The sequence below is a fragment of the Curtobacterium sp. MCBD17_008 genome (assembly GCF_003234475.1).
In the GTDB taxonomy this organism is placed as follows: Bacteria; Actinomycetota; Actinomycetes; order Actinomycetales; family Microbacteriaceae; genus Curtobacterium.
The window spans coordinates 55,972-113,642 of the sequence record NZ_QKTK01000005.1; the positions used below are offsets into that span (position 1 = coordinate 55,972).

Here is a 57,671-nt window from a genome sequence, read left to right on the forward strand (position 1 = left end):
CTTCTCGATCGACTGCAGGGCGAGGTACCCGGTGCTCGAGGCCGTGGCCGGGTCCTGCACGTGCTCGATGTTCGCGACCACGGCCGCGGCGTCGAAGGGGGTGCCGTCGGTGAAGGTGACGTCGTCGCGGAGCGTGAACGTGAGGACCTTCCCGTCGTCGCTCGTCGTCCACTTCTCGGCGAGCTCGGGCGTCGGCCGCCCGTCGTCGTCGAGCCCGACCAGTTCCTCGATGTACTGCGTCGCCAGCAGCGCCTGCGGGTAGTTGCCGCCGACGTGCGGGTCCAGGCAGGTCGGCTCGGCGTCGCCGGAGGCGTAGGTGAGCGTGCCGCCGCTGACGGGCGTGCTGCTGTCCCCGGCGGCACCGGCGCCGGAGCACGCGGTGACGGCCAGGAGGATCGTGGCCGCGCCGGCGACGCCGGTCACGATGCGCCGCAGCGCCGGGCTTTTCTGTACTGGGTCCAAGATCATGGCTGGCCGAGTCTAGCGCTTTACTGGAGGCATGGACGAACCGATCCGCCGCGGTGGGCGACCGCGCCGCTCGAGCGCCGAGGTGCTCGCGGACGCCGCCGCCGAGCTCTTCCTGGAGCAGGGCTACGGACGGACCACGGTGGACCAGATCGCCGCCCGTGCCGGGGTGAGTCGGGCCACCTTCTTCAACTACTTCACCGCCAAGTCCGACGTCATGTGGCTCGACCTCGACGCAGCGGTCGCCGACCTGCCGCGGCACCTGGCGTCCTCGACCGAGTCGAGCGCCGTCCGTGCCGTCGAGGAGGCCCTGCTCGCCGCCGCCCGGGCGCACGACCCGGAGCGCGTGCCCTGGGCGATCGCGCAGGCCGAGGTGATGGACGTCGGCGACGGACTCGTCGCGAGCGTCGCCACCCGGGTGACCGCGCAGCACCAGGCGGTCGCGTCCTTCGTCGCCGGTCGGACCGGGGAGCACGCGGGGTCGCTCTGGCCGCAGACCGTGGCGGGCGCGATGCTCGGTGCCGCCGCCGCGGCGTTCGGGGTGTGGGTGCGGGACGGCGTCGCGCGACGGCCGCTCGTCGAGTACGTCGGCGCCGCGCTGACGCCCGTGGTCGCGGGGCTCGACGCGCGCTGACGGCGCCGGTCTGGCCGCACCGGTCCGCTGTCGCCGGTCCGGCCGTGCCGGAACGAGGTGCCGGTCCGGCACGGCCGGGTCGAGGCCGCAGACGGCAGACGGCAGACGGCAGGCGGTAGGCGGTAGGCCGACCCTGGCCGGGCCGGGCCGGGCCGGAGCACCGGTCTGCCCGCCCCGGTCCGCTGGTAGGTTCGGGATGCGCCGTCCGAGGGGGACGGCCACCGACATCAGGGGGACCCGTGTCCGACACAGCCGATCAGCAGCCGTCGTCGTCCGGACCGGGTCCGGATCCGGACCACACCGGAGGGCCGGACGGTCTGTCGGACCGTGGGCAGGGCCTCCCGGCCGACCAGGGCCAGGTGCCCCCGGCACCGCAGTGGACCGGCGGACGGGACGCGCGCACCGGGGCTCCGCAGGATCCGGCGCCCCCGGCGCCGCAGGTGCCCGGGCAGCAGCAGTACCCCGGCGGCCCGCAGCAGGTCCCCGGGCAGCAGTACCCGGCCGGCCCGCAGCAGGTCCCCGGGCAGCAGTACCCGGGCGGCCCGCAGCAGCCCTGGCAGGGTCCGGGCGCTCCGGTCGCGCAGCCCGGCGGCGCCGCCGCGTTCGGGACCCAGCCCCCGCAGCAGTCCCGGGGTCGCCGAGCGCTCGTCACCATCGCGGGCATCCTGGCGTTCGTCATCGCCGCCGCGCTGGTCCGCTGGGGCTTCGCCTCGTTCGGTGGTCCGTCCAAGCAGGAGCTCGTCGACGAGGGTGTCGCGAAGATCTCCGAGCAGACCGCGTTCCCGCGGCAGGTCGACGAGATCACGACCTGGACCGGGGTCGAGGCCGAGGACGAGGCCATCCACTACCGCTACCGGGTGGACGCCGACCCGGCCGCCGTCTCCGAGCGCACGATCCGTGACTCGGTGCTGTCGAACCTCTGCTCGACGGACGCGACCCGCGACATCCTCGAGGAGGACATCGCGATGCGGTACTCCTACGTCTTCACCGGCTCTGACCAGACCGTCGACCTGGAGTTCACGAACGACGACTGCTGACCGTCCCGGGGGTCAGGCGCGGAGCGTGCCGGCGCCGCCGGACGCCACGTCCTCGACCGTGCCGTCCCGGACCACGTCCGGGATGTCGTCGCTCGTCGGCCGCAGGACCGGGGCGCCCGGCACGGACAGCGTGAGCACCGCCTCCTCGACGTACTGGCTCTGCTCCAGCGAGTCCTCGATCCGGCGGAGCCGAGCGGCCACGTGCTCCTCGGTGTCGTTGCCGACGAGGTCGACCGCGGCGACGAGGTAGACGCGGGACGGTCCGACGAACTCGAGGTGCAGGTAGCTCACGCTCTCCACCTGCTCCCGGGCGAGCAGCTCGACGAGCACGGCGTTCTCGAGCTCCGGGGACGTGCTCTCCCCGAGCAGGAACCGGCGGTTGCGGTCGATGAGGACGATCGCGACCACCCCGAGCAGCAGCCCGACGGCGATGGACCCGATCGCGTCGAACACGGCGAGCCCGGTGACCTGGTGCAGGAAGACCCCGAGGAACGCGATGACCAGGCCGACCAGGGCGGCGGCGTCCTCGGCGAACACGGCCCGGAGCGTCGGGTTCGAGGACTGCAGCACGTGGCGGAGGACCGGGACCCGTCGCTTCGTCGCGGCGCCGCGGGCCTGCCGGAACGCCTGCAGGAAGCTCGTGCCCTCGAGACAGAACGACACCGCGAGCACGATGTAGTTGAGGGTGACGTCCTCGGCCGGGCCGGTGTCCCCGAGCTCGCCGATGCCGTGCGTGATGGAGACGATCGCGCCCGCGGTGAAGAGCCCGAACGCGGCGAACATCGACCAGATGTACGTCTCACGGCCGTACCCGAGCGGGTGTCTCGCGTCGCGCTTCCGGGCACCCCGCCGTTCCGCGACGAGCAGGAAGACCTCGTTGCCGGTGTCCGCCCACGAGTGCGCGGCTTCGGCGACCATCGACGCCGAGCCCGACACGAGGGCGGCGACCGACTTCGCGATCGCGACGAGCAGGTTCGCCCCGAAGGCGATGAGGACGGTGAGCAGCGACTCGGGCTTCTGCTGCGAGGACGAGGCGTCCGGAGCGGTCTCCGGGGCCTCGGGGGACGACGACGAGGGCATCGCTCCAGCATGCTCCCGTCCGGTAGAGTCGGTCCCACAGGCATCGATCCGGCCATCACCGGGGAGCCTCCCGGAAGAACACGGCACCGACGGGGTCGTCACTAGAACCGGGCGGGTTCGGGACCGACACCACCCCGACGCAGAGTGGTCACGAGCAGGCGTTGCGCGCCGGTCCGTGGCAAGCGAGGTGGTACCGCGGAGCGCAGGCTCCGTCCTCGTGGTCCAGTTCCACCGACCTCCAGGAGCCTCCCGTGCGGTACCCGCTGAACTCCGAACCCGACGGCGTGACCCCGTCCCCGTCCTTCCCCTCGGTCGAGGACGGCATCCTCGCCTTCTGGAAGGGCGACGACACCTTCCGTGCCTCCATCGCCCAGCGCGAGGGCTGCGACGAGTGGACCTTCTACGACGGCCCGCCGTTCGCCAACGGCCTGCCGCACTACGGCCACCTGCTGACCGGGTACGCGAAGGACGTCTTCCCGCGCTACCAGACCATGCGTGGCAAGCAGGTGCACCGCCGCTTCGGGTGGGACACCCACGGTCTGCCCGCCGAGCTCGAGGCGATGCGGCAGCTCGGCATCACCGAGAAGCACGAGATCGACGCCATGGGCATCGACGTCTTCAACGCAGCCGCCAAGCAGTCCGTCCTGCAGTACACCGACGAGTGGCAGCAGTACGTCACCCGCCAGGCGCGCTGGGTCGACTTCGAGGACGACTACAAGACGCTCGACGTCACGTACATGGAGAGCGTCCTCTGGGCATGGAAGACGCTGTGGGACAAGGGCCTGGCGTACGAGGGCTTCCGGGTCCTGCCGTACTGCTGGAACGACCAGACCCCGCTGTCGAACCACGAGCTCCGCATGGACGACGACGTCTACAAGATGCGTCAGGACCAGTCCGTCACGGTCGCGTTCCCGCTGACCGGTGCGCGTGCGGAGGAGCTCGGGCTGACCGGCGTCCGCGCCCTCGCCTGGACGACCACCCCCTGGACGCTGCCGACCAACGCTGCGCTCGCGGTCGGTCCGGCGATCGCGTACGCGGTCCTGCCGGCCGGGCCGGGAGGCGCGGCTGACGGTGGCGCCGCCGGTTCCGCGACGTACCTGCTCGCGTCCGACACGGTCGCCGCGCACGCGAAGGACCTCGGCTACGCCTCGGTTGAGGAGGCCGTCGACGCCGTCACCCGGACGATCGAGGGCCGGGAGCTCGACGGCGTGACCTACGAGCGCCTGTTCGACTTCCTGTCGGAGACCGAGGGCATGGAGAACGGCTGGAAGGTCCTCGTCGCCGAGTACGTCGAGACGGGCGAGGGCACCGGCATCGTGCACCAGGCCCCGGCCTACGGTGCCGACGACCAGGAGGTCTGCGCGGCCGCGGGCATCCCCGTGGTGCTCTCCCTCGACGAGGGCGGCCTGTTCACGTCGCAGTTCGGCGAGGTCGCCGGGATGCTCTGGTCCGACGCGAACAAGCCGCTGACGAAGGCCGTCCGTGACGCCGGCCGGCTCCTCCGCCAGGCGTCGTACGAGCACAGCTACCCGCACTGCTGGCGCTGCCGCAAGCCCCTCATCTACAAGGCCGTCTCGTCGTGGTTCGTCCGCGTCACCGAGTTCCGTGACCGCATGGGCGAGCTCAACCAGGACATCACCTGGGTGCCGGACAACGTGAAGGACGGCCAGTTCGGCAAGTGGGTCGGCAACGCCATCGACTGGTCGGTCTCCCGCAACCGCTACTTCGGTACGCCCATCCCGGTGTGGGTCTCCGACGACCCGGAGTACCCGCGTCAGGACGTCTACGGCTCGCTCGAGGAGATCGAGCGTGACTTCGGTCGCCTGCCCCGGAACGCCGAGGGCGAGGTCGACCTGCACCGGCCGTTCATCGACGAGCTGACCCGACCGAACCCGGACGACCCTACCGGGAAGTCGACCATGCGCCGGATCACCGACGTGTTCGACGTCTGGTTCGACTCCGGCTCGATGCCGTACGCGCAGGTGCACTACCCGTTCGAGAACCGGGAGTGGTTCGACACCCACAGCCCGGCGGACTTCATCGTGGAGTACATCGGGCAGACCCGCGGCTGGTTCTACGTCATGCACGCGCTGTCGACCGCGCTGTTCGACCGTCCGGCGTTCACGAACGTGATCAGTCACGGCATCGTGCTCGGCTCCGACGGGCAGAAGATGTCGAAGAGCCTGCGGAACTACCCGGACGTGTCCGAGGTGTTCCACCGCGACGGCGCCGACGCGATGCGCTGGTTCCTCATGTCGTCGTCGGTGATCCGCGGCGGCAACCTCGTCGTCACCGAGGAGGGCATCCGACAGGGCGTCCGCGAGTTCCTCCTGCCGCTGTGGTCGACGTACTACTTCTTCACCCTCTACGCCAACGCGTCGGGGGAATCGGGGTACCAGGCGAGCCGCAGCACCGCGAGCACCGACGTGCTCGACCGGTACCTGCTCGCGAAGACCCGTGTGCTCGTCGCCGACGTCACGACGCACCTCGACGCGCTCGACACCCCGCTGGCCGCGCAGGCGATCCGCGACTTCGCCGACGTGCTCACCAACTGGTACGTCCGGCGGTCGCGGGACAAGTTCTGGGCCGGCGCGGAGACCTCCGCGGAGGCCCGTGCCGCGTTCGACACGCTGTTCACGGTCCTCGAGACGCTCGCCCGGGTGGCGGCGCCGCTGGCACCGCTCGTGACCGAGGAGGTCTGGAAGGGCCTGACCGGTGACCGCAGCGTGCACCTGACCGACTGGCCGTCGCCCGACGAGTTCCCCGCCGACGACGCCCTGGTCACGGCCATGGACCGCGTGCGGGACGTCGCGTCGAAGGGCCTCGCGCTCCGCAAGGCGACCGGCAAGCGCGTCCGTCTGCCCCTCGCCACGCTGACGCTCGTCGTGCCGGACACCGCGGCCGTCGAGCCGTTCGCGGACATCCTCCGCGACGAGCTCAACGTCAAGCGCGTCGTGCTCGAGCAGCAGGCCGAGGAGTCCCTGGCGCAGTACGGCATCGAGCGGAAGCTCACCGTCAACGCCCGCGCTGCCGGCCCCCGCATCGGCAAGGCCGTGCAGCAGGTCATCCCGGCCGCCAAACGGGGCGACTGGACCGCGACCGAGACCGGCGTGACCGTCGGCGGCATCGACCTCGTCGAGGGCGAGTTCACGCTCGACCTCACCGTGGCCGACACGTCCAAGGCCGTGGCGTTCCTCGACGGCGGCGGGTTCGTTGTCCTCGACACCGTCACCACGCCGGAGCTCGAAGCCGAGGGCATCGCCCGCGACGTCGTCCGTGCCGTGCAGCAGGCCCGACGCGACGCCGGTCTCGACGTCGGTGACCGCATCGTCCTGACGCTCCGTGCGGACGAGACGGCAGCAGCCGCGATCGGCGTGCACGAGACGCTCATCGCGAACGAGACCCTCGCCGGCGGAGTACAGGTCGTGCCCACGACGTTCGGTCAGGACGAGGACACCGTCGCGGTCGGCGACGGAGCGAAGGTGACCGTGGAGGTCCAGCGCGCATGAGCGACAGCAACGAGTACGAGATCCCCGCGGAGGACGCAGACGGGATCGAGATCCCCGTCGGTCCGGCGGGCGACACCGCTCCCGGCGAGGAACTGCCGTACGGCGGGGACGACGACGAGGTCCGGCGGGTCGAAGCGGCGCTCATGGCCCGGATCGGGGAGCAGGCACCCGAACGGCGTCTGACCGCGACCCGTCGTGCCGTCGAGCTCCTGGGCGACCCGCACCTGGCGTACCCGGTCATCCACATCACCGGGACGAACGGCAAGACGTCGACCGCCCGGATGACCGAGAGCATCGTCCGCGCCCACGGGCTCCGCACCGGACTCATGACGAGCCCGCACCTGGTGTCGATCCGGGAGCGCATCGTCATCGACGGCGAGCCCATCGAGCCGAGCCGGTTCGTCGAGAACTGGGACGACATCACCCCGATCCTCGAGATGACCGACTCCGAGCTCACCGCGAAGGGTGAGCAGCCGCTGACGTTCTTCGAGGCGCTGACCGTGCTGGCGCTCGCGTGCTTCGCCGAGGCACCCGTCGACGTGGCCGTGATCGAGGTCGGCATGGGCGGCGAGTGGGACTCCACCAACGTCGTGCAGAGCCAGGTGCAGGTGTTCACCCCGATCGCCATCGACCACGCAAAGCAGCTCGGCAGCACCGTCGCCGAGATCGCCCGGACGAAGTCGGGCATCGTCAAGCCGTCCTCGTCCGTGGTCACGAGCGCGCAGACGCCCGAGGCCCTCGCGGAGCTCGAGCGCGCGGCCGAACTCACCGAGTCGGCCCTCGCGGTGGAGGGGTCGGCGTTCCGGGTCACGAGCGACACCCCGGCCGTCGGCGGGCAGCTCGTCAGCGTGCAGGGCATCGCGGGCGCGTACGACGACCTGTTCGTGCCGCTGTTCGGCGCGCACCAGGCGCACAACGCGGCCGTCGCGATCGCCGCGGTCGAGTCGTTCCTCGGCCGCGGCAGCCAGGCCCTCGACGAGGACGTCCTCAGCGAGGGCCTCGCGAACGCGACGAGCCCGGGCCGCCTGCAGCCGATCGCGACCGGGCCGACCGTCGTGGTCGACGCCGCGCACAACCCGCACGGTGCCAAAGCCCTCGCCGACGCGCTGCCGGTGGCGTTCCCGTCGGAGCACGTCGTCGGCGTCGTCGGGATCCTCCGCGACAAGGACGCCCGCGGGTTCGTCCGTGCGCTCAAGGACACCGTCGCGACCTTCGTCGTGACGCAGCCGCCGGGGGAGCGTGCACTGGACGCGGACGAGTTCGCCCGGGTCGTCGTCGACGAGGTCGGCAACGACCGGGTCGTCGTCGAGCCGTCGCTCGCCGGCGCCCTGCAGGAGGCCCGTGACCTGGCCGACGACGCGGACGCCGAGGACGCCATGGTCCTCGTCGCCGGGTCGATCGTCATGGTGGGCGCGGTCATGGACCTGGTGCACCGGGAAGGCGGGACGAAGTGACGGACGCAGGGCGTGCCTCCCGGCCGCCGCGCGCTCCGCGGGTGCGGCGCCCGCGTCGTGACCGCGGAGCCCGCGAGAGCCTGCTGTCGATCACGCTCGGCCTCGAGGCGTTCATGTTCTTCTTCCCGATGCTCGTCGTCTACGGCAAGCAGACGCTGCCGGCCGCCGTCGCCTTCGGCGGGGGCATCGCGGCGATCGTCGTGCTCCTCCTCGCGTCCCGGATGACCGGTTCCCGGGCCGGTGTAGGGTTCGGGTGGCTGCTGCAGGCGGCCATCCTCGCCACCGGGTTCATCGAGCCCTTCATGGTCGTGGTGGGCCTGGTGTTCCTGGCGTTGTGGGTCTTCTGCTTCGTCAAGGGCGGTCAGCTCGACCGGCAGAACGCCGCCCGTCGTGCCGCACTCGGCGAGGACTGATCCATCCCACCTCGAACCGCAGGGAGTCCCGCTGTGTCCGAACTCGAAGAGACCCTCGTCCTCGTCAAGCCCGACGGCGTCGCCCGCCAGCTCACCGGTGAGATCCTCCGCCGGATCGAGGCGAAGGGCTACGAGATCGTCGACCTGAAGATGCTGACCGCGCCGCGCGAGCTGCTCGACAGCCACTACGAGGAGCACCAGGGCAAGCCGTTCTTCGAGCCGCTCGTGGAGTTCATGCAGTCCGGCCCGCTCGTCGCCGTGCGCGTCGCGGGCAACGGCGTCATCGCCGGTTTCCGCTCGCTCGCCGGCACCACCGACCCGACCTCGGCCGCCCCCGGCACCATCCGCGGTGACCTCGGTCGCGACTGGGGTCTCAAGGTCCAGCAGAACCTCGTGCACGGCTCCGACTCGGCCGAGTCCGCCGCCCGCGAGCTCGGGCTCTGGTTCGCCTGATCCGACTGACCTGTCCCGGTCCGACGGTGTCCGACCGGGACGACGACGGCCCCCGCACTCCTCGGAGTGCGGGGGCCGTCCTCGTACCGGCGCTCGGGTTACTTCGCGGACGCGCCGTTCGCCTCGACGAAGGCGGCGAACGCCTGGGCGTCGGCCCACGAGTTCGTGCCCTGGCCGTTGTACTGCTTGCCGTTGACGATGACGGTCGGGGTGCCCGTCAGTTTCGGCAGGTCGGAGTTCGGCAGCGGCTCGGTGAGCGCGCGGTTCGTGGCGTCGGCGACCCAGCCCGCGAACTCCTGGTCGGTGATGCAGGACTGCACCTTCTCGTTCGTCGCGCCGGCCTGCTTCGCGATGTCGGCCAGCTTGTCGTTGCTCAGCCCGCGGGTGTTCTCCGACGGCTGGTTCTCGTAGAACGCGCTGTTGACGTCGAGGAAGGCCTCCGGGTCGTAGTTCGCGACGCAGGCCGCGGCGGCGGCGGAGCGGGTCGAGTACTTCGAACCGAGCGAGGCGCGGTCGAGCAGGTTGAACGGGTGCACCTCGAGCGTGGCCGTGCCGTCCTGGACCCACTGCTTGATCTGGTCCATGTTCCCGGTCTCGAACTGGTTGCAGATCGGGCACATGTAGTCCTCGTACACGGTGATGTTCGTGACCGAGTCGTCCTGCTTCGTCGGCGTCGGCTCCCCGCCCTCGGGGATGGCCTTCGTCTCGACGGGCACGATCTTGCCGCTCTCGCCGGTGAGGACGATACCGTCGCTCGCCATGTTCTTCGGGCCCGGGCCGACGGGCTGGATCGAGTTCGCGATCACGAGCACGACGACCGCGACGACCGCGAGCGACCCGACGATGATCGCGCTGATCGTCAGCGTCTTGTTCCGACGCCGGCGGGCCTGCTCCTTCTGGCGGGCCTCGCGGGCACGCTCGCGCGCAGCGTTCCGGCGCGCCTTCTTGCTCTCGTTGTCGCTCATCGGGAACGAGCGTAATGCCCGCGGGCGTCGGGACCGGGCCCTGGCGCTGGGAAGCACCCCGGAATCCGGTGACACGTCATCTCGTCGACCGCTGCGGGCGTCAGAGCGTCGTCAGCACCGTCGGGAACTTCACGAGGATCACCACGACGATGAACAGGTAGTTCGCCAGCGGGAACGCCCAGCAGAAGGGCAACAGCGCGCGTCCGACGCGACGGGCCCCGTTGCCGAAGGGCAGGTTCCCCTTCGCGAGGTTCCAGATCGTCAACACCCAGAACATCGGGATCGTCATCGCCCAGACGAGCATGCACCAGGGGCAGAGGTAGCCGATGAACCAGACGGTCTGCGTGAACAGCCAGGTGACGAAGACCCAGGCCAGGAACACGCCCGCGTTGAAGACCGTCCAGAACCACCTCGTCCCGCGGAAGCCCGCGAGGAGCACCACGCCGACGGCGATCGGGGCGACGAAGCCCATGAGCCCGAGCAGCGGGTTCGGGAACCCGAAGAGGTGTCCCTGTGCGCTGGCCATCACGTTCGAACAGTTCACGAACGGGCTGACGTCGCAGGACAGGACGGCCTTCGGGTTCTCGTACTTCTCGAACTCATCGAGGACCAGTCGGAACGCCGCGTACAGCCCGACCACGCCGGTGACGAGCAGCAGGATCGCGACGGCGACGGGGCGGCGGGGAGCGACAGGCGTGGAACTCACGGCGTCATCTTCGCACGGGGCTCCCGGCGTTCTCCGTGACCGCGTGCGATGATGGGGGAGTCACCCGGCCGATCCGGGCGACGACGAGAACTTGCCGGGCCACCGCCCGGACGTGATGGTGCTGTGAGAGAGCACCGTGACCGGACGACGCGTCACCTCCGACGCCGAGCCGCCGTGAGCCGGGTGCCCACGACGACGGACGCGGAGAAGACGGACCGGTCACGCAACAGCAGCGAGCGCGGGGGCGGAGTCGCCGCCCGCACCGAAACGAGAGAATTCCCGCCACCCACCGGGTGCGTGCGGGGTCGAGGAGTGCACCAGTCCATGGTGGATCAGAACGAGAACCAGAACCAGAACACCGACGACGCGCCGAAGCGCCGGACCCGCCTCTTCGGCGGCCGTCGCGCCCGGTCGGGCGGCCTGGAGGCCCACGAGCCGTCCGACGTCGCAGCGGACGCCGTCGACACGGACGGTCCCGACGCCGCGGCTGACGACGTCGCGGAGACGCTCGACATCGCCGAGACGGTCGACGTCGCCGAGACGGTCGACGTCGCCGAGACGGTCGACGTCGTCGACGGCGCGGACGTCATCGACACCGCCGACGTGACGGACACGGCCGAGGCGGACGTCGAGCAGACGTCCGAGGCCGACGAGCTCGTGCTCGACACCGCCACCGGTCCCGTGCCCGTCGCGGTCGACACGTCCTCGGGTGCGGGCACCGCGCCCGACGACGTCAGCACCCTCACCGGGGACGCCACCGTCGCGGACACGGCCGGCACCGCCGCGCAGGCCGGTACCGCCGCGCCGACCGACACCGCTGCGCAGGACGAGACGGCTGCGCAGGACGAGACGGCTGCGCAGGACGAGACGGCTGCGCAGGACGAGACTGCCGGCCAGGACGACACGGTGGCCGGTCCGGACGGGACCGGTTCCGCACCGACCGCCGGCGCGGCGGACGCGGGCGACGAGGCGGACGCGGAGCGGGCCTCCCGTCCGGACCGGACCGGCGAGACGGCCGAGCCGACGCCCGCCGAGCCGTTCGTCCCGAAGGCCACGAGCACGCTCAGCCTGATCTTCCACGCCCCGGTGCTGCCCGACCTGCCGGCCCGCCCCGAGCGCGACCGCTCCGGCCGCGACCGGTACGAGCGCAGTGAGCGTCCGGAGCGCGGCGGCCGCGGTGACCGCCACGACCGCGCGGACCGTTTCGACCGCGACGACCGGGACGACCGCCCCGAGCGGACGGAACGCCCCGACCGGAGCGACCGCTGGGACGACGAGGACCGTGACGAGCAGGGTGGCGGCCGTCGTCGCACCCGCCGCCGGGGGAGCAGCAGCGACCGCGAGCAGGCCGAACCCCGCCGCCGCGAGCCGGAACTCATCACCGAGCCGCAGCGCATCAAGGGCTCGACCCGCCTCGAGGCGAAGAAGCAGCGTCGTCGCGACGGCCGTGACGCCGGGCGCCGCCGCCAGGTCGTGACCGAGGACGAGTTCCTCGCCCGTCGCGAGAGCGTCGACCGGCAGATGATCGTCCGGTCGAGCTCCTCCACGATCGAGATCGGCGTGCTCGAGGACAACGTCCTCGCGGAGCACTACGTCACGAAGTCGCAGAACGTCTCGCTCATCGGGAACGTCTACCTCGGCAAGGTGCAGAACGTCCTGCCGTCGATGGAGGCCGCCTTCGTCGACATCGGCCGCGGCCGCAACGCCGTGCTCTACGCCGGCGAGGTCGACTGGAACTCGGTCGACACCAGCCACGGTCGTCGCATCGAGGCCGCCCTCAAGCCGGGCGACAAGGTCCTCGTGCAGGTGACGAAGGACCCGGTCGGCCACAAGGGCGCCCGCCTCACCAGCCAGGTGTCGCTGCCGGGCCGCTACCTGGTCTACGTGCCGAACGGCTCGATGAACGGGATCTCCCGCAAGCTGCCGGACACCGAGCGTGCCCGTCTCAAGAAGATCCTCAAGGAGGTCCTGCCCGAGCACGCCGGCGTCATCGTGCGCACCGCCGCCGAGGGTGCGACCGAAGACCAGCTGACCCGCGACGTGCAGCGCCTCACCAGCCAGTGGGAGGCCATCGAGAAGAAGGTGCAGAACGGGCAGGCCCCGGTCATGCTGCACTCCGAGCCCGACCTGCTCGTCAAGATCGTGCGTGACGTCTTCAACGAGGACTTCACGAAGCTCATCATCGACGGCGAGTCCGCCCGCCAGACGATCGACGAGTACCTCACCGCCGTGGCGCCGGACCTCAAGGACCGCGTCGAGCTCTACGACGGGCCGGACTCGTTCGAGGAGTACCGGCTCAACGAGCAGATCGAGAAGGCGCTCGACCGCAAGGTCTGGCTGCCCTCCGGTGGGTCGCTCGTGATCGACCGCACCGAGGCCATGACGGTCGTGGACGTCAACACGGGCAAGTTCGTCGGCTCCGGGGGCAACCTCGAGGAGACGGTCACGAAGAACAACCTCGAGGCCGCCGAGGAGATCGTCCGTCAGCTCCGCCTGCGCGACATCGGCGGGATCATCGTCGTGGACTTCATCGACATGGTGCTCGAGGAGAACCGCGACCTGGTCCTCCGGCGCCTCGTCGAGTGCCTGAGCCGCGACCGGACGAAGCACCAGGTGGCGGAGGTCACCTCGCTCGGCCTCGTGCAGATGACCCGCAAGAAGATCGGCGTGGGCCTGCGCGAGTCGCTCGACGAGGTGAACGCGAAGGTCAACGACAACAACGCCGACCCCGGTCCGACCAAGGGTCGCCGCAAGGCGCGCAGCGGCAACGGCAACGGCAACGGGTCGAACGGCGGCAACGCCACGACCGAGCAGAAGTCGTCAGCACACCAGATCACCGACGACGTGAAGCACGCGCTGTCCCGGATCGCGGCGTCCACCATCACGCACGAGGAGTCCGGTGCGCCGCTGACCGGCATCGCCGCGACGGTGTCGCCGGCGTCCCCGGTGTCGGTCGCGTCGCCGACCTCGCCGGTCGCCCCCGCGGCGGAGACGCCGGCCGAGTCGACGGGCGGGTCGAAGCGGCGCCGTCGTCGCGGGAGCCGAGCCGGGGACCTGCAGCAGGCACCGGCGCAGCAGGCTCCGGTCGCCGAGCAGGCGTCGACGCTGGAGACGCCCGCGCCCGAGGCCGTCCTGCCCGGCACGACGGCCGGCGCCGACACGACCGACACGCAGCCGGAGGTCCCCGCCCCCGCAGAGCAGCCCGTCGCGCCGGCACCGGTCGCGCAGCAGCCCGCCGTGTCCGAGCCGGCTCGCCAGGCCGCACCGAAGGAACGCCCCGCGGGTCGTCGTCGGGTCAGCTCGTCGGCCGCGATCACGCCGGCCGACACCACGGTCGCCATCCTCGACATCCCGGTCGGGGTCGCCAAGCGCGAGCCGCGACGGGTGAGCGAGGAGGCCGCGGAGTCGCTGCTCGACTCGGTGCTGCAGGCGCTCCCGGAGCCGAAGCAGCCCGGTCAGGGTCGTTCCCGCTCGCGTCGCGTGTCCTCGGGCAGCATCAGCGCACCGGCCAGCCCCGCCGGGACCGACGGCACCGAGGACGACGGCACCGTCATCGTCGGACGGTGAGGTGACCGACGAGCAGCCGACGGCTGGTCGCGGCCCGGTCCCGGGTCACGACCAGCCCGGTCCGGGCTGGGGTGCGGTCCCGCCGCCGCGGTCGCACGCCGACCCGGCTCCGGCCGCCCCGGTCCGCGCCGCCGTCGTCGCGCCGGGCGCGTCCACGCTCGCCACGACCGGGGCCGCCCTGACGGTGGTCAGCGTCGTCCTGGTGGAGTTCGTCGCGGGTCTGGTGGGCCTGGTCGGCACGAGCACGATCGTCGGGCCCTTCCGGAGCCACGGCGGGACGAGCCTGGTGGAGGCGTTCGTGCAGAGCGTCTTCGTCACCCGGTTCCCGTTCCACCTGGCGGCGTTCCTCGTGCTCGCCTTCCTCGCGCCCGTCGTGCCGAGGGTGCCGCTGCCCGTGGTCCTGCTCCGCGTCCTGCTCGCCGGTGCGGGCGGGACCCTCGCCCTCGCACTCGTGGGCCTCGTCCACGGGGTGGCCGAGGCCGCCGGGCAGGGGACCGTCGGACAGGCCCTCGGGCGCCTGCTCGTCGACGCCGTCACCACGCCGGTGCAGATCGGGCTGCCGCTCGCGCTGATGTCCCTCGGCTCGTCGACGGTGGCGTGGCTGTGGCTCGGACGCGCACGTCGCCGTCCGGCGGGAGCCCCGCGGGCCTGACGACCCGTTCCGGAGGCCCACTGGCGGCGTGCCGGCACCCGCGGTCGTCTGCAGCAGACGGTCGTGTCAGTGGCGCTTGTCGCGCTGCGGCACCCGCAACCCGCTCGCGATGAGCCGCAGCACCAGCTCGCGACCGGTCACGGGGGAGGCCCCGGACGCCACGAGTTCGTCGTACCGGGCCTGCGGCACGTCGTAGTGGTCGTGGTCGAACGCCCGTCGCGGGACGCCCGCGCGGTCGGCGAAGGCATGCAGCTCGTCGTAGGATGAGTCACTGACCAGGTGTGACCAGAGCGTGTCGTGCGCGGGCCAGGCCGGGGGATCGATCAGCACGGTCATCCCGCCATGGTACGTGTGTCGGCGTTTGACCCACCTGGTCGGATCGAGTATTCTCGATCCCTGGTGTCAGCGGGCCGTTCTGCCTGCGTCGCCGATCGACTCGGGGCGACCTGGGACCCGGGTGAACCGGGATCCGGGGCAAGCCGGATGGATCGCGCAGAAGTGGGCACCCGAGACTTCCCTCAAGCAGAGTTACGTAAGGAATCCACGTGGTTTACGCAGTAGTGCGCGCCGGCGGCCGTCAGGAGAAGGTCGAGGTCGGCTCGATCATCACCATCGACCGCATCAAGGCCGACGACAATGGCAACATCGACCTCGCGCCGGTGCTCCTCGTGGACGGGGACAAGATCACCTCCGCCGCGGCCGAGCTCGCGAACGTGACGGTCACCGCCGAGGTCCTCGCCGATCTCCGCGGCCCGAAGGTCATCATCCAGAAGTTCAAGAACAAGACCGGTTACAAGAAGCGCCAGGGCTTCCGCGCGGATCTCACGCGCGTCAAGGTCACCAAGATCGCGTAAGGCGGAGGTAGAGACATGGCACACAAGAAGGGTGCGAGTTCCACTCGCAACGGTCGCGACTCGAACGCACAGCGCCTCGGCGTGAAGCGCTTCGGTGGCGAGGTCGTCAACGCCGGTGAGATCATCATCCGCCAGCGCGGCACGCACTTCCACCCCGGCGCGAACGTCGGCCGCGGTGGCGACGACACGCTGTTCGCCCTCTCGGCCGGTTCGGTCGAGTTCGGCACCAAGGGTGGCCGCAAGGTCATCAACATCGTCAACGCGTAGTCACCGACGATCAGTTCAGCGGGAGGGGCAGGCCGTGTGCCTGCCCCTCCCGCTGTTTTCCCGTACGACAACCAGGAGTGAACCCATGGCGACGTTCGTCGACCGCGTGACCCTGCACCTGACGGCAGGCAACGGTGGCAACGGCTGTGTGTCCGTCCGTCGTGAGAAGTTCAAGCCCCTCGCGGGCCCCGACGGCGGCAACGGCGGTGACGGCGGCGACATCGTGCTCGTCTCCGACCCGCAGGTCACGACCCTCCTGGGCTACCACCGCTCGCCCCACCGCTCCAGCCGCAACGGCCAGCCGGGCATGGGCGACCACCGGAGTGGTGTCAGCGGTGAGACGCTCGAGCTCCCCGTCCCCGTCGGCACGGTCGTGTACGACGAGGACGGCGAGGTGCTCGCGGACCTCACCGAACCGGGCATCCGCGTCGTCGTGGCGCCCGGCGGCCAGGGCGGGCTCGGCAACGCCGCACTGGCGACCACGAAGCGCAAGGCCCCCGGGTTCGCGCTGCTCGGCACCGACGGCTGGAGCGGAGACGTCAGCCTCGAGCTGAAGACCATCGCCGACGTGGCCCTGGTCGGGTTCCCGAGCGCGGGCAAGTCCTCGCTCATCGCCGCGGTCTCGGCAGCGAAGCCGAAGATCGCCGACTACCCGTTCACCACCCTCACGCCGAACCTCGGCGTCGTCGAGTCCGGCACGACCCGGTTCACCGTCGCCGACGTCCCCGGCCTGATCGAGGGCGCGTCGGAGGGCAAGGGCCTCGGGCTCGAGTTCCTCCGCCACGTGGAGCGCTGCGAGGCCCTCCTGCACGTGATCGACTGCGCGACGCTCGACGCCGGCCGCGACCCGGTGAGCGACCTCGACGTCATCCTCCGCGAGCTCGAGCAGTACCCGGTCCCCGAGGGACAGGTTCCGCTCCTCGAGCGCCCGCAGCTCATCGCGTTGAACAAGATCGACGTGCCGGACGCCGCGGAGCTCGCGGCCTTCGTGACCGCGGAGTTCGAGTCGCGCGGCTACCGGGTCTTCCCGATCTCGACCGCGTCGCACAAGGGCCTGCGCGAACTCACCTTCGCCCTGGCCGACGTCGTCGAGCAGGCGCGGGCCGAGCGTGCCGCCGAGCCCGAGGTCGAGCGCATCGTCCTGCGTCCGAAGGCCGTCGACGAGAAGCCCTTCACGGTCCGGGCCGAGGGCGGCGAGGAGCACCGCTTCTACCGCGTCCGCGGCGCGAAGCCGGAGCGCTGGGTCCAGCAGACCGACTTCACCAACGAGGAGGCGATCGGCTACCTCGCCGACCGGCTCGCGAAGCTCGGTGTCGAGGACGGCCTCTTCAAGGCCGGAGCCGTCGCCGGGTCCACCGTCGTGATCGGTGGCGACGGCGGGATGGTCTTCGACTGGGAGCCCACCCTCACCTCCACCGCCGAGCTCATCACGAGTGCACGCGGCACCGACGCCCGACTCGACCTCAACGCGCGCCCCACTCGCAACGAGCGGCGTGCCGACTACTTCGAGCGGATGGACGCGAAGGCGGCCGCCCGCGCGGAGCTCGAGCAGGAGCGCCGCGCCGGGCTGTGGCAGGACGACGACGCCACCGACGCGGGCGTGCCCGACACCGCCGCGTCCGTCGAGCAGGCAGCAGCCGAGCGGGACTGACCCGGGAGCGACGATGACCGACACGACCGAGCGCACCGCCGGACCCGTCACCGAGCGGGCCGACATCCCGCGCGCGCGACGGATCGTCGTGAAGGTCGGGTCCTCCTCGGTCAGCGGGGACAACGCCGGGCAGATCGGCCCCCTGGTCGACGCGTTGGTCGGTGCGTACCGACGTGGGACCGAGGTCGTGCTCGTGTCCTCGGGTGCGATCGCGACGGGCTTCCCCTTCCTCGGCCTGGACGGCCGGCCGGACGACCTCGCGACCCAGCAGGCGGCCGCCGCGACCGGGCAGGCCGTCCTCGTGTTCCGGTACCAGAAGGAACTCGACCGCCACGGCGTCACCGCGGCCCAGGTGCTGCTCACCGCCGGCGACCTGCAGAACCCGACGCACCGCGTGAACGCCCGCCGTGCGATGAACCGGCTGCTCGAACTCCGGGTGCTCCCGATCGTCAACGAGAACGACACGGTCGCCACCCACGAGATCCGGTTCGGTGACAACGACCGGCTCGCGGCACTGGTCGCCCGGCAGCTCGAGGCCGACGCCCTCGTGCTCCTGTCCGACGTCGAGGCCCTGTACACGAAGCCGCCGGAGCAGCCCGGCGCCACCCGCATCGACGAGGTCCCGTTCGGCGACGAGCTCGCCGGCGTCACCTTCGGCTCGATCGGCGCGGCCGGGGTCGGCACCGGGGGAGCCGGCACGAAGGTCGCGGCCGCGCGACTCGCCGCCGAGGCCGGCACCGCGGTCCTCGTCACGGCCACCGCGCTCGTCGAGCGAGCCCTCGGCGGCGAGCACGTCGGCACCTGGTTCCGGGCCGCACCACGCGCCTGAGCGCGGGTCGTCGACGGCCTGGAGGCGCGCCTCCCGTCCGTGTGCACAGGTCGCGTCACGCGGGTGGTCGCCGGTCTACCATCGGTCCATGTCCCGCACCGCCCCCGCTCTGACCCTGGTCGACGTCCTGACCGCCGCACGCTCCGCGTCGACGGCGCTCGCGACCGCGACGACCGCCGTCAAGGACGCCGCCCTTCGGGCGATCGCGCTCGAGCTGCGTGCGGGCACGGCCGAGATCGTGACGGCGAACCACGAGGACCTCGTCGCGGGGGAGGACGCCGGCCTGTCGTCGGGTCTGCTCGACCGACTGCGGCTCGACGTGGCCCGGGTCGATGCTCTCGCGGACGCCGTCGAGCACGTCGTCGGCCTGACCGACCCGGTCGGCCAGCACGTCCGGGGATCGGTCCTGCCGAACGGCCTGCAACTCACGCAGGTCCGCGTGCCGTTCGGGGTCGTCGGCGCGATCTACGAAGCACGACCGAACGTGACCGTCGACATCGCCTCCCTGGCCCTGAAGTCCGGCAACGCGGTCGTCCTGCGCGGCGGGTCGGCGGCGCAGCGGACGAACGCGGTCCTGGTCGCACGGATCCAGGACGCCGTCGCCTCGGTCGGACTCCCGCGGGAACTGGTCCAGACCATCGACGAGTTCGGCCGGCAGGGCGCGACCGAGCTCATGCGTGCCCGTGGGCTCGTCGACGTGCTCATCCCGCGGGGGAGCGCCTCCCTGATCCAGACCGTCGTGACCGAGTCCCAGGTGCCGGTGATCGAGACCGGGGCCGGGGTCGTGCACGTGTTCCTCGACGAGTCCGCGCCGCTCGACCGGGCCGTGGACATCGTCCTGAACAGCAAGGTGCAGCGGCCGAGCGTGTGCAACGCCCTCGAGACCCTGCTGGTGCACGAGCGGGCCGCGGAACGGCTGTTGCCCGTGCTCGCCGACCGACTCCGTGGCGCCGGGGTGACCCTCCGTGGCGACGACGCCACCCGGACGATCGTGCCCGGGGTCCTGCGCGCGACCGAGGCCGACTGGGCGACCGAGTCGATGGACCTCGACCTGTCGATCCGGGTCGTACCGGACGTGGACGCAGCCATGGCGCACATCGCCCGGTGGTCGACGCACCACACCGAGTCGATCGTGACGAACGACGTCGACACGGCGGAGCACTTCCTGGCCGGGGTCGACTCCGCTGTCGTCATGGTGAACGCCTCGACCCGGTTCACCGACGGGGGTGAGTTCGGTTTCGGGGCCGAGGTCGGCATCTCGACCCAGAAGTTGCACGCCAGGGGGCCGATGGGGCTCCCGGAGCTCACGAGTACCAAGTGGCTCGTGCGCGGGCAGGGACACATCCGCGGCTAGGATGGTCCGGAGTCTTCCTCGACCGATCGGAGCACTGCCAGATGTCACTCCTCGCTGAGGCCGCCGAGCACGCGGCCGGCGTCCCCGCGATCGTCTACCCGATCGTCGCCGCCTGCTTCTTCACCTTCCTGGGCTTCGTCACGTGGAGCTTCCGCGACGTCGCCTACCGCCACTCGCACAAGTTCCAGGCCACCCGGCAGCACGAGACCGGCGTGGACGAGTTCGGCCACTCGAAGATCTGACCAGCCCCCCGATGCTCGAGAGCACGGGTCGGCCGCGCATCGGGGTGATGGGCGGGACGTTCGACCCGATCCACCACGGTCACCTCGTGGCGGCGTCCGAGGTCGCGAAGCACTTCGACCTCGACGAGGTCGTGTTCGTCCCGACCGGTCAGCCGTACATGAAGGCGGACGTCACCGACGCCGAACACCGGTACCTGATGACGGTCATCGCGACGGCGTCGAACCCGATGTTCACGGTCAGCCGGGTGGACATCGACCGCCCGGGTCCGACCTACACGGTGGACACCCTCCGCGACCTCCGCGAGCAGCGCCCCGACGCGCAGCTCGTGTTCATCTCCGGAGCGGACGCGGTCCAGCAGATCCTGGACTGGAAGGACCACGACGGCCTCTGGGACCTGGCCCACTTCGTCGCCGTGACCCGACCGGGACACGCGTTGAGCATCACCGGACTCCCAGAACGGGACGTTAGTGTCCTCGAGGTCCCCGCGCTGGCGATATCCTCGACCGACTGCCGCGATCGGGTGAGAGGCGGGTCCCCCGTCTGGTACCTCGTACCGGACGGCGTCGTCCAGTACATCTCGAAGCACCATCTGTATCGGAGCGTTGCATGAGTCCGTCCGACGCGCAGCCGCCCCTGTCGCGGCGTCAGATGCGCGAGCGTGAGCGCGCCGCGTCCGGCGGTGCCCAGCCCGTGACCCCACCGCCGACCGTCGCCACCAGCGCGCCGGAGGCCCGTCGTCGTCCCGGTTCGCACGTCGCGCCCGGCTCCGCGGCCCCCGCCCAGTCGGCCGTCCCGCGGTCCGCCGGCGCACCCTCGGGTGTCCCGGACCAGCCACCGGCGTCCGCGACGGAGATCGTGCCCGGCACCGGCGGGATGTCCCGCCGACAGCTGCGGCTCCTCCGCGAGGCACAGGAGCAGGGCGGCCGTCCGGTCCCGCTGCAGAACCCCACCCCGCACTCCTCGGACCGCACGGTGCAGGACGTGCTCGGCACCCTGTCCGGTCCGGCCGCCGTCCCGGCCCCGGACGCACAGGTGCCGTCCCTCCCGACGCCCGCTGAGACGGCCGCGTCCGGCGTCGACCCTGAGCGGGCGCCGCTGGTGCCCTTCGGGTTCGCCGGCCCCGCCGACACCGCCGACACCGCAGACCGGTCGGACGACGACGCCGGTCAGGACACCCGCGCTGAGGACGACGGCGGCGAGACCTCGCACTGGCAGGAGCCGAACCCCGAGGTGTCCCACCTCGACCCGGCAGCCGTCGAGCAGGCCACGGCCGCCGACGGATCGCCCGACGCGATCGAGCCCCTCGAGGCGGCGGCCGCGCACGCGGAGGAGCCGCGCTTGCACCGCACCACCTGGGCACCGCACGACGCGGACCCGGACGACCTCGCGGTCACCGACGAGCCGGGTACGACGGCGGGGACCGGTGTCGACGACGTCATCCCGGCCCCGACCTCCGCTCCGGCTGCAGCAGCTCCCGGCGTGTTCCCGCTCGACCTGGACGACGACGACACGAACGAGGTCCCGCTGCCCGTCGTGCCCGCCGACGCCCAGGTGTCCGGACCGACCTCCGCCGTCCGTTCCGGCGCGGCGTCGGCGCCCGGCTCGGCATCCCGTCCGGCGTCGTCCGATGCCGGCCGCGAGCCGAAGCCGGTCACCACGGCCTTCGAGGCGCCCAGCGGCCACTGGTCCACCTTCGCGCACGACTCGAACGACGCCGAGCTCCACGACGAGGAGACCGGCACCCGCCGCGTCACCGAGGCGCGGTCGAACGCCATCATCCTGCCGAACTCGGCCCTGGCGGACCCGACCGGTGCGCTGAACGCCACCGGCGAGGTCATCCTCACCGGGTCGATCGACCTGCCGTCCTCGCTGTCCTCGACCGGGTCGCACCGGCCGATCGACGGCGCCGAGGTCGACCGGCTGCTCGACCAGCAGGACGAGCAGCCCGACACCGACGCCAGCCCGGTGCGCGCGAGCCGTGCGGTGTCGAGCCACACCTCGACGCGGCAGGTCGTCCTGGCCGCGGCGAAGCCCAAGGACTCGAAGACGCCCGTGGTCCTGGCGGTCGCGGCCAGCGCGGTCGGGGTCGTCGCGGCGGGCGTGATCGTCGTCGCCCTGGTGGCCACCAACTTCTTCGGCTCGTAGCCGATCACCGGGTCGTCGGTCCGGGCTCACCGTCCTCGTCGGCATGGCCGTCGTCGGCGGTCTGACCTATGATCGACACCCATCATGAACATCGCGACGCCTCCGTCGGGATGACCACCGGAAGGAATCCGTGACCGCCTCCGCTCGCGCACTCGAACTCGTGCAGATCGCCGCCCAAGCGGCCGACTCCAAGCAGGCCGAGGACCTCGTCGCCCTCGACGTCACCCGACCGCTCCAGCTCACCGACGTCTTCCTGCTCGCCACCGGCCGCAACGAGCGCAACGTCCTCGCCATCGCCGACGAGATCGAGGACCGCATGCTCGAGGCCGGCTCGAAGCCGCTGCGTCGTGAAGGCCGCAGCGAAGGCCGATGGGCGCTGATCGACTTCGGGGACATCGTCGTGCACGTCTTCCACGAGGAAGAGCGCCAGTACTACTCCCTCGAGCGACTGTGGTCGGACTGCCCGGTCATCCCGCTCGACCTCCCGGTCGACCAGACGCAGACGGCCGAACAGTCCGCGTAGCGGCGACGCGCCCGGGAGGCGACGGCGATTTCGTTCCCCCGTCTCCGCGTGGTGTACGCTGTACTGGTGCCTCCGGGGAACCGGGGGGACACCGACAGGCCGCTTGCGGCCGACGGGTCTGTGGCGCAGCTGGTAGCGCACCTGCATGGCATGCAGGGGGTCAGGGGTTCGAGTCCCCTCAGATCCACCACCGAAGCCCCGGTGCTCCCCGAGCAACGGGGCTTCTCCCGTTCCCGCCCCGTCGCCCGCCCGGGTCCCCGCGGCCGATACGCTGACCGCATGAGCAGCGCAGCCCCCCGGTCCGGGTCCCAGACGTCGATCGCATCCTCCGGCTACACCGCCGACATCGCGAGCGTCGGCGCGACCCTGCGGGCACTCCGCCACGACGGCCGCGACCTCGTCACCACCTTCGACGCGGACGAGGTCCGGCCGGTCTTCCGTGGGGCGGTCCTCGCCCCGTGGCCGAACCGAGTCGTGGACGGCCGGTACACCTTCGGCGGGACCGAGCACGAACTCGCCCTGACCGAGCCGAAGCGCTCCCACGCCCTGCACGGACTGGTCGCCTGGACCGAGTTCGCCGTGCTGGAACACGACGTCGACCGTGTGGTGCTCGCCACGACCGTGCAGCCGCAGGAGGGGTACCCGTACCGGGTCGAGGTCCGCGTGGAGTACCGCCTCGACGCCGACGGCCTGCACACCACCGTCACCGGCACGAACACCGGCGACGACCGGGCACCGTGGGGGACCGGCCCGCACCCGTACCTCCTCGCCGGCGCGGGCACGGTCGACGACTGGACGCTCACGCTCCCGGCCGCCGAGGTCCTCGAGGTCACCGAGGACCGGCTCATCCCGACCGACCTGGTCCCGGTGCACGACGAGTTCGACCTCCGGACGCCGACGCACATCGGACCGCGGTTCATCGACCACGCCTTCACCGGCTTCGACCGCGACACCGACGGCATCGCGGCGATCACCGTCACGGCAGCGGACGGACACGGCGTCCGGGTCGCCTTCGGCCCTGAGTGCGGGTGGGCGCAGGTGCACACCGCCGACCACGTGGTCCCCGGGTACCACCGTGCCGGGCTGGCCGTCGAGCCGATGACCTGCGCGCCGAACGCCTTCAACGTCGACGCCTTCGCCGCCGACGTGGACGCCGGCCTCGTCGTGCTCGAGCCGGGCACCGCCCACGCCGCCGCATGGACGATCTCCGCGGTCTGACGGCCGAGGCGGTTCCCACGCCGTCCGTCGAGGAAGGCGCCGGCCCGCGGCTCGAGACCCGCAGGCTCGACGGCCCGGTCGACCTCGCCGTGCTCGCCCGGAGGACCACGGCCGACCTGGTCTGGTTCGACTCCGCACTGCCGGAGGGCGCCCCACCGTCGGCTGGGCTCCGTGCCGCGTGGTCGGTGCTCGCCCTCACGGACGGGCCGTTCGCCGCGCGGTTCCGTCACCAGGACCGTGTCGCCCGGCTCGACGTGTCGCCTGCCGCGGGGTCGTGGTTCGGGTCGTCCCGGGTCGAGGACCGAGCCGCGTTCGCCGTCCTCGACGACCTCCTGCAGCGCACACCGACGCTGGACGCACCGGTGGACGGCTGTGCGTTCGCGCTCGGGTGGGTCGGCTTCCTCGGGTACGAGCTCGGGCGTGAGGTCGACGGGCCCGACCGGACCGCGGACGGACACGCGGACGCCGACCTCCGGTTCGTGGACCGTGCGGTCCTCGTGCGGGGGGACGGAGCCGCCTGGGCGCTGACCCTCGTGGACGACGACGAGCCGGACGCGTCCGCGGCGAACCGCGCCTGGTCGGCCGGGCTGTGCGGCGCGGACCCGGACGACCGGGAGCTGGCCGCTCCGGAGCCGCACGACGACCTGGCGGACCGGGCCACGGGCCTCCCGGACGGTGGTCGGGAGCCCGACCGGTCCCTCCTGGAGGCGTGTGGTCGCGTCGACCGCGCGGCCTACGAGCGTGCGGTGGACACGTGCCGTGACGAGATCCGCGAGGGCAACGCGTTCCAGGTGTGCCTGACGACGGCGTTCGCCGTCCCGGACGTACCGGATGTACCGGACGCCCTGGACCGCCCCGGGGCCGCCGGCGACCGCCACCTGGCGGAGTACCTGCGGATCCGCCGGAGCGATCCGGTGCCGTTCGGCGCGTACCTGCGGACCGGTGACCTGCGGATCGCCAGCCGGTCCCCGGAGCGGTTCCTGCGCATCCACGCCGACGGCGGTGTGCTGGCCGAGCCGATCAAGGGCACCAGACCGCGTCACGTCGACCCGGTCGAGGACGCCGTGGTGCGCGCCGACCTGTCGACCAGCGCCAAGGACCGGGCCGAGAACGTGATGATCGTGGACCTGCTGCGGAACGACCTGCAGCGGACGGCGCGCCCGGGGTCGGTGCGCGTCGAACGGCTCTGCGACGTCGAGACGTACGCGAGCGTCCACCAGATGGTGTCGACGATCGCCGGTGTCCTGGCACCCGGGGCCTCCCGGGCCGCGGTCGTGCGGGCGGCCTTCCCGCCGGGGTCGATGACGGGAGCGCCGAAGCGCAGTGCGACGGCGATCGCGGACCGGCTGGAGGGTGCCCCGCGCGGGGTGTACGCCGGGGCGATCGGGTACTTCTCGGCCAGCGGTGCGGTCGATCTGTCGGTGGCCATCCGGACACTGGTGACGGTCCTCCACCCGGACGGGTCCGTGCGGCGCAGGACGCTCGGGGCGGGCGGCGCGGTGACGTGGTCGTCCTCGCCGGAGGACGAGGCCGACGAGGTCGAGGCGAAGACGGTGTCGGTGCTCCGCGGGGTGGGCGCGGCGGCGCACTGGTAACCCTCGAACGGGTGTTCGAACCGCTGTCCACCGGATGTCGGTGCCGGTTGACATCATCGAACACATGTTCGAACATGAGGGCATGCAGACGGCGACGGCACTCCGGTCGTCCGACGAGCGCAGCGACCGCGGACGCGGGGACCGCGAGCACGTCGGGCGGAACGGTGCTGCTCGCGGGGGCGCGGACGGGGCTCGCGGGGCTGACCACGTCGGAGCAGCGCGGGCGGCACTCGACCGGATCACCTCGCTGCGGTCGCGGGTGGCCGACATGGAGTCCACCCGGGTGGACACCGACGGGCTGCCCACCGCGGACGCCCTCGCCCCGCTGCTGCCGGGCGGTGCGATCCGCGCGGGTGGCACCTACGCCGTGCCGGAGTCGGTGCTGCTCGCCCAGACGATGCTGCAGGCGGCATCGGCGGCCGGCGCGTGGTGCGCAGTGGTCGGCGTGCCCTCGTTCGGTGTGGAGGCGGCGGCCGCGGCGGGGATCGACCTGGAACGACTCGTACTGGTGCCGGACCCGGGCGACCAGTGGCTCGCGGTGACCGCGGCCCTCGCCGACGTCGCGCAGATCGTCCTCACCCGTCCCCTCGGCCGCGTGGTGCCCGGTGACGTCGCCCGGCTCTCCGCGCGTCTCCGGCAGCGCGGGGCCGCACTCGTCGCGCTCGGGTCCTGGCCCGGGGCGGACGTCACCCTGCGCGTCACCGAGTCCCGGTGGGGCGGGATCGGCCACGGTCACGGGTACCTCACCGAACGACGGGTGACCGTCACCGCGTCGGGGCGCGCCGGTGCGGTCCGACCGACGAGCGCCGAACTGCTGCTGCCCGCTGCGGACGGCTCGGTCCGCGCGGTCGTCCCGACGACCGCGGTCGCCGCGGTGCCGGTCGACGAGCGGGTCCTGCGTCCCGTCGCGGTGGCGTCGTGAGCCCCCGCGGGCGCCGAGCGCTGGTGGGCACGCCGACGGGCGGGGGAGCAGGCGCTGCACTGTCGGGCGTCGGGATGCCCGGTGTCGGGATGCCCGGTGCGGGAGCCGTCCGTGCGGACGCGCTCAGCCGGGGAGCGGGGCTGCCGGAACCCCCGCCGACCCGCACGATCGTCCTCTGGTGCCCGGACTGGCCCGTCATCGCGGCCGCCCGGGCAGCCGGATCGCCCCCGGAACAACCGTTCGCCCTCATCGCCAAGGGCCTGGTCTTCGCCAGCTCCGCCTCGGCCCGGCAGGTCGGGGTGGTCCGAGGGCTGCGGGTGCGGGAAGCACAGGCACGCTGCACCGACCTCGTCACCCAGCCGTACGACGACGCGCTCGACCACCGTGCGTTCGAGCCGGTCATCCGCGCCATCGAGGAAGCAGCACCCGGGGTGGAGGTCCTGCGCCCCGGGACGATCGCGCTGCGGGCCCGCGGTCCGGCGCGCTACCACGGTGGAGAACGGGCCGCGGCGACCGTCCTGGCGGGCATCGCGGCCGACCACGGCGCACCGGGTGTCCGGGCCGGGGTGGCCGACACCCCGTTCGCCGCCGAGCAGGCCGCACGGGCACGACCGCGGCGGCCCGGGGAGCGCGTCCGGATGGTGCCGGTCGGCGGGTCGGCGGAGTTCCTCGCCCCGCTGCCGCTCGGCGTGCTCGGCGACCCGGACCTCGCGATGGTCCTCGGCCGACTCGGGATCGCGACGCTCGGGGACTTCGCCGCGCTCACCGACGAACAGGTGCGCGACCGGTTCGGCGTCCCCGGGGCGTTCCTGCACCGCCTCGCCGGTGGGCGCGACCCGCGGGAGGTCTCCGCGCGCGAGGTGCCGCCCGATCTCGAGGTCCAGGCGTCCTTCGAACCACCCCTCGACCGCGCCGACCAGATCGCCTTCGCGTTCCGCCGCTCCGCCGACGACTTCGCCGCGAAGCTCCGTGCAGCCGGTCTCGTGGCGACGACGATCCGGGTCGGCATCGTCGACGAGCGGGACGTCCTGCTCGAACGGGTGTGGGCGCACCCGCGGTGGTTCGACGCGGCCGACGTGGTGGACCGGGTGCGGTGGCAGCTCGCCGGCGGGGTCGACCCGACCGGGCTCGAGGCGCCGGTCACCTCGGTCGTGCTCGAACCCGTCGCGGTGGACGACCTCGCGAACCACGAGCGCGGACTCTGGGGCTCCGGACCCGACGAGCGGGTGCACCACGGCCTGGCCCGCGTACAGGGCATGGTCGGGCACGACGGTGTCGTCACGCCCCGGATCGGTGGCGGACGCACGCTGGCGGAACGCATCGTGCTCGTGCCGTGGGGGGACGCACCCGCCGGGGGCGAGCGCGCCCTCACGGTGGTCCGGGACCGCCCGTGGCCGGGCAAGCTGCCCGGGCCGCCGCCAGCGACGGTCCTCGAGCGGCCGCGCCCGGTGGACGTCGTCACGGCGGACGGCGGTCCGGTGGACGTCGACGACCGGGGCACCCTGACCGGCGAACCCGGACGCTTCCGGTCGGACGGCGACCGCGGCGGACGGTTCGCACCCGTCACGGCGTGGGCGGGGCCGTGGCCGCTCGTCGTGCGGTGGTGGGAGTCGGGCGGACGACGACTGCACCGCCTGCAGCTCGTCGACGCCGAGGGGCGGGCGTGGTACCTGGTCCTCGCCGACCACCGCTGGTGGGCAGAGGCGATCGCGACGTGAAGGACGGACACTGATGGGGTACAACAACCCGCCGATCCCGTGGTCGCAGTTCGAGCGCGCCCTCTCCGACAAGCGGAGCCCGGGGACGACCCCCGAGGGCGACGGCGGCGACAGTCCTGCCTGGTCGCGGAAGCGTGCGCCGTACCGTCCGGCGGACGTCGCCTCGCCGGACGCGCCGCCCGCGGTGCCGTACGCGGAACTCCACGCGCACTCCACCTTCAGCTTCCTGGACGGGGCGAGCCCGCCCGAGCACCTGCTCGAGGAGGCCGCGCGACTCGGCCTGCACGGACTGGCGATCACCGACCACGACGGCTTCTACGGCGCCGCGCGGATGGCCGAGGTCGCGGAGACGTACCCGAGCGTCACCACCGTCTACGGCGCCGAGCTGTCCCTCGGACTGACCGGACCGCAGAACGGCGTACCCGACCCGGAAGGCTCACACCTGCTGCTCCTCGCCGACGGGCAGGACGGGTACCACCGGCTGGCCGGCGCGGTGACGGCCGCGCACCTCGCCGCGGGCTCCGAGAAGGGGCGTCCCCGGTACGACCTCGACGACCTCGCCGAGCGGTCGGGCGGACGGTGGCGGGTGCTCACCGGCTGTCGGAAGGGCACCGTCCGCCAGGCCCTCGAACGCGGCGGCGAGAGCGCTGCCGACCAGGCGCTGCGGGCGCTGCTCGACCGGTTCGGGACGGGCTCCGTCGTCGTGGAGCTCTCCGACCACGGGGACCCGCTCGACAGCGCCCGGAACGACGTCCTCGCCGCGCTCGCCGCCCGGCACGCGCTGCCCGTCGTGGCGACCGGGAACGTGCACTACGCCACCCCGGACCGGTTCCCGGTGGCGACCGCCCTGGCCGCCGTCCGCGCCCGGCGCAGCCTGGACGAGATCGACGGGTGGTTGCCGGCCGCCGACACCGCGCACCTCCGGTCCGGTGCCGAGATGGCCAGGCGGTTCGCCCGGTGGCCGGGTGCCGTCGAACGGAGCGTGGTGCTCGCCGACGAACTCGGCTTCCAGCTGAAGACCGCGAAGCCCGGGCTGCCCGACCTCGACGTGCCGGACGGCCACACGGCGATGACCTGGCTGCGCGAGCTCACCTGGCGTGGGGCCCGTCGGTTCTACCCCGGGGACGCGGACGGCGTCGACGCGCACAAGCGGGAGCGCATCGAACGCGAGCTGTCGGTCATCGAGGACAAGGGCTTCCCCGGGTACTTCCTCATCGTGCGCGACATGGTGCAGTTCGCCCGCGAGCGGGGGATCCTCTGTCAGGGGCGGGGTTCGGCCGCGAACTCGGCGGTCTGCTACCTGCTCGAGATCACCGCCGTCGACTCGATCCGGTACGGCCTGCCGTTCGAGCGGTTCCTGTCGGCCATGCGCGACGAGGAACCGGACATCGACGTGGACTTCGACTCCGACCGGCGCGAAGAGGTCATCCAGTACGTCTACGACAAGTACGGCCGGTTCAACGCCGCGCAGGTCGCGAACGTCATCACCTACCGGCCGAAGGGTGCGGTGCGGGACATGGCGAAGGCACTCGGACACAGCCCCGGACAGCAGGACGCCTGGTCGAAGCAGGTCGAACGGTGGGGTTCGGTCACCGAGAGCCAGGACCACGACATCCCGGAGCCGGTGGTCGACCTGGCCCAGCAGGTCCTCGGGTTCCCGCGGCACCTCGGCATCCACTCCGGCGGGATGGTCCTGACCGACCGGCCGGTGGGCGAGGTCGTGCCGATCGAGCACGCCCGGATGGACGGTCGGACCGTGCTGCAGTGGGACAAGGACGACTGCGCGTACATGGGGCTCGTGAAGTTCGACATGCTCGGACTCGGCATGCTCGCCGCGCTGCAGTACTCGTTCGACCTGGCCGCCGACCACTGCGGGGAGCGGTGGGACATGCACTCCATCCCGAAGGAGGAGCAGGGCGTCTACGACCAGCTCTGTCGCGCGGACACGATCGGCGTGTTCCAGGTGGAGTCCCGTGCGCAGATGGGCACGCTGCCCCGGTTGCTGCCGCGTCGGTTCTACGACCTCGTGATCGAGGTCGCCCTCGTGCGCCCCGGGCCGATCCAGGGCGGGGCGGTGCACCCGTACATCCGCCGGCGCACGGGTGAGGAACCGGTGACCTACATCCACCCCGCGCTCGAACCGGTGCTGGAACGGACGCTCGGGGTCCCGCTGTTCCAGGAGCAGCTCATGCAGATGGCCATCGCGGTCGGCAACTGCTCCGGGGACGACGCCGACCTGCTCCGTCGGGCGATGGGGTCGAAGCGCGGCCTCGAGAAGATCGACCGGCTCCGGGACAAGCTCTACCGGGGCATGGCGGAGAACGACATCCACGGCGAGGACGCCGACGCCATCTACGCCAAGATCCAGGCGTTCGCGAACTTCGGCTTCGCGGAGAGCCACTCGATCAGCTTCGCGCTCATCGTCTACGCGAGCGCGTGGATGCGGCTGCACTACCCGGGGGCGTTCCTGGCGGCGCTGCTCCGTGCGCAGCCGATGGGGTTCTACTCGCCGCAGACCCTCGTCGCCGACGCTCGCCGGCACGGGGTCCGCGTGCTCCGGCCGGACATCCTGCGGTCCGAGGTCGACGCGACGCTCGAACCGATCGAGGGTCTGACGGACGCGGTCGGGGACGACGCCTGCCTGGCCACCGAGCAGCCGCCGGTGCTGCCGTTCGACCGGGACGCCCCCGACGACACCGCCGCACACCGTCGTGACGGTGCCTCCGCCGTGCGGCTCGGCCTCGCCGAGGTCGCGTCGCTCGGCCGCCGGAGCGCCGAGCGGATCGTCGCCGAGCGGCGGACGAACGGACCGTTCACGGACATGTCCGACCTCGCACGCCGGGTCGGCCTCACCACCGCGCAGCTCGAGGCGCTCGCCGCCGCGGACGCGTTCGAGTCGCTCGGGGTCGATCGTCGTGGTGGCATGTGGTCGGCGGCGCAGGCGGCGGCGGAGCGCCCCGACCAGCTGCCGGACACCCAGGTCGTCGTGCAGCCGCCGCTGTTCGGGCAGATGACGAGCGGGGACGTCCTCATCGCGGACATGTGGTCGACGGGGATGTCCACGGACGACCACCCCGTCGGGCACCTCCGCGAGCGGTTGTCGGCGCGCGGGGTGCTCAGCGTCGAGGACACCAGGACGGCGGAGACCGGTCGGCGCGTGGAGGTCGGCGGGATCGTGACGCACCGGCAGCGCCCGGCGACGGCGTCGGGGATCACGTTCCTCAACGTCGAGGACGAGTCCGGCCTGGTGAACGTCATCTGCAGCGTCGGGGTGTGGGGCCGGTACCGCCGGGTGGCACGGGAGTCCCCGGCGGTCATCGTGCGGGGGATCCTCGAGCGGTCACCGGACGGGGTGGTCAACCTCGTCGCCGACCGCATCGAGCACCTCCCGCTCGCCGTCCGGACACGGTCGCGGGACTTCCAGTGACCGCCGCTCCCGTCCCCGGGACGCACCGCTGGTGACGACACACCGGGAGCCTGTGACGCGCACCGACCGCCGCTCCCGTCCGGGTCAGTGCGCTGCGCGCACCGCCGGAGCGTCCCGCACCTCGGGCACCCGAACGGTCACCTCGAGCCCACCCGTCGGCAGGTTGCGGAGGGCCGCCGTGCCGCCCGCCCGTTCCGCCACCGCCCGAACGATCGCGAGCCCGAGGCCGGACCCGCCCGGCATCGGGACCCCGCCGGTGGTCGGGTCCGGGTCGCGGCGGGAGGTGCGGGCCTCGTCGGGTCGGGTGAAGCGGTCGAACGCGACCGGCACGAACGACTCCGGGACGCCGGGGCCGTCGTCCGTGACCTGCAGCACCCCCTCGCCCGAGGCGGCCCGCCAGCTGACGAGCACGGTGCCTCCGCGGGGGAGCGCCGCGACGGCGTTGCCGGCGGTGTTCGTGACGAGCTGTGCCATGCCCCCGGTGTCGAGCCGGTACCGCGGCTCGTCGGAACCGTCGGAACCGTCGGAACCGTCGGCCACGGTCGGCGGTTCGAGTTCGAAGTCGACGGTGACGTCCTTCGCGCTCGCGATGAGCCGCACCCGGTCGACGGCGGCCATCACCTCGTCACCGAGGTCCGACCAGGTCGTGGCGGACTGCGGGGCACCGTCGGCCGCGCGGCGCTCCGACTCCTCGATCCGCGAGAGCGTGAGCAGGTCGTTGGCCAGTCGGGAGAGCCGGGCGACGCTGTTCTTCGCCCGCTCGATGTGCGCGGCGAGTGCGCGGGCGTCGTCCCGGTCGAGCGCGGCGAGGTCGAGCTGCGTGGTGAGGATCGCCAGCGGTGTGCGGAGCTCGTGGCTCGCGTCCGAGACCATCTGGCGTTCGCGTTCGGTGGCCTGTCGCGTCCGCGCCAGGAAGGCGTTGAGGGTCGTCGCGAGCGAGGCGAGTTCGTCCTGCGCCGGGCCGACCGGCAACTCGGCACGTTCGGGGGCGACGGACAGCCGCTCGGCTTCGCGACGCATCCGGTTGACCGGACGGAGTGCGGTGGTGGCCAGCACCCACGACGCGACGCCGAAGGCCAGGAGGATCGCCAGACCGGTGAAGGACAGCGTCGTGGTGAGTTCGTCGACGACGATCGCCTCGGCCTGCGAGTTGCGGGCAGCGACGACGGTCCAGCGACCGGCCTGGTTCACCGGGTGTTCGACGACCACGCGGTACTGGGACCCGCCGAGCTCGACGACCGAGGTGCCGGCCGGCGTCGTCCGCAGACTGCCGAGCGACTGCTCGAGGCGGCGCGGCATCGAGGACAGGGTGATCTCACCGGTGGGGGAGACCACGGCGACGAACTGGGCGTTGCCGGGTGGTGAGAGGTTCGGGTCGCTGTCGACCTCGAGCGTCGCGACGTACGGGTCCGTGTCGGCGTCGAGCAGGGTCTCGGTGGCGCTCGCCACGACGTTGACCACCTGCAGGCGCATCACGAGCACGAGCAGGGCGATGACGACGGCGGCGATGACGGTCGACCCGATCGTGATCCGGGCGCGCAACGACAGCGACCGCAGCCGGGACGGTCGGCCCCCGGCCACCCGCCCCGCGGTCACGCCGCCGTCCGACCGCACCACGCGGTCGTCAGGCCGTGACGAGGTCGAGTCGGTAGCCCCGACCGCGCACGGTGCTGATGGCCACGGTGGCCTCCTGCGCGACGAGCTTCTTCCGCAGGTAGGAGATGTACTGCTCGACGACGTTCGGGTCCACGTGCTGCGACCCGTCCCAGACCTCCTCGAGGATCTTCGGCCGGTCGACGACGGTGCCGACCGAGCGCGCGAGGAGGCGCAGCAGGGCGAACTCGGTGGGGCTCATCGCGACCCGCTGCCCCTTGACGGACACGCGACGGGCCTCCGAGTCGATGGAGACGTCCCCGACCTCGATGGTGCGCGGGGCGCCGGTCGGCTCGCGACGCCCCAGGGCCCGCAGACGTGCGGTGAGCTCGGCGAAGGCGAAGGGCTTGGTGAGGTAGTCGTCCGCGCCCGCGTCGAGCCCGAACACACGGTCGTCGACGGCGTCCCGCGCGGTCACGAGCAGGATCCGGACCGGGTCCTCGCGCTCGCGGACGCGCCGCGCCAACTCGAAGCCGGACATGCCGGGCATCATCACGTCGACCACGGCGATGTCGTAGGGCTGCTCGCCCAGCGCGATGAGTGCCTCCACACCGTTCTCGACCGCGGTGACGCGGTACCCCTCGGCGGCGAGCCCGCGCTCCATGAGCGCGCGCATCTCGTCGTCGTCCTCGACCACCAACAAGCGCATCTGGACCTCCTGCGACCATCGTGGCACCGAACGCGGACCGCGTGGGCGGTTCCGTCGTCACGACGCCTGAGCAGCGACACAGCCCACCGGTGCGGGCTGCGGTCAGTGGACACCCGAGACTGACGGGTACTGACGGTACCCCCTTCGTTGCTATGCTCCGCCTCGGACGCTGCACCCGACAGACCGTCCTGTACTTGGGGGAAGCATGCACGACCCGGACCTTCCGGAGATCGTCCGCCTGCGCGCCGAGCTCGACTCCGCCTGGAAGGGCGTCGTCGGCCTCGGAGCGCTCGACGGACCACACCGCGACCGCGTGGTCGCCGACCTGCGCACGGCCGTGCCGGACAGCGCCGGTCGCGCAGCACGGGCGGTCGGACCGGAGGCGGTGGTCGCCGAGATCGGCCGGTTCGCCGACGTGGAGATGGGCACCTCGGACCCGACGTGGCCCGCAGCCGACGTCTGGCGCGAGGTGCTGTCCACCGCCACCGAGGCCGCACGGGCAGCGGGCGAGCGGGTCTGCTGAACCGGGGGCCGGCGTCAGTCGTCCTCGCCGAGGAGTTCCTCGCGCACGCGTCGGACGTCCTCGAGCAGGGCTCCGATGAGCACCCAGTGCCGGGAGTTCGGCCGGACCACCGCGAGCGGGGCCGTCAGGGCGTGCTCGAGCCTGGCGTCCTCCGGGCCGTCGTCGAGTTCACCCGGCGTCAGCCGCGCTGACTCCACCTGTGCACCGAGGCGTCGGACGTCGGCGCCGATCCGGGCGACCTCGGTGGCGATCCGACCGACCATCGGGTCGGCCCGCAGGTCGGGGGCGGTGTTGTCCCGGACGGCACGGGTCATGCCGGTCACGCGCGTGACGAGGACCCGGAGGTGTTCGGCGACCGCGACGTCCCGCTCGAGGATCGTGCGGTGCCGGCCGCCACGCGGGTTCATCGTGAGGGAGTCGCGCGCCGACGTCAGCGCCGCCTCGGTCCTGCCGTGCTGCTGGCGGAGTGCGCGGGCCTGGCGGAGTGCCTCGTCCCACCGTCCGGCGTTCCACCCCTCGGTCAGTCCGACGGCGATCCGCTCGAAGGCGGCGGCCGTGTCCCGGGCGAGCCGCGCGACCGCCAGGTGCGCGGGTTCGATGAGCACCGGCGGGACGATGACGGCGTTCACCGCGAGGGCGACGACCGCGCCGACCACGGTCTCGAGGATCCGGTCGGCCGAGTAGTTCGGCGTGACGACACCCGCGGTGAGCACGAGCATGCCGCTGATGCCGACCTGCGTCGCGGAGGTCGGTGTGAGCCGCAGTGCCCAGGCGAGCAGGATCGCGAGGACGACGACGAGCAGGACGACCGCGACGGCGTCGCCGAGGAGCAGGTGCACCCCGGTGGCGAGCACCACGCCGAGCAGCACGCCCGCGCTCCGCTCGAGGCCCTTGACGAACGACTGGTTGATGCTCGGCTGGACGACGAGCAGGGCGGCGATCGCGGCGAAGGTCGGGAAGGGCCCGCGGATGAGCAGTTCGCACAGGAGCACCGCCGCGACCACCGCCACCGCGGTCTTCACGACCTGCAGGAAGGGTGTGCGACTCGAGCTGCGGAGGGGCGCGACCGGGTTCACGCTCCCACGGTAGCCACGAGCCGCACGCCGAGCCGGGCACGAACGCGACGGATCCCCGGTGACACGGTTGACTGTGGACGTGTGGCCGAACCATGAGCGAGTCATCCCCGAGGCCTTCGCGGGGTCCGGGACGACGGTCGTCGCCGCGCGCGCGCACTCGGTCGAGCCGTCCGGCAACGGCTACCTGTACGGCTACGAGGTGGACACCGTCGACCGCGCCGGGCAGCGCGCCACCGTCCTGACCTACGTCGACACCGGTGGCACCCACGACCAGAACAGCGCCATCGTCACCGATCCGACGACCGGCGACCCGGTGTCGGTGTGGGCCTACCCGAACGACCCGGGCCTCCCGGTCCTGCCGCAGGTGACGTACCGCGACGCCGTCGCCGAGCTCCTCACCACGCTCGGGCTGCCGGTGACGAACCCGACGCTGACGGTCGCCGCGTACCGACCGGGGAAGCGCGCCGTCGTCCGCGTGGACGCCCCGGAACGGACCCTGTTCATCAAGATCGTCCGTCCGCACCGGGTCGCCCCGATCGTCCGGACCCACGAGCAGTTCGCCGCCGCCGGCCTCCCCGTGCCGCGGGTGCTGGCGAGCCGCGGCGACGGACTGCTCGTCCTCGAACTCGTCCGCGGCGTGCCCGCCGGCAGCCGGATCACCGACATCGCCGACGACCCGCGGTTCGTGGCGTCCCTCGCCGCGCTCACCGGGCGGATCGCCACGGTGCCGATGACGCAGCAGGCCCGGGCCGACGCGATGGACCACGCCGACTGGCACCGTCGGACGCTGACGACCGCGCTCCCCGGCGACGCCGAGGAGATCGACCGGCTGTACGACGCCATCGGCCGCCGCTCCATCGGGTGGGCCGCGGGCCAGAAGCAGGTCGTGCACGGGGACCTGCACCTCGAGCAGGTGTTCGTCGACGAGGACGAGCCCTGGCGCATCTCCGGCCTGCTCGACATCGACACCGCCGGGTGGGGACACCCGGTGCGCGACATCGGCGCCGTGGTCGCGCACCTCGTCGTCACCGGGCTCTGGCACCGGTCGCGCGGGGACGCCGAGCGTGGGGCCGCCGCCGAGCGTCTCGCCGACGCCGTCGCCCGCGACTGGGTCGCCCGCAACCCGCAGGAGGCCGAGCGCATCGGACCCGCCATCGGCGCGCAGCTCCTCGCCCACGCCGGCGGCCAGGCCACCACCGGGTCGGCGAACGGCATCGCGACGGCGGAGCAGCTGCTCGCCGCGACGCGGGCCGCCCTGGCGGAGCCGGCCCCGAGCCTCCCGTCCGGCTCCGGCCGTCCGCGGTCCGCGCCGCGCGTCTGACCAGCGGTCCCGACGAGGACGGTTCCGGCTGCGGTCCGGGAGGCAGCGTCGCCGTACGTCGACGGCGACCGGCCGGGAGGCCCGCCACGCGCGGCGGGCGGGGAGTCGCCTCCGACGTCGGCTGGGGAGTAAACTGACCGCGCACGCACCGCGTGCTCGCATGTCGCGTCGATTCCTGCCGCGACGACCGGTCGCCTGACCGGTGCGGGTGCCGGATCCGCGTCGTCCGGGTTCGGACCTCCTGGGGTGGGCCTCTCATCGAGGCGTGGCCCTCCGGAGGGCGGAGCTCTCCGGGGGCACAGTTCCGGGACGACGCGTGCGTGCGACGGCGCCGGACCTCCCGCGCAGGCCGTTCCATCGACCACCGGTCCTCACCCTGGGCCGTGCGATGCGGTCAGCCGGACGATCCGGTGCGCTCCGGGCCACGGCGGCCCGGGGAGGACCCGGGTGCGACGGACGCACCGACACGACTTCCGCCCGTACCGGGTGGCTCGCCCCGACGAGGGCGGAACAGGAGGAGCCTTGGCTCGATCAGGTACCCGCCGCGCTGCCGGTGGCACGCGGACGGCGTCGCGCCGGACCCGGCCGCTCGACAACGACGGCCTCATCCCCGTCCTCGCCCGTGCCGTCCGCGAGGTCGAGGCCGCCGCGCAGCGCGGAGCCCTCAAGGCCACGAACCGCACGAAGTTCCAGGCAGTGGCGCTGCTCATGCGTGAGGAGCGTGCCCGCGTGAAGGCGGACACGACGCTCACCGACGCACAGCGTGCCGAGCAGCTCAAGCGCCTGGACGGCGTCGCGACGATCCTGGCGAAGACCGCCGCCCGGGACACCAGCGTCATTCAGCTCCTGACCGAGGAGGCCGCGGTCTCCGAGGCCACCCGCACCGTGAAGCGCGACATGATGATCGCCGCCGGCATGGAGCTCCGGCCCGAGGACCTCGTCATCGCGGCCGAACCCACCGCGGCGGTGGAGACCCCCGAGCGTGCCGTCGTGCCGCAGGCGGTCGTGCAGCGCAAGCTCGCCAACCCGTTCCTGCCGCCGGACTTCGCGCTCGCCGACCAGCCCGTCGCCCATCCCCGCCGGCTGGCGAACTGGGAGCTCTTCGGTCCGCTGTTCAAGTCGTTCGAGTACGGCGCCGGCGGGGGAGCAGCGTCCATGCCGCTGCCCGAGCCCGCGTCGCTGCACACCCCCTCCGGTGTGACGCTGATGAAGCACCAGGCCGAGCTCGTCACCTCCGCCGCGCAGGGACACCGCACCTTCCTGCTCGCCGACGAACCGGGTCTCGGCAAGACCGCGCAGTCGCTCCTCGCGGCGGACGCGGCCAAGGCCTTCCCGCTGCTCGTCGTCGTCCCGAACGTCGTCAAGACGAACTGGGCGCGCGAGGCCGAGCGCTGGGTGCCCAACCACCGCGCGACCGTCATCCACGGTGACGGGCAGGACCTCGACGGCTTCGCCGACATCCTCATCGTCAACTACGAGATCCTCGACCGGCACGTCGGCTGGCTCGGCACGTTCGGCTTCAAGGGCATGGTCGTCGACGAGGCGCACTTCATCAAGAACAAGGAGTCGCAGCGCTCGAAGTACGTGCTGCAGCTCGCCGAGAAGATCCGGGAGCGGACGGCGAACCCGCTGCTCATGGCCCTGACCGGTACCCCGCTCATCAACTCCGTCGAGGACTTCCGCACCATCTGGGAGTTCCTCGGCTGGATCGACGACAAGAAGCCCCGCGCACAGCTCATGAACGAGCTCGAGGAGATCGGGCTCACCCCGGCCGATCAGGGCTTCTTCACCGAAGCGCGGAAGGCCGTGATCGACCTCGGCATCGTCCGACGGCGCAAGGTCGACGTCGCGTCGGACATCCCCGCCCGCCGGATCGCCGACATCCCCGTCGAGCTCGACGGTGACGAGGGTCGCTCCATCCGCGACGCCGAGCGCGAGCTCACCGCGAAGCTCGTCAAGCGGTACCACCAGGCGCTCGCCGCCCGCACTGGCCAGGACCCGGTGGTCGGCATCGACGAGAAGCTCGTCCGCCAGGTCGCCCGCTGGGAGCTCGAGGACCAGGACGCCTCGTCCACCGGCGAGAACGTGTTCTCCATGGTGCGGCGCATCGGCCGGGCCAAGGCGCAGCTCGCGGCGGACTACGCGGCGCAGCTCGCCTCGAACGTCGGCAAGGTGGTGTTCTTCGCGAAGCACCTCGACGTGATGGACCAGGCGGAAGAGGTCTTCGCCCGTCGGCACCTGCGCACGGCGACGATCCGCGGCGACCAGACGCCGGCGCAGCGCACGGCCGAGATCGACTCGTTCGTGAACGACCCGGACGTGGCCGTCATCGTCTGCTCGCTCACCGCGGCGGGTGTCGGGCTCAACCTGCAGGTGGCGTCCAACGTCGTCCTCGCCGAGCTGTCCTGGACGAGCGCCGAGCAGACCCAGGCGATCGACCGCGTGCACCGCATCGGGCAGGAGGAGCCGGTCACCGCGTGGCGCATCATCGCCGCGCAGACGATCGACACGAAGATCGCCGAGCTCATCGACAGCAAGGCCGGACTCGCGGCCCGGGCGCTCGACGGCTCGGACGAGGAGGTCGTCGACTCCGGCGACATCCAGCTCGACGCCATGGCCGCGCTACTCATGGACGCGCTCAGCCGCTAGCGCTCGGCGGCGCTCGCTGCCCAGCCCCGGCGCCGTTCGGCACCGCACAACAGGAACCCGCTCGAACCACGGACGTCCGTGGTTCGAGCGGGTTCTCGTTGTGCTGGGCCAGCTCGCGCCGGGCCGCGCCGCGCGCGTCAGACGCGCGACTGGACCTCCGCCAGGGACGGGTTCGTCGCGGTGCTGCCGTCCGGGAACACCAGGGTCGGCACGGTCTGGTTGCCGCCGTTGACCTCGGCGACCAGCTCGGCCGTGCCCGGCGTCTGCTCGATGTCGACCTCGCGGAAGGGCACACCGGCCTTGGTCATCTGGTTCTTCAGCCGGGCGCAGTAGCCGCACCAACTCGTGGTGAACATGGTGACGCCGCCGGCCTGGGGCACGAACGCGTCACGGGTGATCGTCTCGCTCATGTCCTCATTCTCGCCCTGCTCCCCGGGAGGCTCTTGACCGGCTTGTCCTACATAGCTAGGTTACGAGCATGGAACCGTTGCTCCGCGTCACCGCTCCGACGCTCGACGTCCTCACCGCCCTGCTCGCGGCAGAGGGCCCGGCCTGGGGGCTGCAACTCATCAAGGTGGTCGGACGGCCGTCCGGCACCGTGTACCCGATCCTCGAACGACTCGAGCGTCAGGGGTGGGTCGACTCCAGCTGGGACGACGACGCCGAGCGTTCCGGGCCCCGTCGCCGCCTCTACGAGTTCACCGCCGACGGGCGTCAAGCTGCGGACGAGCTCGTCGACGCTCGACGAACAGCCGACGCCGCAGCCACCCGTCCCGCACCGCGCCCGAGCACCCGGCCGGTGACCTCGTGACCGCGTTCAGCCGCGCCCTCGTCGCCGCCGCCGTGGCCGTCTCACCCGCCGAGCACCGCCCGGTCCGGCGCGAGCAATGGCAGGCGGACCTGCGCGACGCGGCCGACTTCGGGCTCTCACCGACGGCGTTGGCCTTCGGCGCCTTCACCACCGCACTGTTCCACCGCCGAGGGGTTCGGCGTACCACCTGGGGAGAGACCATGACCACCGCACCGTTCTCGACAGCGGCGACACCACACACCATCCGCACCGTCCCGGTGCTGGTCACGGTCGCCGTCCTGGCGATCCTGATGACCGGACCGTGGCTGATCCTGCAGCCCAACTACGGGTACGAGAGCGACCTCGACCGCACCGTCGGCGTGATCGGTTTCTGGCTCCTGTCGTACCTGGTCCCGGGCGCAGCGGTGACCGCGGCGGCCTTGCTCCTGCCCGGATCGAGTCCCGGTCGCCGTCGCCTCGGTGCCGCGTTGATCGCGGCCGCTGCGGTCGGTGCGGTCGTCACCCCGCTCGTCGTCCCGGATTCTGGTTGGCCCGTCAGCATCCTGCCGGCGGTGCTGCCGTCCCTCCTCGCGCTCGCCGGCTGGCTCGTCGCGATCGAGGCGCCACGACGCGGCTGGCTGCTCCTGCTCGTTCCGCTCGGAGTGGCGACCCTGATCGAGAGCGGCGCGCTGTGGGTGGTCGTCCCGATCCGGCTGCAGCCGTGCATCATCTCCCTGCTCGGGTTCGCCGTGGTCGTCGCCGGGCTCCTGGCCTGGCGAACCGCTCGGTCCAGCCGAGGCACCCGTGGTGAGGAGCATGCCGCCACCCTGGTAGACAGGACCGCGTGAGCGACACCCACCTCGAGATCGAGCGCACCTACGACCTGCCCGACGGAGCCCCGCTCCCCGACCTGATCGGCGTCGGCGGCATCATGCGGGCTGACCACCAGGAGCCGTTCGAGCTCGACGCCACCTACTGGGACACGCAGCGGTACGACCTGGTCGCCGCGCACGTCACCGTCCGCCGTCGCACCGGGGGACACGACGCCGGCTGGCACATCAAGCGCGCCGAGTCCGACACCGTCCGGCACGAGCAGCACTTCCCGCTCACCGAGGACCCGGACACCGTGCCCGACGAGGTCCTCGCCGCCCTGTTCACCGAGCGCCGGGGCCGCGGACTGCACCCGGTCGTCCGCATCACCACCACCCGCACCGTCACCCGCCTGCTCGACGAGGACGGCGACCAGATCGCCGAACTCGCGGACGACCGGGTCGTCGCCGAACGGCTCGACGACGACGCTCCGGCCGACCCGCGCACGTGGCGTGAGGTCGAGGTCGAGACCCTCGGCGGTGTGGACGAACAGGTCGCTCACGAGCTCTTCGCCGCGCTCGACGGTCGGTTCGCGGCCGTCGGTGCCGGCCCCGCCGCCGTCGCGTCCAAGCTGGCACGCGGGCTCGCCGGCGCACCCGCACCGCGCCTCCAGACCGTCGACCGTCCCGAGAAGGGGACGACCGCGCGCATCCTCACGAAGCGTCTCGGGAAGCTGCGCTCCGCGCTGCTCGGCCAGGAGGCCCGGCTGCGCTCCGGCGAGAACGCTGAGCTCCGCGACGTGGCCGCGACGACGCTGGAGATCGCGGCGATCCTGCAGACCTACCGACCCGCGTTCGCCGCCGGTGACGCCGTCGACCGCGCCGTCGCCGGTGCCGACGCCCTCGCCGACGTGGCCGCCCGCGCCGCGCTCGCCGAGTACCTGGTCGAGCGGCTGCCGCGGGCGTCGACGCCGGCGCAGGACGCCCTCGTCGACGCCATGACCCGCGAACGCATCCTCGCCGCCACGCGCGAGCGACGCGACTCCGCGGTGCGGGACGTCGTCGCGGCGCTGCACGGGGAGCCGTTCCTGGAGCTCCTCGACGCCCTCGACGACGCCGTCGAGCGGCCCGCCCCGACCGAGTGGGCGCTCCGGTCGCCGAAGAAGGTCGCCCAGGACGTCACCGCAACGGTGAAGCCCCACGTCCGGGAGCTCGTGCGCGACGCCGTGGCCGACGACACCTCCGACACGGCGGCCGCACGCGAAGCAGCCGACCGGGCTGCGACCGAACTGGCCTGGCAGGGGACGATGCGCGCACGACTCGCGATGGACGTGCTCGGGGACGACGCCTTCCCGCACGCGCTGTGGAAGCGCATCGGGACCGCCGCCGACGTCCTCACCGAGCGGGTGCGGTCGCTGTACGCACTCGACGCGCTCCGCACGCACTCCGGGATCGCCGATCGCGGAGGCGAAGGGACGTTCGGGTACGGCGTGCTCGCCGGCGACCGGGTCCGGCTGGCGGAGGAGTCCTACGACGAGGCGGTGCACGCGCTCAACCGCGTGTGACCGTCGGACACGACGACGGCGCGCACCCGGGTCGGGTGCGCGCCGTCGTCGTGTCGGTCGCGGGGTCCGCTCAGCCGGCCGCGATCGGGTTCGCCGTAGCGGCCGCAGGGGAGACGTCGGCCAGACCGAGGACGTCGAGCAACCAAGCCAGTTCGAACGCCCGCTCCTTCCACGAGTCGTACCGTCCGCTGACGCCACCGTGGCCGGCGGCCATCTCCGTCTTCAGCAGGACGGGAGCCCCGACCTCGCGGAGCTTCGCGGTCCACTTCGCCGGCTCGACGTACAGCACGCGGGTGTCGTTGATCGAGGTCACGGCGAGGATGCGCGGGTACTGCACGTCGTCGCGGACGTTCTCGTACGGCGTGTACTCGCTCATGTAGCGGTAGACCTCGGCATCGTGCAGCGGGTCGCCCCACTCGTCCCACTCGATCACCGTGAGCGGCAGGTCCGGGTCGAGGATGCTCGTCAGCGCGTCGACGAACGGCACCGCGGCGAGGATGCCCGCGAACCGCTCGGGGGCCAGGTTCGCCACCGCGCCCATCAGGAGCCCACCGGCGCTGCCGCCCTCGGCCACGAGCTGGTCGGCGCTCGTCCGACCGCTGTCGATCAGGTGCTCGGCGACGGCGACGAAGTCCGTGAAGGTGTTCTTCTTCGTCAGGGTCTTGCCGTCCTCGTACCAGTGCCGGCCCATCTCGCCACCACCGCGGACATGCGCGACCGCGAAGACCACCCCGCGGTCGAGCATCGACAGGCGCATGACGCTGAAGCCGGGGTCGATCGAGTGCTCGTACGACCCGTAGCCGTACAGGTGCAGCGGCGCCGGGGCGTCCGCGTCGACGGCGTCCTTGCGCCACACCAGCGAGATCGGGACGCGGGTGCCGTCGGCAGCGGTCGCCCAGTCGCGCTCCTGCACGTAGTCGGCCGGGTCGTACCCGCCCAGCACCGGCTGCCGCTTCAGGACGGTCACCTGTCCGGTCGTCAGGTCGAGGTCGCTCACCTCGGACGGCGTCACGAAGGACGTGTACCCGAGGCGGAGGGTCGGCTGGTCCCACTCGGGGTTGCCGCCGAGTCCGGCCGAGAACAGTGCCTCGTCGAAGGGGACCTCGTGGGGTTCGCCGTAGCCGTCGCCCTCGATCGGGATGACGGCGATCCGGGGGAGCGCCTCGGACCGGTACTCGAGCGCGAGGTGCCCGGCGAAGGCGTCCACCGACTCGATGCGCCGCTCCTCGTGGTGCGGGACGACCACGCGGCGGTCGGAGGTCGAGGTCGGGTCGTCCGCGGGCACGTCGACCAGCTCGAAGTTCTCCGCGCCGTCGTTGTGCAGGACGAGCAGACGGTCGCTGCCCCCGACGATCGCGTGCTCGATCTCGTACTCCACGCCCTCGCGACGCGGCCACACCACACGGAACTCGCCCGTGGGGTCGGACGCGTCGAGGACGAGCGCCTCGGAGGTGATCTTCGACCCGAGCTCGATGACGATGTACTGCGACGAACGGGTGACCCCGACGCCGACCCAGTACCGGTCGTCCGGTTCCTCGAACACGACCACGTCGGCGTCCGCCGCGGTGCCGACCTCGTGCCGCCAGATGCGGTCCGGGCGCCAGGACTCGTCCACCGTCGGGTAGAAGACGTACCGCCCGGAGGGGTCGAACGTCGCGCTGGCTCCGGTGTTCGGGATGGTGTCGGGCAGGTCCTGCCCGGTCTCGAGGTCGCGGACGGCGAGCGTGTACCGCTCGTCGCCCTCGACGTCGACGCCGTACACGAGGCGGCTGCCGTCGTCGCTGATGTCGTACGTGCCGAGCGAGAAGAAGTCGTGTCCGTCGGCGAGGGCGTTGCCGTCGAGGACGACCTCCTCGCCCGGGAGGGTGGCTGAGCCCTCGTCGAGGGACGGCGGCGTCCAGTCGTCCGGCCCGCTGATCGGGGCGCGGCACTGCACGCCGTACTGGCTGCCCTCGCTCGTGCGGGTGAAGTACCACCACTGGCCCATCCGCACCGGCACCGAGAGGTCGGTCTCCTGCACGCGGCTCTTCACCTCGTCGAACAGGCGGTCCCGCAGCGCACCGAGGTGCTCGGTCTGCGCTTCGGTGTACCGGTTCTCGGCCTCGAGGTACGCGACGGTGTCCGGGGACTCCTTGTCACGGAGCCATTCGTAGTCGTCGACGAAGTCGATGCCGTGGTGGGTCCGCGTCACGGGCCGCTTGGCGGCGGTCGGCGGGGTGGTCACGTCGTGCTCGCTGGTCACCCGGCCCACCCTATGCGTTCGGGATGGAGGCCCGACCCGGCTCCGTCTCCCCGTCACGCTGCCGCTGGGGTCAGACCGGAGGAGCCCGGTGCCGCTGCCGCCCGGATCCGCTCGGCGAGTGCGTCGAGTTCGGCCAGGACGTCCGACGCCACCCAGGCCCGGTCGCGTCGACGTTCCGTGACGGGGCGGAGCACGCCGGCGCCCACGAGCTCGTCGATCACCGCGTCGGTCCACGGCAGGTCCGCCGGGAGCGCTGCGCTCACCGAGGCCTCGGTCAGCACAGGATCGGCCAGGAGGACGCGGAGGAGGTCCGAGTGGTGTGTGACCCGCGGTTTGTGACCGGTCGGGCGGACCGCGCTCCGGTCGTGCTCGACCTCGTCGAGTCGGAGCGCGGCGAACTCGACCTCGTCGCAGACGACGCCGATCGCCCGTGCCGTCAGGCCGACGATCCCGTCGACGGCGCCGTCCCGGTAGCGCTCGAGCTCGGCGAAGTAGCCCGCTCGATCGGCGACCAGGGCGCCGGCCACGGGCACGACGAGCGCGGTCGTGACGCCGCGCCGCCGCAGGACCGCGTTGACGAGCGCTCGTCCGATCCGACCGTTGCCGTCGGTGAACGGGTGGACGGACTCGAAGTGGGCATGGGCGATCGCGGCCTGCGCCAACGCGTCGACGTCGTCCCGCGCGAGGAACGCGAAGAGGTCGGCCATCGCGGCGGGGACGTCGTCCGCGGGCGGCGGCACGTACGCGGCGTCCCGGGGAGACACCCCGCCGCCGATCCAGTTCTGCACCCGACGCCACTGCCCGGCGGCGGGGCCGTCCACCGGGTCGTCCCGCATGAGCACCGCGTGGGCGTCGAGCACGGACCGCTCGGTGACGCTGCCCCGACCGGCGGCCGTGATCATCCCGCGCAGGGCGGCGGTCGCCCCGACCATCGCCGTGGCACTGCCGTTCGCGCGGATGCCGACGAGCGCCCGGGCGTAGTCGTCGAGCGTGGCGTGCTCCTCCTCGATCCGGGACGACGAGACCGCCTCGGTCCGGGCGAGCAGCAGGTCGAACGCGGCCGTGCGGTCACCGAGCCGGCGGTCGAGGTCCACCAGGCGGTCGGTCGCGCGTGTCAGCAGAGCGGCGAGGTCGGGCGGCGCCACGTACGTCTGCTCCGCGATCGCGGGCGGCAACGCACACCGCACCGAGCGTGTCATCCGGTCGGCGCGCGGCAGCCGCCGGTTGCTCCGCCACGGACGCGTGGTCGATCCATGGCGTGGCCAAGCCCCCGCGGCACGCCCGCTCCCGGTCGCCGCGCGTGGTGCACCCGACGCCCCGGGACGGAGCGCCCAGTCCGCGCCGATCGTGTCCGTGCTGCCGATCGTGACTGTGCTGTCGGTCGTGTCCGTGGTGCCCGTCATGCTGCCTCCCGTTCCTCGCACCGGCCGACGGTAGTGGCGGTGCGGCCCGATCAGCGAAGACCCCGGATGTCGTGTGCACGGGCCGGGCCGGCGCGGTCGGCCCGACCCGACCCGGCACGGCCACCGATCGGTACCGTTGTGGAATGACTGACAACACGTTCGTGATCATCGGTGCCCACGTCGTCCCCGTCGAGGGTGACGAGTTCGACGGCGGGGCGGTCGTCGTGCAGGACGGCCGGATCACCGCCGTCGGTCCAGACGTCACCCCGCCGGACGGGCTGCCGGTCGTCGACGCCGCCGGTGCCTGGCTCCTGCCGGGCTTCGTCGAGGCGCACGGGCACGTGGGCATCCACGAGGAGGCGAACGGCTCCGCCGGGAACGACACGAACGAGATGACCGGCCCGAACATGGCGGCGGTCCGCGCGATCGACGCGGTCGACATCGAGGACGAGGGCTTCCGCGACGCCCTGTCCGGCGGCATCACGAGCATCGTCGTCAAGCCCGGCTCCGGCAACCCGATCGGAGGGCAGACGGTCGCGATCAAGACCTGGGGCGGCCGCACCATCGACGAACAGCTCATCTCGGACAGCGTCAGCGTGAAGAGCGCCCTCGGCGAGAACCCGAAGCGCGTCTACGGCGAGAAGGGCCAGACGCCGTCGACCCGCCTCGGCGTCGCGAAGGTCATCCGCGAGGCCTTCCTGGCCGCCGACCACTACCGCGCTGCCCGCGACGCCGCTGCGCGCAAGGACGAGCCGTTCGAGCGTGACCTCACGAAGGAGACCCTCGCGCGCGTGCTCGACGGGGAGCTCGCCTGGGACCAGCACACCCACCGTCACGACGACATCGCGACGGCGATCCGCCTCGCCGAGGAGTTCGGCTACCGCCTGGTCGTGAACCACGGCACCGAGGCCCACAAGATCGCCGACCTGCTCGCCGAGAAGGGCATCCCGGTGGTCTACGGCCCGCTGTTCACGAGCCGGTCGAAGGTGGAGCTCCGTGACCGCGGCATCCCGAACCTCGCCACGATCGCGGCGGCCGGGGTCCGGGTCGCGATCACGACGGACGCCCCGGTCGTCCCGATCAACATGCTCGTGACCCAGGCCACGATGGCCGTCCGCGACGGGCTGCCCCGGCAGACCGCGCTCGAGGCGATCACCTCCGCCCCCGCGGACATCCTCGGTTTCGGCGACCGTGTCGGCCGCATCGCCGCGGGGTACGACGCCGACCTCGTCCTCTGGGACGGCGACCCGCTCGACGCGACCAGCCGCGCGCAGCGCGTCTGGATCGAGGGCCGCCAGGTCTTCGCCTACGTCGACGGTCAGGGCGTCACGACACCGCGCTGGTGACACCGTGTCGGACGGGAGGCGCGGCGCACTCCCGCCCCGTGCCTCCCGTCCGACGCGTCAGTCCTCGCGCGCCAGCAGGAAGTCGTTGATGCGCTCCGTCATGCTGAGGTCCATCTCGATCCGCACCCCGTTGACGGTGTGGATCGGTGCCGCCTGCCGGATGCTGGAGACCAGCCACAGCGCGTCGGCGGCCCGCAGGTCGTCGAGCGTGACGAGCTCGTAGGCGGTCTCGATGCCCTCCTGCTCGGCGAAGCGGAAGACGTCGGCCTGCGTGGTGCCGTCGAGGATGCCGATGTCGCTGCGGGGCGTCACGAAGCGGCCGCCCACGGACATGATGAGGTTCGCGCGGGTGCCCTCGAGCACGTACCCGTCGGTCGAGACGAACAGCGCGTCGTCGGCTCCACGGCGGACGGCTTCCCGGAGTGCCGCCATGTTCACCGCGTACGAGAGCGTCTTCGCGCCCTGCAGCAGCCACGGGGAGGTCCGCTCGACGTCGTGCCGGTAGCCGCGGTCGAGCGTGACGACGCCGATGCCCTCGGTGCGGTCACGCGTCTGGTCGGCCGACGGCGCCGCGTAGACCCACCCGGTCGGACGCCCGAGGCCCTCGACGCCCCGGGTGAGCACGGTCTTCGCGTACGCCTCGCGCACCGGGTCGAGCCGGGCACAGACGGCCTCGATCGCCCGCCGCCACGCGTCGACGTCCGGTTCCGGCAGGTCGAGCTTGGCGGCGGAGCGGACGAAGCGGGCCAGGTGCGCCTCGAGCGCCTGCGGTCGGCCGTCGATGACCGTGATCGTCTCGAAGACGCCGTCCCCGCGGGTGAGCCCGAGGTCCATCACCTGGACGTGCTCCTCGAGCGGCTTCTCCCACGTGAAGGCGTCCGCCTCCGGGTCGTGCGGGGCTGCGGACCGCGAGGGCTGGTTCAGGACGGCGAGGACGGTGTCGGTCATGCCACCCATCCAACCCCAGGTCAGCGACCGCCGGGCAGCGCGTCCATGAGTTTCCAGACCGCCTGCGTCAGCTCGGGGTGCTGGAGCGCGATGCGCCGGAGACGGTGGTACTCCTCGCCGTGTTCGGTGCCGTGACCGGAGGCCGGGTGCGCCGACCACTGGGAGCTCCGGCGGCCGATCCGGACGTCGACGTCCATGGCCTCGGCGCGGAGGATGAGCACGACCTGCTCGTCCACGGTCGGCAGCGTGTGCATGAAGTCCCACGGGTCGTCGCCCTGCCGGCAGCGGTGTTCGACGATGACCGAGATCTCCTCGGCGGCTTCGGCGCGCAGCACCTCGAGGCTGCGCCCCGCCCTCCGGGACTCAGCCATGACGCCCCCAGAGCACGCCTGCCATGCAACGAGCGTACGTCATCGGATCGGCCACACTGGACCACATGACCGAGCGCGACGAGAGCAAGTCCCAGCACCCGGCCGTGGTCGTCGTGTACCTGCTGCGGGACGGTGCGGACGGGCCGGAGGTCCTGCTCGGCGAGAAGCGACGCGGGCTCGGCACGGGCCGCGTGGTCGGTCCGGGCGGCAAGCGCGAGGGCGACGAGACGGCGGTCGAGACCGCCGTCCGCGAGGTCGCCGAGGAGGTCGGTCTCCGCGTCGACGCTGCCGACCTGGAGGCACGTGGCACGTTGGACTACCGGTTCCCGTTCCGCCCGTCCTGGTCCCAGGTGTCGGACGTCTTCGTCTGCCGCCGCTGGCAGGGGGAGCCGTCGGGCGGCGACGAGCTGGAGCCGCGGTGGGTGCCGGTCGACGCCGTCCCCTACGACGCGATGTGGGACGACGCGCGCTACTGGCTGCCCGGTGTGCTCGCGGGCGGTCGGGTCGAGGCGCGGGTCGTGTTCGCCGAGGACGACGCGACGGTCGCCGGGTTCACCGGGACGGGCATCGGGGAACCGGCCTGAGCGCCGGGGACGCCGGACGGTGAGGCCTGCGGGCCCGACGTCGACCGACGGTCAGCGCGACCGCTGTGTCCGCGTGCTGCCGGTCCGGGCCTCCTCGGCCGCGGCCATCACGTCCGCGTCCCCGCTCTGTCCGCCGAGCGGACGCACGAAGAAGTCCACGACCCCGAAGGCGATCGCGGCCACGAGCGAGAACATCGCCCAGCCGTCCCAGAGCCCGGCGACGCTGCGGCCGCCGCTCGGCGCGAGGACGATGCTCGTGACGTACGACATCGCCGCGAGCACGAGGAAGACGACGACGATCGTGACGAGGAGGCGGTGCCAGGCGATGCGGGACATGGTCACCCCAGGATACCGACGCCGGGAGCGCTACCGACCGCGGTCCAGCGGATCGTTCTCGAGCCCGTCGCGGCCACCGGTGAACACGTCGCCGCCGGCGCGGTCGTCCTCCCACCCGTCGTCGCGCACCACCTGCAGCGTGCCGGTCGCGGTCGAGGTCAGGCCGTGCCGCTCGAGCTCGGCGTCGCGCTCACGACCGAGGAACTCGCGGTTCGCGGTGTTCGCGTCCTGGAACATCGTGGTGCGGCCGGTGACGATCGCCCGGATGCGACGGCGCTCCCACCACTGCTTGCCGAAGTACATGAGCACGAGCCCGGCGGCCGCGTAGCAGGCCATGGTGATCAGCCCGCGGGCCGGACCGGGGCCGACGCCGTAGACCTCGTGCTTGATCATGTCGACCATGCTCGAGCCGACCACGACGTGGTTCAGCCACGCGAACGGCTCCGGCATGAACCACTTCGGGTAGGCCCCGCCGGAGGACGGCATCGACAGGAACACGAAGCAGATCATCGCGGGGGCGGCGATGAAGCGGCCGACGAAGTAGCTCAGCCCGTTGACCGCGAGTCCGATGGCCACGATCCACCCCCAGGCGATGAGCACGAGCGGCACGAAGTGCCCGGAGATCGCGCCGACGACCGGACCCGCGAGGGTGTTCGTGATGACGGAGATGACGAGACCGCCGACGACGATCACGGTCATGCGGGTGCGGTGCCGCAGGGGACCGCCCATGATGCCGATGAACATCGCGACCATGTAGCCGCCGATGCACCACGCGAGCATGACGTACATCGGGACGGTGCCGTACTCGTCCCGCGCCGGCAGCGCGGCGAGCTCGGTGACCTGCGGCGTCGCGACCCCGATGCCGGTCAACACGGCCGTCAGCGTCGCCGGGACGAGGTTCGCGACCTGGAACTGGTGCGCGCTGGCCTTGAAGAAGGTGTTGGCCGACGGGTCGTACGCGACCGCCATCGACCCGGCGAGGACGTCCCGCTTCGCGGCCGCGAGCGAGTCGTAGGTGTGGAAGACGAACTCACCCGGCAGGGCCTTCTGCACGGCCGCGACGAACGACGGGTCACTGCCGACGAGCGCCACTGGGACGTCGTGCGGATGCGGCGCGTGGAAGGCGAAGACGTAGCAGAGGCAGAAGCCGACGATGAAGAACAGCGGCATCCAGAGCTGCAGCCCGATGAGCTGGAGGGACGGGTGCAGGGTCGAGTACCAGCGCCGGTAGCGCCCGATCTGCTGCTTCGGCGGCGCGCTGGAGCGGGCAGCGGCGGGTGGACCGGCGGCCGTCCGCGCACCACCTGCCCGTTCCGGCAGGTCGTTCTTCCTCGGTCGGTCGTTCCGCGGCGTGCTCACTCGGCGCTGCGCTCCTGTCCTGTCGTCTGGCGCTCCACGATACGCCGCGGCAGCAGGGGTGCCTCCGGGGTGGGCGACGGGATCAGGAGCGGCTGCGGGAGGCCTGCGCGGAGTCCATCGCGAGCTCCTCGGCGTCGAGCGTCACGAGCACGCGGCGCATGACCTCCTCGTCGAGGTTGCCCTTCTCGCGCTCCTCGAGGACGATCTCGCGGCGACGGTCGAGCAGCTCGCGTCGGATGTCCTGGATCTGTGCGCCACGGAGGCGCATCGGGGCGTTGCGCTCCTCGTCCTCTTCTTCCTCGGCATCGCGGCGGAGGGTCTCGGCCTGCCGCTCGAGCCGGGCCTTCAGGCGGTTCACGACGCTGTCGACGGCCTGGTGTCCGTACTGCTCCGCCCAGGCCGGACGTCGGCGCTCGAGCAGGGCGATCGCCGCTTCGGTCGTGCGCTGGTTGAGGCGCATCTCGCTGCGGACGTCTTCCTCGCTCTCGCCGGGGTCCTGCACCTGCAACGCGCGGATCACGAACGGCAACGTCAGCCCCTGCAGCAGGAGTGTGCCCACCGTCACGACGAACGCGATGATGAAGATGGTGTCCTGCGCCTTGACCTGGACGGGGTCGGAGACGACGGCGACGGCTGCTGCGAGCGTGACGACGCCCCGCATGCCGGTCCACGAGATGACCGTGAGCTCCCGCCAGTTCAGCTTCGGCTCCGCCGTGCCGCGCAACCACCGCAGGGAACGGTGCCCGCGGGACAACCGGACGCGCAGCGGTCTCAGCCACCTGCCGTTGATCCGGTTGCGCGCGTAGGACTCGAAGACGAAGAGTGGACGGACGAGGACCACGACGACGAGCACGACGGCCGCCGCGGTGAGGGTCTGGGCCAGGCTGCGGTTGCTCTCGAGCAGGTCCTGCACGACCGTCTTCAGCTGCAGCCCGATCAGGGCGAACACGAACCCCTCGAGGATGACGTCGATGCTCGTCCAGAGCGGGCGCTCCTGCAGTCGCGTCGCGTACCCCTCCTTCGGCGAGTTGTACCCGATGTACAGGCCGGCGGTGACGACCGCGATGACGCCGGAGCCGGACAGGTGCTCGGCGAGGACGTACGCGACGAAGGGCAACAGGATGCTCATGATCGTCTCGACCACGGGGTCGTTGATGCGCATCCGGATCCAGTGCACCGCGACGCCGAGGACGATGCCCACCGCGAAGCCGACGCCGATCGCCAGGCCGAAGATGCCGAGGTCCTGCCAGATGGTGAGCGACGTGCCCGCGGCGATGAGCGTGAACACCCGGACCAGGGTCAGCGACGCCGCGTCGTTGATGAGGCTCTCGCCGGACAGCACCGTCATCACACGGCGGGGGAGTCCGAGCTTCCGGCCGATCGCGGCGGCGGACACGGCGTCCGGCGGAGCGACCACGGCGCCGAGCAGGATCGCCGCCGGCCAGTCCATGTCGGGGATGATCAGGTACGCGGCGAGTCCCACCGCGAGCGCCGTGACGATGACGAGGACGATGCCGAGTCGCCGGATCTGCTTGATCGACTGCCGGAAGCTCTGCCACGACACGTCGAGTGCCGCCGAGTACAGCAGCGGCGGCAGGATCACCGTGAGGATCACCTCGGAGTCGATCTCGATCTCCGGCAGGCCGGGCAGGAACGAGACGGCGAGCGCGACGGCCGTGACGAGCAGCGGGGCGGGCAGCCCCTTGGCGCGGGCGAAGCCGGTCACCGCGAGCGAACCGATCAACAGGATGAGGAGTTCCGCGGTGCCCATGAGGCCCATCCTCCCATCCGGATGGTTCGCAGGCTGAACGGTTCCGCAGCCCCGGTGAACGGCCGGTGGACGACAGGGTTTGCTCCGGAGCCGCCGGGCTGCGACACTTGCCCGCGGTGGACATCACACTCATAGTCGTCCTGGTCATCGCGTTGGCCCTCTTCTTCGACTTCACAAACGGATTCCATGACACCGCCAACGCGATGGCGACACCGATCGCCACCGGTGCCATGAAGCCGAAGGTGGCCGTGACGGTCGCCGCGGTGCTCAACCTCGTCGGTGCGTTCCTCAGCACCGCCGTGGCGACGTCGATCTCGCACGGGCTCATCAACGAGGGCCCCGGTGGCGTCGCCATCAGCCCCGAGATGATCTTCGCGGGCCTGATCGGCGCGGTCGTGTGGAACATGATCACGTGGTTGCGCGGCTTGCCCTCGTCGTCCTCGCACGCGCTCTTCGGCGGGCTCATCGGCGCCGCGATCGTCGGCGCCGGCTTCGACTCGGTGAACTACGCGGCACTGCTGACGGTCGTGATCATCCCGGCCTTCCTGTCGCCGGTGATCGCCGCGCTCGTGTCGCTCCTCGCCACGCGCATCGCCTACCGCGTGACCCGTCGTCCGGTGTTCCCGAACGAGCGCGGGGGCTTCCGCATCGGACAGGTGTTCACGAGCTCGATGGTGTCGCTCGCCCACGGCACGAACGACGCGCAGAAGACGATGGGTGTCATCACGCTGACGCTCATCGCCTCGGGCGCGCAGTCGAGTGACCAGGGCGTGCAGTTCTGGGTCGTCGTGGCCTGTGCCCTGGCGATCGCCCTCGGCACCTACACGGGCGGGTGGCGCATCATCCGGACGCTCGGCTCGGGCATCACCGAGATCCGCGCGACGCAGGGCTTCGCAGCCGAGGCGTCCACCGCCGCCACGATCCTCGCGTCGAGCCACCTCGGCTTCGCACTGTCGACGACGCAGGTGTCGTCGGGCTCGATCATCGGCGCGGGCCTCGGCCGCCGCGGTTCGAAGATCCAGTGGTCGACGGCCGGCAAGATCGTCATCGCGTGGTTCATCACGCTGCCCGCCGCCGCGGCGGTCGGGGCGATCGCCTCGGGCATCGCCCACTTCGGCGTCATCGGTCTCGTGCTCGACGCGGTCATCGGTGGTGCCGTGATCCTCGGCCTGTACCTGTGGTCGCTGCGCAAGCCGCACGAGCACGCCGCGGCCATCGAGGTCGACGTCGCCGCGAACGCCGTGCTGACCCGCAAGGAGCGGCGCGACCTGCAGCGCGCCAAGCGTGCCGAGGCCGTCGCCGCGCGTCGCGCCGAACTGAGCCGCGAGCGGACCCTCCGCCGCATGGCCGGACGCAAGGGAGGCCGTCGCTGATGGGTATCGTCATGGACGGACGCTGCGGAGGGACCTGCTGATGGGTATCGCCATGGACGGACGCGGCGGAGCGTTCCTGCTCGGAGGGACCTGCTGATGGGTATCGACTGGGCGGCGTTCCTGCTCGTCGCACTGGTGGCCGTCGTGTCGGCGTGCTTCGTCGTCACCGTCTACTCCGTGGGCCTCCGCCTCTGGAGCGCCGCCGACGCCCGAGCGGGCAAGTACACGGTGAAGGACGACGGCACCGTCGGCCCGGCCACCGCCGGCTTCCCCGACCCGACCGCGGCCTCCACCGCGATCCGTGCGTTCCGGGCGCTCGCCGTGGTCTGCTTCGCCGCCTGCGGTGCCGCGGTGCTGTACGGCGTCTACCTCATCGTCCCCGCCTTCCACTGACCTCCTGGCCGGCCGCACCGGCTGGACGGTCGCGGGCTAGCCTCGGGAGGTGACCGCGACGGAGAGGACCACGACGTGACGAGCGCTGCCACCCGCACCGAGACCGATTCCCTGGGCTCGAGGGAGGTGCCGGTCGACTCCTACTGGGGGATCAACACCCTCCGGGCGATGGAGAACTTCCCGATCGCCTCGGTGCCGATCGCGGTCTACCCGGACCTCGTCGCGGCCCTCGTGACCGTGAAGCAGGCGGCGGCCCGGGCGAACAAGGCGATCGGTGTCCTCGACGCCGAGCGGGCCGACGCGATCGACCGTGCCGCGCAGGAGGTCCGCGACGGGGCACTGCGGGACCAGTTCGTCGTCGACGTGGTCCAGGGTGGCGCCGGGACGAGCACGAACATGAACACGAACGAGGTCCTGGCGAACCGGGCCCTCGAACTGCTCGGCCGGGAGCGCGGCGACTACGCGTACCTGCACCCGATCGACCACGTGAACCGCAGCCAGTCGACGAACGACACGTACCCGACGAGCATCAAGATCGCGATGATCACCGGTGTGCGCCGGCTCGCCGACCAGCTCGAGCAGCTGTCGGCAGCGTTCGCGGAGCGCGGGGAGGCGTTCGCCGACGTCCTCAAGGTCGGCCGCACGCAGCTGCAGGACGCGGTCCCGATGACGCTCGGCCAGGAGTTCACCGGCTTCGCCCACACCATCGCCGAGGACGTCGTCCAGCTCCGCCGGGTGGTGCCGCTCCTCGGCGAGATGAACCTCGGCGCGACCGCGATCGGGACGGGCATCACCGCCGACCCGCTGTACCGCGACGAGGTGCGGCGGCAGCTGCAGGAGGCGAGCGGCATCGACGTCGTCACGGCCCCGGACCTCATCGAGGCGACGAGTGACGCCGGCGCGTTCATGACCCTGTCCGGCACGGTCAAGCGCAGCGCGATGAAGCTGTCGAAGATCTGCAACGACCTGCGGCTCCTGGCGTCCGGCCCGCAGGCGGGCCTCGGGGAGATCACGCTGCCGCCGCGGCAGGCCGGTTCGTCGATCATGCCCGGCAAGGTGAACCCGGTCATCCCGGAGGTCGTCAACCAGATCGCCTTCGCGGTCGCCGGCGCGGACACCACGGTGACGATGGCGGCCGAGGGTGGTCAGCTCCAGCTCAACGCGTTCGAGCCGATCATCGCGCACTCGATCCTGCAGTCCCTGCAGTGGATGACCCGCGGGTGCGCGACGCTCCGCGAGCACTGCGTGACCGGCATCCGGGCGAACGAGCTACGGCTCGCCGCCCAGGTGGACACGAACGTCGGCGTCGTCACCGCGCTGACGCCGTACATCGGCTACGCAGCGGCGGCGTCCATCGCGCACACCGCCCTGACGACGTCGACCCCGATCTCGACCCTGGTGATCGCCGCGGGTCTCATGGACGCGGACCAGGTGCACCGGGTGCTCAGCCCCGCCCGGTTGTCCGGCATCGAGCTGGCGACCGGTGCCGTCCCGGTCGTGACCGAGGAGATGCTCGACGAGGCCGCCCGGGACGCCGAGGCCCGTCGCCGGTCCTGACCGCTGCCGGACGGGAGGCACGCCCCGGGTCCGGCGCGCAGCCTCCCGTCCGCACCGTGCGCGGGGCGGACGCGACGCGGCGCGTCCGTGCGCACGACGGAGACGCGGCGCGGCGCGTCAGTTCGCGTTCGGGTGCAGCGCGTCGTACCGGCGGAACGACGGGACGAGCCGGAGCAGCAGCGCGACGAGCGCGATGATGAGGACGCCGCCGATGAGCGGCGGCCAGGCGAAGCCCGCTGCGACGACCAGACCGGCGTACAGGTCGCCCACGCGCGGCCCACCGGTGACCACGACGATGAAGATGCCCTGCAGTCGGCCGCGCATGCCGTCCGGCGCGGCGGCCTGGAGGATCGTCCCGCGGAACACGCTGCTCACGTTGTCCGCGCCGCCGGCCACCGCGAGGGCCAGCGCGCAGAGCGCCAGTGCCGGCAGGATCCCCGTCGAGAACGTCTCCGACGCCCGTCCGCCGAGGAGGTGCGCGGCCGCGACGACGACGCCGAACGCGGCGATCGCGCCGCCGTAGACGGTGATCGCCCAGCCGACCGCCTCGCCCTGTCGGCGGACGTGCCCGAGCGGGCCGGAGAAGACACCGGACAGCAGCGCACCGACCGCGTAGGCGGCCGAGAGGGTGCCGACCGTGATCGACCCACCGCCGACGACCAGGGCACCGATCGCGGGGAACAGCACCCGGGGCTGCCCGAACGTCATGGCGATGATGTCGAGCACGAAGGTCATCGTGATGTTCCGGGAGCGGCGGAGGAACCGCGCACCCTCGACGAGCGACGACAGGCCCGGACGGAGGGCGTCGTGCTCGGGAGCCATCCGTGGCAGCGTCACCACGCCGAGGAACGCGGCGCTGAAGAGCACGACGTCCACCGTGTAGGTCGGGGCGAAGCCGAACGCGGCGACGAGCACACCGCCGACCGCCGGCCCGACCGTCACGGAGAACCCGGCGCTGATGCTGTTCAGGGCGCTCGCCGCGGGGAGCAGGTCGTTGCCCACCAGCCGCGGGACGATCGCCGCCCGGGACGCGCCGATCACGGTGCCCGCGACGGCGTTGACGGTCACGAGCACGTAGAGCAGCACGACGCTGTCGAGCCCGAGCCAGGCGTGCGCGGCGATCATCGCGGTCGACACCCAGGCCATGACGGCGGAGACCAGGGCCACCGTGCGGCGGTCGAAGGCGTCCGCGAGCATGCCGCCGTACAGCCCGGCGAGGATCATCGGCACGAGCGAGATGACGCCGACGAGCGACACCATGAACGTCGAGCG

At 72.1% G+C, this 57,671-nt stretch carries 50 protein-coding genes and 1 tRNA gene (2 of these 51 only partly in view); 34 read left to right on the plus strand and 17 right to left on the minus strand.

What is annotated here, in order from left to right; all coding sequences use genetic code 11:
* On the minus strand, positions 1 to 468 hold the start of the coding sequence (locus tag DEI95_RS06595; protein ID WP_111059756.1) for an ABC transporter substrate-binding protein. Its footprint begins 1,185 nt before the window's first position; only the first 468 of its 1,653 coding nucleotides appear in the window; its start codon is at positions 466 to 468; its stop codon lies off the left edge, out of view.
* Positions 469 to 499: 31 nt separating this feature from the next.
* Between DEI95_RS06595 and DEI95_RS06600 the strand changes: the two genes are divergently transcribed.
* Positions 500 to 1,099 (plus strand): TetR/AcrR family transcriptional regulator, encoded by a 600-nt coding sequence (locus DEI95_RS06600; RefSeq protein ID WP_110900697.1) that lies wholly within the window; start codon positions 500 to 502, stop codon positions 1,097 to 1,099.
* A 239-nt stretch (positions 1,100 to 1,338) separates the two neighbouring features.
* Positions 1,339 to 2,136, plus strand: coding sequence for a hypothetical protein (locus DEI95_RS06605; RefSeq protein ID WP_111059757.1), 798 nt, complete (start codon positions 1,339 to 1,341; stop codon positions 2,134 to 2,136).
* Positions 2,137 to 2,148: 12 nt separating this feature from the next.
* Here the strand turns inward: DEI95_RS06605 and DEI95_RS06610 are convergent, their stop codons facing one another.
* Positions 2,149 to 3,216, minus strand: coding sequence for a cation diffusion facilitator family transporter (locus DEI95_RS06610; RefSeq protein ID WP_110823824.1), 1,068 nt, complete (start codon positions 3,214 to 3,216; stop codon positions 2,149 to 2,151).
* A gap of 251 nt (positions 3,217 to 3,467) precedes the next feature.
* On the opposite strand from DEI95_RS06610, the gene ileS reads away from it, so the two are divergent.
* Genes ileS through ndk form a run of 4 tightly spaced genes read left to right on the plus strand, consistent with a single transcriptional unit; the run spans position 3,468 to position 9,045 of the window.
* The gene (gene ileS, locus DEI95_RS06615; RefSeq protein WP_111059758.1) at positions 3,468 to 6,725 is read left to right on the plus strand and encodes an isoleucine--tRNA ligase; all 3,258 of its coding nucleotides are present in this window, start codon (positions 3,468 to 3,470) and stop codon (positions 6,723 to 6,725) included.
* On the plus strand, positions 6,722 to 8,179 hold the full coding sequence (locus DEI95_RS06620) for a folylpolyglutamate synthase/dihydrofolate synthase family protein (protein ID WP_111059759.1): 1,458 nt from the start codon (positions 6,722 to 6,724) through the stop codon (positions 8,177 to 8,179). Before ileS ends, DEI95_RS06620 begins: the two co-directional genes overlap by 4 nt.
* Positions 8,176 to 8,592, plus strand: a complete 417-nt coding sequence (locus DEI95_RS06625; protein ID WP_111059760.1) for a DUF4233 domain-containing protein — start codon at positions 8,176 to 8,178, stop codon at positions 8,590 to 8,592. Before DEI95_RS06620 ends, DEI95_RS06625 begins: the two co-directional genes overlap by 4 nt.
* A gap of 33 nt (positions 8,593 to 8,625) precedes the next feature.
* Positions 8,626 to 9,045 (plus strand): nucleoside-diphosphate kinase, encoded by a 420-nt coding sequence (gene ndk, locus DEI95_RS06630; RefSeq protein ID WP_110823828.1) that lies wholly within the window; start codon positions 8,626 to 8,628, stop codon positions 9,043 to 9,045.
* 98 nt (positions 9,046 to 9,143) lie between these two features.
* On the opposite strand, the gene DEI95_RS06635 is transcribed toward ndk, so the two are convergent.
* A complete protein-coding gene (locus DEI95_RS06635; protein WP_110823829.1) occupies positions 9,144 to 10,010 on the minus strand; it encodes a thioredoxin domain-containing protein in 867 nt (288 codons plus the stop codon).
* Positions 10,011 to 10,110: 100 nt separating this feature from the next.
* A complete protein-coding gene (locus DEI95_RS06640) occupies positions 10,111 to 10,716 on the minus strand; it encodes a vitamin K epoxide reductase family protein (RefSeq protein ID WP_110890527.1) in 606 nt (201 codons plus the stop codon).
* A gap of 324 nt (positions 10,717 to 11,040) precedes the next feature.
* On the opposite strand from DEI95_RS06640, the gene DEI95_RS06645 reads away from it, so the two are divergent.
* Both DEI95_RS06645 and DEI95_RS06650 read left to right on the plus strand, forming a co-directional pair.
* Positions 11,041 to 14,283 (plus strand): Rne/Rng family ribonuclease, encoded by a 3,243-nt coding sequence (locus tag DEI95_RS06645; protein ID WP_220036628.1) that lies wholly within the window; start codon positions 11,041 to 11,043, stop codon positions 14,281 to 14,283.
* A 1-nt stretch (position 14,284) separates the two neighbouring features.
* The gene (locus DEI95_RS06650; protein WP_110890529.1) at positions 14,285 to 14,935 is read left to right on the plus strand and encodes a hypothetical protein; all 651 of its coding nucleotides are present in this window, start codon (positions 14,285 to 14,287) and stop codon (positions 14,933 to 14,935) included.
* 66 nt (positions 14,936 to 15,001) lie between these two features.
* Here the strand turns inward: DEI95_RS06650 and DEI95_RS06655 are convergent, their stop codons facing one another.
* Positions 15,002 to 15,271: a DUF4031 domain-containing protein gene (locus DEI95_RS06655; protein WP_110890530.1), complete on the minus strand. Its 270-nt coding sequence runs from the start codon at positions 15,269 to 15,271 to the stop codon at positions 15,002 to 15,004.
* Between the two features lie 209 nt (positions 15,272 to 15,480).
* On the opposite strand from DEI95_RS06655, the gene rplU reads away from it, so the two are divergent.
* From rplU to DEI95_RS06730, 15 genes are all read left to right on the plus strand, one after another.
* A complete protein-coding gene (gene rplU / locus DEI95_RS06660) occupies positions 15,481 to 15,789 on the plus strand; it encodes a 50S ribosomal protein L21 (protein ID WP_110823834.1) in 309 nt (102 codons plus the stop codon).
* A gap of 15 nt (positions 15,790 to 15,804) precedes the next feature.
* Positions 15,805 to 16,056, plus strand: a complete 252-nt coding sequence (gene rpmA / locus DEI95_RS06665) for a 50S ribosomal protein L27 (RefSeq protein ID WP_071257351.1) — start codon at positions 15,805 to 15,807, stop codon at positions 16,054 to 16,056.
* A gap of 85 nt (positions 16,057 to 16,141) precedes the next feature.
* Positions 16,142 to 17,707 (plus strand): GTPase ObgE, encoded by a 1,566-nt coding sequence (gene obgE, locus DEI95_RS06670; RefSeq protein WP_111059761.1) that lies wholly within the window; start codon positions 16,142 to 16,144, stop codon positions 17,705 to 17,707.
* 13 nt (positions 17,708 to 17,720) lie between these two features.
* The gene (gene proB / locus DEI95_RS06675; protein WP_110890532.1) at positions 17,721 to 18,536 is read left to right on the plus strand and encodes a glutamate 5-kinase; all 816 of its coding nucleotides are present in this window, start codon (positions 17,721 to 17,723) and stop codon (positions 18,534 to 18,536) included.
* Positions 18,537 to 18,624: 88 nt separating this feature from the next.
* The gene (locus DEI95_RS06680; protein ID WP_110823837.1) at positions 18,625 to 19,890 is read left to right on the plus strand and encodes a glutamate-5-semialdehyde dehydrogenase; all 1,266 of its coding nucleotides are present in this window, start codon (positions 18,625 to 18,627) and stop codon (positions 19,888 to 19,890) included.
* A gap of 41 nt (positions 19,891 to 19,931) precedes the next feature.
* Positions 19,932 to 20,132, plus strand: coding sequence for a hypothetical protein (locus DEI95_RS06685; protein WP_110823838.1), 201 nt, complete (start codon positions 19,932 to 19,934; stop codon positions 20,130 to 20,132).
* An 11-nt stretch (positions 20,133 to 20,143) separates the two neighbouring features.
* Positions 20,144 to 20,743, plus strand: a complete 600-nt coding sequence (gene nadD / locus DEI95_RS06690; protein ID WP_110823839.1) for a nicotinate-nucleotide adenylyltransferase — start codon at positions 20,144 to 20,146, stop codon at positions 20,741 to 20,743.
* Entirely contained in the window at positions 20,740 to 22,278 is a 1,539-nt protein-coding gene (locus tag DEI95_RS06695) for a hypothetical protein (protein WP_111059762.1), read from the plus strand. Before nadD ends, DEI95_RS06695 begins: the two co-directional genes overlap by 4 nt.
* A gap of 130 nt (positions 22,279 to 22,408) precedes the next feature.
* Entirely contained in the window at positions 22,409 to 22,801 is a 393-nt protein-coding gene (gene rsfS, locus DEI95_RS06700) for a ribosome silencing factor (protein ID WP_111059763.1), read from the plus strand.
* 114 nt (positions 22,802 to 22,915) lie between these two features.
* A tRNA-Ala gene (locus DEI95_RS06705) sits at positions 22,916 to 22,991 on the plus strand.
* A gap of 89 nt (positions 22,992 to 23,080) precedes the next feature.
* On the plus strand, positions 23,081 to 24,019 hold the full coding sequence (locus tag DEI95_RS06710; RefSeq protein ID WP_181436220.1) for an aldose 1-epimerase family protein: 939 nt from the start codon (positions 23,081 to 23,083) through the stop codon (positions 24,017 to 24,019).
* Positions 23,998 to 25,614, plus strand: coding sequence for an anthranilate synthase component I family protein (locus tag DEI95_RS06715; protein WP_111059765.1), 1,617 nt, complete (start codon positions 23,998 to 24,000; stop codon positions 25,612 to 25,614). The genes DEI95_RS06710 and DEI95_RS06715 overlap by 22 nt, the downstream gene beginning before the upstream one ends.
* A 64-nt stretch (positions 25,615 to 25,678) precedes the next feature.
* Positions 25,679 to 26,536 carry a hypothetical protein gene (locus DEI95_RS06720; protein WP_220036629.1) on the plus strand — a complete coding sequence of 286 codons (858 nt, stop codon included), beginning with the start codon at positions 25,679 to 25,681 and terminating at the stop codon, positions 26,534 to 26,536.
* Positions 26,537 to 26,625: 89 nt separating this feature from the next.
* Positions 26,626 to 28,254: a DNA polymerase Y family protein gene (locus tag DEI95_RS06725; protein WP_111059766.1), complete on the plus strand. Its 1,629-nt coding sequence runs from the start codon at positions 26,626 to 26,628 to the stop codon at positions 28,252 to 28,254.
* Between the two features lie 13 nt (positions 28,255 to 28,267).
* Positions 28,268 to 31,681: an error-prone DNA polymerase gene (locus DEI95_RS06730; RefSeq protein WP_111059767.1), complete on the plus strand. Its 3,414-nt coding sequence runs from the start codon at positions 28,268 to 28,270 to the stop codon at positions 31,679 to 31,681.
* Between the two features lie 84 nt (positions 31,682 to 31,765).
* Here DEI95_RS06730 and DEI95_RS06735 read toward each other — a convergent pair whose 3' ends face one another.
* Together DEI95_RS06735 and DEI95_RS06740 are read right to left on the minus strand one after the other, a co-directional pair.
* Entirely contained in the window at positions 31,766 to 33,277 is a 1,512-nt protein-coding gene (locus tag DEI95_RS06735) for a cell wall metabolism sensor histidine kinase WalK (RefSeq protein ID WP_258367508.1), read from the minus strand.
* A gap of 28 nt (positions 33,278 to 33,305) precedes the next feature.
* On the minus strand, positions 33,306 to 33,983 hold the full coding sequence (locus DEI95_RS06740) for a response regulator transcription factor (RefSeq protein WP_110823845.1): 678 nt from the start codon (positions 33,981 to 33,983) through the stop codon (positions 33,306 to 33,308).
* 205 nt (positions 33,984 to 34,188) lie between these two features.
* Here DEI95_RS06740 and DEI95_RS06745 point away from each other — a divergent pair, with 205 nt between their 5' ends.
* Positions 34,189 to 34,506 carry a hypothetical protein gene (locus DEI95_RS06745; protein WP_110823846.1) on the plus strand — a complete coding sequence of 106 codons (318 nt, stop codon included), beginning with the start codon at positions 34,189 to 34,191 and terminating at the stop codon, positions 34,504 to 34,506.
* A 14-nt stretch (positions 34,507 to 34,520) separates the two neighbouring features.
* Here the strand turns inward: DEI95_RS06745 and DEI95_RS06750 are convergent, their stop codons facing one another.
* Complete coding sequence (locus tag DEI95_RS06750) at positions 34,521 to 35,582, minus strand: aromatic acid exporter family protein (protein WP_181436221.1); 1,062 nt, start codon at positions 35,580 to 35,582, stop codon at positions 34,521 to 34,523.
* A 58-nt stretch (positions 35,583 to 35,640) separates the two neighbouring features.
* On the opposite strand from DEI95_RS06750, the gene DEI95_RS06755 reads away from it, so the two are divergent.
* Entirely contained in the window at positions 35,641 to 36,903 is a 1,263-nt protein-coding gene (locus DEI95_RS06755; protein ID WP_110890539.1) for an aminoglycoside phosphotransferase family protein, read from the plus strand.
* Positions 36,904 to 37,425: 522 nt separating this feature from the next.
* Positions 37,426 to 39,552 carry a DEAD/DEAH box helicase gene (locus DEI95_RS06760; protein ID WP_111059769.1) on the plus strand — a complete coding sequence of 709 codons (2,127 nt, stop codon included), beginning with the start codon at positions 37,426 to 37,428 and terminating at the stop codon, positions 39,550 to 39,552.
* Between the two features lie 137 nt (positions 39,553 to 39,689).
* Here the strand turns inward: DEI95_RS06760 and DEI95_RS06765 are convergent, their stop codons facing one another.
* A complete protein-coding gene (locus DEI95_RS06765; RefSeq protein ID WP_110824018.1) occupies positions 39,690 to 39,962 on the minus strand; it encodes a mycoredoxin in 273 nt (90 codons plus the stop codon).
* 68 nt (positions 39,963 to 40,030) lie between these two features.
* Between DEI95_RS06765 and DEI95_RS06770 the strand changes: the two genes are divergently transcribed.
* Genes DEI95_RS06770 through DEI95_RS06780 form a run of 3 tightly spaced genes read left to right on the plus strand, consistent with a single transcriptional unit; the run spans position 40,031 to position 42,716 of the window.
* A complete protein-coding gene (locus tag DEI95_RS06770; RefSeq protein ID WP_110890540.1) occupies positions 40,031 to 40,363 on the plus strand; it encodes a PadR family transcriptional regulator in 333 nt (110 codons plus the stop codon).
* The gene (locus DEI95_RS06775) at positions 40,360 to 41,190 is read left to right on the plus strand and encodes a hypothetical protein (protein ID WP_111059770.1); all 831 of its coding nucleotides are present in this window, start codon (positions 40,360 to 40,362) and stop codon (positions 41,188 to 41,190) included. Before DEI95_RS06770 ends, DEI95_RS06775 begins: the two co-directional genes overlap by 4 nt.
* Entirely contained in the window at positions 41,187 to 42,716 is a 1,530-nt protein-coding gene (locus DEI95_RS06780) for a CYTH domain-containing protein (RefSeq protein WP_110890542.1), read from the plus strand. The genes DEI95_RS06775 and DEI95_RS06780 overlap by 4 nt, the downstream gene beginning before the upstream one ends.
* Before the next feature lie 70 nt (positions 42,717 to 42,786).
* On the opposite strand, the gene DEI95_RS06785 is transcribed toward DEI95_RS06780, so the two are convergent.
* Together DEI95_RS06785 and DEI95_RS06790 are read right to left on the minus strand one after the other, a co-directional pair.
* Positions 42,787 to 44,958: a S9 family peptidase gene (locus tag DEI95_RS06785; protein WP_111059810.1), complete on the minus strand. Its 2,172-nt coding sequence runs from the start codon at positions 44,956 to 44,958 to the stop codon at positions 42,787 to 42,789.
* Positions 44,959 to 45,011: 53 nt separating this feature from the next.
* Positions 45,012 to 46,103: a Fic family protein gene (locus tag DEI95_RS06790; protein ID WP_181436222.1), complete on the minus strand. Its 1,092-nt coding sequence runs from the start codon at positions 46,101 to 46,103 to the stop codon at positions 45,012 to 45,014.
* Between the two features lie 401 nt (positions 46,104 to 46,504).
* Between DEI95_RS06790 and DEI95_RS06795 the strand changes: the two genes are divergently transcribed.
* Positions 46,505 to 47,707 carry an amidohydrolase gene (locus DEI95_RS06795; protein WP_111059772.1) on the plus strand — a complete coding sequence of 401 codons (1,203 nt, stop codon included), beginning with the start codon at positions 46,505 to 46,507 and terminating at the stop codon, positions 47,705 to 47,707.
* 57 nt (positions 47,708 to 47,764) lie between these two features.
* Here DEI95_RS06795 and DEI95_RS06800 read toward each other — a convergent pair whose 3' ends face one another.
* Together DEI95_RS06800 and DEI95_RS06805 are read right to left on the minus strand one after the other, a co-directional pair.
* Positions 47,765 to 48,655: an aminodeoxychorismate lyase gene (locus DEI95_RS06800; RefSeq protein ID WP_111059811.1), complete on the minus strand. Its 891-nt coding sequence runs from the start codon at positions 48,653 to 48,655 to the stop codon at positions 47,765 to 47,767.
* Between the two features lie 20 nt (positions 48,656 to 48,675).
* Positions 48,676 to 49,026, minus strand: coding sequence for a tryptophan synthase subunit alpha (locus DEI95_RS06805; RefSeq protein WP_110823852.1), 351 nt, complete (start codon positions 49,024 to 49,026; stop codon positions 48,676 to 48,678).
* Positions 49,027 to 49,091: 65 nt separating this feature from the next.
* On the opposite strand from DEI95_RS06805, the gene DEI95_RS06810 reads away from it, so the two are divergent.
* Positions 49,092 to 49,610 (plus strand): 8-oxo-dGTP diphosphatase, encoded by a 519-nt coding sequence (locus tag DEI95_RS06810; protein ID WP_110823853.1) that lies wholly within the window; start codon positions 49,092 to 49,094, stop codon positions 49,608 to 49,610.
* 51 nt (positions 49,611 to 49,661) lie between these two features.
* Here the strand turns inward: DEI95_RS06810 and DEI95_RS06815 are convergent, their stop codons facing one another.
* The 3 genes from DEI95_RS06815 to DEI95_RS06825 all read right to left on the minus strand — a co-directional run bounded on the left by DEI95_RS06815 (position 49,662) and on the right by DEI95_RS06825 (position 53,076).
* Positions 49,662 to 49,946 carry a hypothetical protein gene (locus tag DEI95_RS06815; RefSeq protein WP_146232769.1) on the minus strand — a complete coding sequence of 95 codons (285 nt, stop codon included), beginning with the start codon at positions 49,944 to 49,946 and terminating at the stop codon, positions 49,662 to 49,664.
* A 30-nt stretch (positions 49,947 to 49,976) separates the two neighbouring features.
* The gene (locus DEI95_RS06820; protein ID WP_110911581.1) at positions 49,977 to 51,305 is read right to left on the minus strand and encodes an ABC transporter permease; all 1,329 of its coding nucleotides are present in this window, start codon (positions 51,303 to 51,305) and stop codon (positions 49,977 to 49,979) included.
* Positions 51,306 to 51,387: 82 nt separating this feature from the next.
* On the minus strand, positions 51,388 to 53,076 hold the full coding sequence (locus DEI95_RS06825; protein WP_110824021.1) for a sodium:proton antiporter: 1,689 nt from the start codon (positions 53,074 to 53,076) through the stop codon (positions 51,388 to 51,390).
* A 116-nt stretch (positions 53,077 to 53,192) separates the two neighbouring features.
* On the opposite strand from DEI95_RS06825, the gene DEI95_RS06830 reads away from it, so the two are divergent.
* The 3 genes from DEI95_RS06830 (at position 53,193) to DEI95_RS06840 (ending at position 56,399) form a co-directional block, all read left to right on the plus strand.
* A complete protein-coding gene (locus DEI95_RS06830) occupies positions 53,193 to 54,449 on the plus strand; it encodes an inorganic phosphate transporter (protein ID WP_110823856.1) in 1,257 nt (418 codons plus the stop codon).
* Positions 54,450 to 54,545: 96 nt separating this feature from the next.
* Positions 54,546 to 54,842: a hypothetical protein gene (locus DEI95_RS06835; RefSeq protein WP_110823857.1), complete on the plus strand. Its 297-nt coding sequence runs from the start codon at positions 54,546 to 54,548 to the stop codon at positions 54,840 to 54,842.
* Positions 54,843 to 54,917: 75 nt separating this feature from the next.
* A complete protein-coding gene (locus DEI95_RS06840) occupies positions 54,918 to 56,399 on the plus strand; it encodes an aspartate ammonia-lyase (protein ID WP_111059773.1) in 1,482 nt (493 codons plus the stop codon).
* Positions 56,400 to 56,516: 117 nt separating this feature from the next.
* On the opposite strand, the gene DEI95_RS06845 is transcribed toward DEI95_RS06840, so the two are convergent.
* A protein-coding gene (locus DEI95_RS06845) for an MFS transporter (protein WP_110890551.1) crosses the window boundary here: on the minus strand, positions 56,517 to 57,671 show its 3' portion. The gene runs 165 nt beyond the window's last position; the window shows 1,155 of its 1,320 coding nt (coding positions 166-1,320); the start codon falls outside the window, past its right edge; it ends in the stop codon at positions 56,517 to 56,519.

Bases quoted from the DNA above. Each gene is read 5' to 3' on its own strand.
- rpmA (WP_071257351.1), top strand. From the start codon at position 15,805: ATGGCACACAAGAAGGGTGCGAGTTCCACTCGCAACGGTCGCGACTCG.
- DEI95_RS06600 (WP_110900697.1), top strand. From the start codon at position 500: ATGGACGAACCGATCCGCCGCGGTGGGCGACCGCGCCGCTCGAGCGCC.
- nadD (WP_110823839.1), top strand. From the start codon at position 20,144: ATGCTCGAGAGCACGGGTCGGCCGCGCATCGGGGTGATGGGCGGGACG.
- DEI95_RS06805 (WP_110823852.1), bottom strand. From the start codon at position 49,026: ATGGCTGAGTCCCGGAGGGCGGGGCGCAGCCTCGAGGTGCTGCGCGCC.
- DEI95_RS06645 (WP_220036628.1), top strand. From the start codon at position 11,041: ATGGTGGATCAGAACGAGAACCAGAACCAGAACACCGACGACGCGCCG.
- DEI95_RS06680 (WP_110823837.1), top strand. From the start codon at position 18,625: ATGTCCCGCACCGCCCCCGCTCTGACCCTGGTCGACGTCCTGACCGCC.
- DEI95_RS06695 (WP_111059762.1), top strand. From the start codon at position 20,740: ATGAGTCCGTCCGACGCGCAGCCGCCCCTGTCGCGGCGTCAGATGCGC.
- proB (WP_110890532.1), top strand. From the start codon at position 17,721: ATGACCGACACGACCGAGCGCACCGCCGGACCCGTCACCGAGCGGGCC.
- DEI95_RS06610 (WP_110823824.1), bottom strand. From the start codon at position 3,216: ATGCCCTCGTCGTCGTCCCCCGAGGCCCCGGAGACCGCTCCGGACGCC.
- DEI95_RS06765 (WP_110824018.1), bottom strand. From the start codon at position 39,962: ATGAGCGAGACGATCACCCGTGACGCGTTCGTGCCCCAGGCCGGCGGC.
- DEI95_RS06835 (WP_110823857.1), top strand. From the start codon at position 54,546: ATGGGTATCGACTGGGCGGCGTTCCTGCTCGTCGCACTGGTGGCCGTC.
- DEI95_RS06745 (WP_110823846.1), top strand. From the start codon at position 34,189: ATGCACGACCCGGACCTTCCGGAGATCGTCCGCCTGCGCGCCGAGCTC.
- DEI95_RS06715 (WP_111059765.1), top strand. From the start codon at position 23,998: ATGGACGATCTCCGCGGTCTGACGGCCGAGGCGGTTCCCACGCCGTCC.
- DEI95_RS06740 (WP_110823845.1), bottom strand. From the start codon at position 33,983: ATGCGCTTGTTGGTGGTCGAGGACGACGACGAGATGCGCGCGCTCATG.
- DEI95_RS06655 (WP_110890530.1), bottom strand. From the start codon at position 15,271: ATGACCGTGCTGATCGATCCCCCGGCCTGGCCCGCGCACGACACGCTC.
- DEI95_RS06800 (WP_111059811.1), bottom strand. From the start codon at position 48,655: ATGACCGACACCGTCCTCGCCGTCCTGAACCAGCCCTCGCGGTCCGCA.
- DEI95_RS06685 (WP_110823838.1), top strand. From the start codon at position 19,932: ATGTCACTCCTCGCTGAGGCCGCCGAGCACGCGGCCGGCGTCCCCGCG.
- DEI95_RS06730 (WP_111059767.1), top strand. From the start codon at position 28,268: ATGGGGTACAACAACCCGCCGATCCCGTGGTCGCAGTTCGAGCGCGCC.
- DEI95_RS06810 (WP_110823853.1), top strand. From the start codon at position 49,092: ATGACCGAGCGCGACGAGAGCAAGTCCCAGCACCCGGCCGTGGTCGTC.
- DEI95_RS06825 (WP_110824021.1), bottom strand. From the start codon at position 53,076: ATGGGCACCGCGGAACTCCTCATCCTGTTGATCGGTTCGCTCGCGGTG.
- DEI95_RS06795 (WP_111059772.1), top strand. From the start codon at position 46,505: ATGACTGACAACACGTTCGTGATCATCGGTGCCCACGTCGTCCCCGTC.
- DEI95_RS06710 (WP_181436220.1), top strand. From the start codon at position 23,081: ATGAGCAGCGCAGCCCCCCGGTCCGGGTCCCAGACGTCGATCGCATCC.
- DEI95_RS06770 (WP_110890540.1), top strand. From the start codon at position 40,031: ATGGAACCGTTGCTCCGCGTCACCGCTCCGACGCTCGACGTCCTCACC.
- obgE (WP_111059761.1), top strand. From the start codon at position 16,142: ATGGCGACGTTCGTCGACCGCGTGACCCTGCACCTGACGGCAGGCAAC.
- DEI95_RS06620 (WP_111059759.1), top strand. From the start codon at position 6,722: ATGAGCGACAGCAACGAGTACGAGATCCCCGCGGAGGACGCAGACGGG.
- DEI95_RS06635 (WP_110823829.1), bottom strand. From the start codon at position 10,010: ATGAGCGACAACGAGAGCAAGAAGGCGCGCCGGAACGCTGCGCGCGAG.
- DEI95_RS06720 (WP_220036629.1), top strand. From the start codon at position 25,679: ATGTTCGAACATGAGGGCATGCAGACGGCGACGGCACTCCGGTCGTCC.
- DEI95_RS06815 (WP_146232769.1), bottom strand. From the start codon at position 49,946: ATGTCCCGCATCGCCTGGCACCGCCTCCTCGTCACGATCGTCGTCGTC.
- DEI95_RS06725 (WP_111059766.1), top strand. From the start codon at position 26,626: ATGCCCGGTGCGGGAGCCGTCCGTGCGGACGCGCTCAGCCGGGGAGCG.